The 57671-nt window shown below is 38.3% G+C and carries 48 protein-coding genes, 6 tRNA genes, 1 pseudogene and 1 riboswitch (1 of these 56 running past the window's edge); of the genes and pseudogenes, 33 read left to right on the top strand and 22 right to left on the bottom strand.

From position 1 onward, the window contains the following. On the bottom strand, positions 1–496 hold the 5' portion of the coding sequence (locus tag BTO22_RS08235; RefSeq protein WP_105055076.1) for an iron-containing alcohol dehydrogenase. The gene continues 653 nt to the left of window position 1, outside the view; only the first 496 of its 1149 coding nucleotides appear in the window; the start codon lies at positions 494–496; its stop codon lies beyond the left edge, outside the window. A 192-nt stretch (positions 497–688) separates the two neighbouring features. On the opposite strand from BTO22_RS08235, the gene BTO22_RS08230 reads away from it, so the two are divergent. The 3 genes from BTO22_RS08230 (at position 689) to BTO22_RS08215 (ending at position 4414) form a co-directional block, all read left to right on the top strand. After that, on the top strand, positions 689–1573 hold the full coding sequence (locus BTO22_RS08230) for an AraC family transcriptional regulator (RefSeq protein WP_105055075.1): 885 nt from the start codon (positions 689–691) through the stop codon (positions 1571–1573). A gap of 24 nt (positions 1574–1597) precedes the next feature. Next, positions 1598–2131, top strand: coding sequence for a dihydrofolate reductase family protein (locus BTO22_RS08225; RefSeq protein ID WP_105055074.1), 534 nt, complete (start codon positions 1598–1600; stop codon positions 2129–2131). Positions 2132–2671: 540 nt separating this feature from the next. Continuing rightward, positions 2672–4414, top strand: a complete 1743-nt coding sequence (locus tag BTO22_RS08215) for an SgrR family transcriptional regulator (RefSeq protein ID WP_105055072.1) — start codon at positions 2672–2674, stop codon at positions 4412–4414. Positions 4415–4469: 55 nt separating this feature from the next. On the opposite strand, the gene BTO22_RS08210 is transcribed toward BTO22_RS08215, so the two are convergent. After that, positions 4470–5684, bottom strand: a complete 1215-nt coding sequence (locus tag BTO22_RS08210; protein ID WP_105055071.1) for a pyridoxal phosphate-dependent aminotransferase — start codon at positions 5682–5684, stop codon at positions 4470–4472. A 248-nt stretch (positions 5685–5932) separates the two neighbouring features. Beyond that, complete coding sequence (locus BTO22_RS19940) at positions 5933–6079, bottom strand: hypothetical protein (protein ID WP_181044580.1); 147 nt, start codon at positions 6077–6079, stop codon at positions 5933–5935. Between BTO22_RS19940 and BTO22_RS08205 the strand changes: the two genes are divergently transcribed. The 6 genes from BTO22_RS08205 to menE all read left to right on the top strand — a co-directional run bounded on the left by BTO22_RS08205 (position 6072) and on the right by menE (position 13214). Next, positions 6072–7394 carry an isochorismate synthase gene (locus tag BTO22_RS08205; RefSeq protein ID WP_105055070.1) on the top strand — a complete coding sequence of 441 codons (1323 nt, stop codon included), beginning with the start codon at positions 6072–6074 and terminating at the stop codon, positions 7392–7394. The genes BTO22_RS19940 and BTO22_RS08205 overlap by 8 nt on opposite strands. Beyond that, entirely contained in the window at positions 7391–9124 is a 1734-nt protein-coding gene (gene menD, locus BTO22_RS08200; protein WP_105055069.1) for a 2-succinyl-5-enolpyruvyl-6-hydroxy-3-cyclohexene-1-carboxylic-acid synthase, read from the top strand. Before BTO22_RS08205 ends, menD begins: the two co-directional genes overlap by 4 nt. After that, the gene (menH, locus tag BTO22_RS08195; protein WP_105055068.1) at positions 9108–9902 is read left to right on the top strand and encodes a 2-succinyl-6-hydroxy-2,4-cyclohexadiene-1-carboxylate synthase; all 795 of its coding nucleotides are present in this window, start codon (positions 9108–9110) and stop codon (positions 9900–9902) included. Before menD ends, menH begins: the two co-directional genes overlap by 17 nt. Positions 9903–9907: 5 nt before the next feature. Then, positions 9908–10774, top strand: a complete 867-nt coding sequence (gene menB, locus BTO22_RS08190) for a 1,4-dihydroxy-2-naphthoyl-CoA synthase (RefSeq protein WP_045102455.1) — start codon at positions 9908–9910, stop codon at positions 10772–10774. Positions 10775–10851: 77 nt separating this feature from the next. Continuing rightward, a complete protein-coding gene (menC, locus tag BTO22_RS08185) occupies positions 10852–11826 on the top strand; it encodes an o-succinylbenzoate synthase (RefSeq protein WP_105055067.1) in 975 nt (324 codons plus the stop codon). Continuing rightward, complete coding sequence (menE, locus tag BTO22_RS08180) at positions 11814–13214, top strand: o-succinylbenzoate--CoA ligase (RefSeq protein ID WP_105055066.1); 1401 nt, start codon at positions 11814–11816, stop codon at positions 13212–13214. Before menC ends, menE begins: the two co-directional genes overlap by 13 nt. Here menE and BTO22_RS08175 read toward each other — a convergent pair. Beyond that, positions 13194–15062 carry an MFS transporter gene (locus tag BTO22_RS08175; protein WP_105055065.1) on the bottom strand — a complete coding sequence of 623 codons (1869 nt, stop codon included), beginning with the start codon at positions 15060–15062 and terminating at the stop codon, positions 13194–13196. The genes menE and BTO22_RS08175 overlap by 21 nt on opposite strands. 23 nt (positions 15063–15085) lie before the next feature. Beyond that, complete coding sequence (locus tag BTO22_RS08170; RefSeq protein ID WP_105055064.1) at positions 15086–15685, bottom strand: TetR/AcrR family transcriptional regulator; 600 nt, start codon at positions 15683–15685, stop codon at positions 15086–15088. 223 nt (positions 15686–15908) lie between these two features. Between BTO22_RS08170 and BTO22_RS08165 the strand changes: the two genes are divergently transcribed. After that, on the top strand, positions 15909–16802 hold the full coding sequence (locus tag BTO22_RS08165) for a Tim44 domain-containing protein (RefSeq protein WP_105055063.1): 894 nt from the start codon (positions 15909–15911) through the stop codon (positions 16800–16802). A gap of 146 nt (positions 16803–16948) precedes the next feature. Next, the gene (locus BTO22_RS08160; RefSeq protein ID WP_060991377.1) at positions 16949–17179 is read left to right on the top strand and encodes a TIGR02647 family protein; all 231 of its coding nucleotides are present in this window, start codon (positions 16949–16951) and stop codon (positions 17177–17179) included. Between the two features lie 16 nt (positions 17180–17195). On the opposite strand, the gene BTO22_RS08155 is transcribed toward BTO22_RS08160, so the two are convergent. After that, positions 17196–17447 carry a YkgJ family cysteine cluster protein gene (locus BTO22_RS08155; protein ID WP_045102448.1) on the bottom strand — a complete coding sequence of 84 codons (252 nt, stop codon included), beginning with the start codon at positions 17445–17447 and terminating at the stop codon, positions 17196–17198. A gap of 162 nt (positions 17448–17609) precedes the next feature. Between BTO22_RS08155 and BTO22_RS08150 the strand changes: the two genes are divergently transcribed. The 5 genes from BTO22_RS08150 (at position 17610) to BTO22_RS08130 (ending at position 21025) form a co-directional block, all read left to right on the top strand. Beyond that, positions 17610–18050 carry a YcgN family cysteine cluster protein gene (locus tag BTO22_RS08150; protein ID WP_105055581.1) on the top strand — a complete coding sequence of 147 codons (441 nt, stop codon included), beginning with the start codon at positions 17610–17612 and terminating at the stop codon, positions 18048–18050. Then, the gene (locus tag BTO22_RS08145; protein WP_105055062.1) at positions 18050–18349 is read left to right on the top strand and encodes a hypothetical protein; all 300 of its coding nucleotides are present in this window, start codon (positions 18050–18052) and stop codon (positions 18347–18349) included. Before BTO22_RS08150 ends, BTO22_RS08145 begins: the two co-directional genes overlap by 1 nt. A gap of 269 nt (positions 18350–18618) precedes the next feature. After that, on the top strand, positions 18619–19458 hold the full coding sequence (locus BTO22_RS08140; protein WP_105055061.1) for a 2OG-Fe(II) oxygenase family protein: 840 nt from the start codon (positions 18619–18621) through the stop codon (positions 19456–19458). Between the two features lie 171 nt (positions 19459–19629). After that, entirely contained in the window at positions 19630–20121 is a 492-nt protein-coding gene (locus tag BTO22_RS08135; protein WP_105055060.1) for a GNAT family N-acetyltransferase, read from the top strand. An 88-nt stretch (positions 20122–20209) separates the two neighbouring features. Further along, positions 20210–21025: a 5'-methylthioadenosine/S-adenosylhomocysteine nucleosidase gene (locus BTO22_RS08130; protein WP_105055059.1), complete on the top strand. Its 816-nt coding sequence runs from the start codon at positions 20210–20212 to the stop codon at positions 21023–21025. A 47-nt stretch (positions 21026–21072) separates the two neighbouring features. Here BTO22_RS08130 and BTO22_RS08125 read toward each other — a convergent pair. The 8 genes from BTO22_RS08125 to BTO22_RS08090 form a co-directional block, all read right to left on the bottom strand. Beyond that, positions 21073–21163, bottom strand: a tRNA-Ser gene (locus tag BTO22_RS08125). Positions 21164–21285: 122 nt separating this feature from the next. Next, positions 21286–21993: a carbonic anhydrase gene (locus BTO22_RS08120; protein WP_105055058.1), complete on the bottom strand. Its 708-nt coding sequence runs from the start codon at positions 21991–21993 to the stop codon at positions 21286–21288. Positions 21994–22305: 312 nt separating this feature from the next. Beyond that, positions 22306–22382: transfer RNA gene (locus BTO22_RS08115), tRNA-Asp, on the bottom strand. 38 nt (positions 22383–22420) lie between these two features. After that, positions 22421–22511: transfer RNA gene (locus BTO22_RS08110), tRNA-Ser, on the bottom strand. A gap of 260 nt (positions 22512–22771) precedes the next feature. Further along, positions 22772–22848 (bottom strand) — tRNA-Asp (locus BTO22_RS08105). Between the two features lie 38 nt (positions 22849–22886). After that, a tRNA-Ser gene (locus tag BTO22_RS08100) sits at positions 22887–22977 on the bottom strand. Between the two features lie 204 nt (positions 22978–23181). Then, positions 23182–24990, bottom strand: a complete 1809-nt coding sequence (locus tag BTO22_RS08095) for a DUF3413 domain-containing protein (RefSeq protein WP_105055057.1) — start codon at positions 24988–24990, stop codon at positions 23182–23184. 19 nt (positions 24991–25009) lie between these two features. Continuing rightward, the gene (locus BTO22_RS08090) at positions 25010–25237 is read right to left on the bottom strand and encodes a YejL family protein (protein ID WP_060991367.1); all 228 of its coding nucleotides are present in this window, start codon (positions 25235–25237) and stop codon (positions 25010–25012) included. A 76-nt stretch (positions 25238–25313) separates the two neighbouring features. On the opposite strand from BTO22_RS08090, the gene yejK reads away from it, so the two are divergent. Both yejK and BTO22_RS08080 read left to right on the top strand, forming a co-directional pair. Next, the gene (gene yejK / locus BTO22_RS08085; RefSeq protein WP_181044619.1) at positions 25314–26330 is read left to right on the top strand and encodes a nucleoid-associated protein YejK; all 1017 of its coding nucleotides are present in this window, start codon (positions 25314–25316) and stop codon (positions 26328–26330) included. A gap of 142 nt (positions 26331–26472) precedes the next feature. Further along, positions 26473–27678 carry a chemotaxis protein gene (locus BTO22_RS08080; RefSeq protein WP_105055055.1) on the top strand — a complete coding sequence of 402 codons (1206 nt, stop codon included), beginning with the start codon at positions 26473–26475 and terminating at the stop codon, positions 27676–27678. 95 nt (positions 27679–27773) lie between these two features. Here BTO22_RS08080 and nhaC read toward each other — a convergent pair whose 3' ends face one another. Then, a complete protein-coding gene (nhaC, locus tag BTO22_RS08075; RefSeq protein ID WP_105055054.1) occupies positions 27774–29210 on the bottom strand; it encodes a Na+/H+ antiporter NhaC in 1437 nt (478 codons plus the stop codon). A 625-nt stretch (positions 29211–29835) separates the two neighbouring features. Here nhaC and asd point away from each other — a divergent pair. Continuing rightward, positions 29836–30951: an aspartate-semialdehyde dehydrogenase gene (asd, locus tag BTO22_RS08070; protein ID WP_105055053.1), complete on the top strand. Its 1116-nt coding sequence runs from the start codon at positions 29836–29838 to the stop codon at positions 30949–30951. 178 nt (positions 30952–31129) lie between these two features. Here the strand turns inward: asd and ansA are convergent, their stop codons facing one another. Together ansA and sppA are read right to left on the bottom strand one after the other, a co-directional pair. Then, positions 31130–32143 (bottom strand): asparaginase, encoded by a 1014-nt coding sequence (gene ansA, locus BTO22_RS08065; RefSeq protein WP_105055052.1) that lies wholly within the window; start codon positions 32141–32143, stop codon positions 31130–31132. A gap of 92 nt (positions 32144–32235) precedes the next feature. Continuing rightward, the gene (gene sppA / locus BTO22_RS08060; RefSeq protein ID WP_105055051.1) at positions 32236–34092 is read right to left on the bottom strand and encodes a signal peptide peptidase SppA; all 1857 of its coding nucleotides are present in this window, start codon (positions 34090–34092) and stop codon (positions 32236–32238) included. A gap of 220 nt (positions 34093–34312) precedes the next feature. Between sppA and BTO22_RS08055 the strand changes: the two genes are divergently transcribed. From BTO22_RS08055 to BTO22_RS08040, 4 genes are all read left to right on the top strand, one after another. Continuing rightward, positions 34313–36316: an NADPH-dependent 2,4-dienoyl-CoA reductase gene (locus tag BTO22_RS08055; RefSeq protein ID WP_105055050.1), complete on the top strand. Its 2004-nt coding sequence runs from the start codon at positions 34313–34315 to the stop codon at positions 36314–36316. A gap of 93 nt (positions 36317–36409) precedes the next feature. Then, entirely contained in the window at positions 36410–38353 is a 1944-nt protein-coding gene (locus BTO22_RS08050) for a DNA topoisomerase III (RefSeq protein WP_105055049.1), read from the top strand. 87 nt (positions 38354–38440) lie between these two features. Beyond that, a complete protein-coding gene (locus BTO22_RS08045; RefSeq protein ID WP_105055048.1) occupies positions 38441–39265 on the top strand; it encodes a DUF5718 family protein in 825 nt (274 codons plus the stop codon). Between the two features lie 120 nt (positions 39266–39385). Next, on the top strand, positions 39386–40858 hold the full coding sequence (locus tag BTO22_RS08040) for a sensor domain-containing diguanylate cyclase (RefSeq protein WP_105055047.1): 1473 nt from the start codon (positions 39386–39388) through the stop codon (positions 40856–40858). 16 nt (positions 40859–40874) lie between these two features. Here BTO22_RS08040 and dusC read toward each other — a convergent pair whose 3' ends face one another. Both dusC and BTO22_RS08030 read right to left on the bottom strand, forming a co-directional pair. Continuing rightward, positions 40875–41822 carry a tRNA dihydrouridine(16) synthase DusC gene (dusC, locus tag BTO22_RS08035; protein ID WP_105055046.1) on the bottom strand — a complete coding sequence of 316 codons (948 nt, stop codon included), beginning with the start codon at positions 41820–41822 and terminating at the stop codon, positions 40875–40877. A gap of 51 nt (positions 41823–41873) precedes the next feature. Then, the gene (locus BTO22_RS08030) at positions 41874–42428 is read right to left on the bottom strand and encodes a type II secretion system protein (RefSeq protein WP_105055045.1); all 555 of its coding nucleotides are present in this window, start codon (positions 42426–42428) and stop codon (positions 41874–41876) included. A 102-nt stretch (positions 42429–42530) separates the two neighbouring features. Between BTO22_RS08030 and BTO22_RS08025 the strand changes: the two genes are divergently transcribed. Then, the gene (locus tag BTO22_RS08025) at positions 42531–43145 is read left to right on the top strand and encodes an SEC-C metal-binding domain-containing protein (protein ID WP_105055044.1); all 615 of its coding nucleotides are present in this window, start codon (positions 42531–42533) and stop codon (positions 43143–43145) included. 261 nt (positions 43146–43406) lie between these two features. Here the strand turns inward: BTO22_RS08025 and dsbB are convergent, their stop codons facing one another. Then, positions 43407–43922: a disulfide bond formation protein DsbB gene (gene dsbB, locus BTO22_RS08020; RefSeq protein WP_105055043.1), complete on the bottom strand. Its 516-nt coding sequence runs from the start codon at positions 43920–43922 to the stop codon at positions 43407–43409. Between the two features lie 68 nt (positions 43923–43990). Beyond that, entirely contained in the window at positions 43991–45586 is a 1596-nt protein-coding gene (gene nhaB / locus BTO22_RS08015) for a Na(+)/H(+) antiporter NhaB (protein ID WP_105055042.1), read from the bottom strand. Positions 45587–46034: 448 nt separating this feature from the next. Here nhaB and fadR point away from each other — a divergent pair, with 448 nt between their 5' ends. After that, positions 46035–46877 (top strand): fatty acid metabolism transcriptional regulator FadR, encoded by an 843-nt coding sequence (gene fadR / locus BTO22_RS08010; RefSeq protein WP_105055041.1) that lies wholly within the window; start codon positions 46035–46037, stop codon positions 46875–46877. Positions 46878–47071: 194 nt separating this feature from the next. After that, positions 47072–47829 (top strand): annotated as a pseudogene (locus BTO22_RS08005) (MipA/OmpV family protein). A 159-nt stretch (positions 47830–47988) separates the two neighbouring features. Here BTO22_RS08005 and BTO22_RS08000 read toward each other — a convergent pair. After that, positions 47989–48393, bottom strand: a complete 405-nt coding sequence (locus tag BTO22_RS08000; protein ID WP_060991350.1) for an H-NS family histone-like protein — start codon at positions 48391–48393, stop codon at positions 47989–47991. A 247-nt stretch (positions 48394–48640) separates the two neighbouring features. Next, positions 48641–48824: riboswitch (Lysine riboswitch) on the top strand. An 81-nt stretch (positions 48825–48905) separates the two neighbouring features. Here BTO22_RS08000 and BTO22_RS07995 point away from each other — a divergent pair. From BTO22_RS07995 to BTO22_RS07965, 7 genes are all read left to right on the top strand, one after another. After that, entirely contained in the window at positions 48906–50492 is a 1587-nt protein-coding gene (locus tag BTO22_RS07995; RefSeq protein ID WP_105055040.1) for a Na+/H+ antiporter NhaC family protein, read from the top strand. 300 nt (positions 50493–50792) lie between these two features. After that, the gene (locus BTO22_RS07990; protein ID WP_105055039.1) at positions 50793–51569 is read left to right on the top strand and encodes a nucleotidyltransferase domain-containing protein; all 777 of its coding nucleotides are present in this window, start codon (positions 50793–50795) and stop codon (positions 51567–51569) included. A 3-nt stretch (positions 51570–51572) separates the two neighbouring features. After that, positions 51573–53942 carry a DNA polymerase II gene (locus BTO22_RS07985; RefSeq protein WP_105055038.1) on the top strand — a complete coding sequence of 790 codons (2370 nt, stop codon included), beginning with the start codon at positions 51573–51575 and terminating at the stop codon, positions 53940–53942. 245 nt (positions 53943–54187) lie between these two features. Beyond that, a complete protein-coding gene (uvrY, locus tag BTO22_RS07980) occupies positions 54188–54832 on the top strand; it encodes a UvrY/SirA/GacA family response regulator transcription factor (RefSeq protein WP_060991346.1) in 645 nt (214 codons plus the stop codon). Further along, positions 54832–56658 (top strand): excinuclease ABC subunit UvrC, encoded by a 1827-nt coding sequence (gene uvrC, locus BTO22_RS07975; RefSeq protein ID WP_105055037.1) that lies wholly within the window; start codon positions 54832–54834, stop codon positions 56656–56658. The genes uvrY and uvrC overlap by 1 nt, the downstream gene beginning before the upstream one ends. Positions 56659–56703: 45 nt before the next feature. Beyond that, positions 56704–57258, top strand: coding sequence for a CDP-diacylglycerol--glycerol-3-phosphate 3-phosphatidyltransferase (gene pgsA, locus BTO22_RS07970; protein ID WP_105055036.1), 555 nt, complete (start codon positions 56704–56706; stop codon positions 57256–57258). A 316-nt stretch (positions 57259–57574) separates the two neighbouring features. Further along, positions 57575–57648, top strand: a tRNA-Cys gene (locus tag BTO22_RS07965). The last annotated feature ends 23 nt before the right edge of the window (positions 57649–57671 follow it).

Below are 57671 nucleotides of genomic sequence, written 5' to 3'. Positions count from 1 at the left end.
GTTGTACTGCTGCCGCCATGAAAGGCAGTTTCGTTTGCGTTGATTTTTGAGTAATAACCGCGCCTGAGTTAGATTCAGAGCCTGTCGCTGGTAGTGTTAAAATAGCGCCTAAAGCAACCGCTTCTGTCACCGTGTGCTTACCAATTAAGATATCCCAACCGTTACCATCGTACTTTGTTGCAGCAGCGACGTACTTTGAACCATCAATAACTGAACCGCCACCCACAGCAAGAATGTAATCAACGTTCTCAGCTTTAGCTATAGCTACAGCTTTATCTAAGGTTTCAACTGTTGGGTTTGGTTCAACACCTGAAAACTCAATCCAAGAATGATTAGAAAGGGCTGTAACCACTTGGTCATAAACACCGTTTGTTTTAATTGAGCCACCGCCATAAATGACTAAGACTTTTTGATCTTGTGGAATAGATGTCGCGATTGCTGCGATTTGACCTTGGCCAAAATGGATTTGTGTAGGGTTAACGTAAGAGAATTTCATTGCTGTACCTCATTTCTTCCAAAAGGTGATGTTCTATTTTCTAGAACTTATCATTTCAATAAGTGCATATTAGTATTCAATTGTTGCTTTTGTAAGGTGAATTTATGGATTTTTATTGCCTATTTCTACAATCGGCTGTATTTTTAAAAAAGAAAGTAATAGATGTGATCTTGATTAGATAAAGGAGTGCTGATGAATTCTCTTGGTGATTTAATGCAAAGCTATGCTGATCGTTATGGCTTTAATGATCTGGAAGGTATTAGAGAAACAGCAATACCAAATGTGTGGTTTTACCGCAGTAGCAAAGGAAATCAACGGCAGCCGTTTGTTTATCAATCTGGCATTATTGTTATGGGTAAAGGGCACAAACACATTCATATAGGTAATCAGCCTGTACATTATGGGCCTGATGATTATCTAGTCGTTGGTGTTCCTATGCCATTAGAGTGTGAGGCCTTTCCTGAAGATGATGCGCCATTATTAGGATTAACGATTAATGTTGATTCAACCTTACTTCATCGATTAGTGAATGAACTTGAGGCCGCTAATTTTCAAGCTCCAATTAAATCGAACCAAGGTGGTTTTGGACTAACATCAGTAAAAATGGCTGATGACATGCTTGATAGCTGTAAGCGTTTAATGTTGGCGTTACATAGTGATCTTGATACTAAGTTACTCGGTGAATCTCTATTAAATGAGATCGTATATCGGGTTCTTACTGGTACAGAAGGGCACGTATTATTCAACTTAGCACATCATGATGGGCAATATGCACGAGTAGCTAAAGCGATGAATAAAATGCATCAATCGTATGCTGATGGGTTAACTGTTCAACATCTAGCAGAAGAGGCAAATATGAGTGTCTCTGCGTTTCATTCTGCTTTTCGCAAAGTCACGCTAGAGTCTCCGCTACAATACTTAAAAAAAGTACGTTTAAACAAAGCCAAAGAGTTGATTCAACTAGAAGGACGACGGGTTAATGATGCTGCTCATTCTGTCGGTTATACCAGTACATCACAATTTAGCCGAGAGTTTAAACGCCATTTTAATATGACACCTAAAGGGTGTGTTGCTTAGTTTAGAGAAAATAGGAATTTAAATATGTCAAACAGTGTATTTATAGCAACAAGCTTAGACGGGTATATCGCTGATAAAAATGGAGGGATAGATTGGTTACATGCAATACCAAACTCAGAAGGCAATGACATGGGATACGCGGCACATTTTGATCGTGTTGATGCTATGGTGATGGGGCGTAATACGCTTGATATGGTATTAAGCTTTGGGATCGATTGGCCATATTCAAAGCCTGTTTTTGTATTGAGTAATACGATGGCATCAGTGCCTGAAGGATATGAAGATAAGATCTTTCTAGTGAAAGGGGCGTTAGTAGAGGTATTGGCAGCTATTCATGCAAAAGGCTTTAAAAATCTGTATATCGATGGCGGTGTCACCATACAGAATTTCTTAAAAGAAGATCTGATTGATGAGTTAATTATTACCACTATACCTGTGCTTTTAGGTGGAGGTTCTCCGTTATTTGGTGATTTGAACGCTCCCTTAAATTTTAAGTTCGTCAAGAGTGACACCTTCCTTGGTGCTATTGTTCAGAACCATTTTATAAGAGAGCGTTGAAATATTTTTGATCATTAATTTAGTTCTGAATATTCTTATTTTTGCCATTTAACTCCTCGTTATTTATTTCTGTAGAGTTGAGGTTGAGTAGTGAGGACATGTATAAGATAGCCTCAACTTCAAGCCAATTTCTTGTTATGACTAATTTTGATTGATAATAGTCTCTAAGGGCTGTTGTGTGTGTCGTTGATAATAATTTCATAATAGAACCTACTGTCGTTATTGAATAATACCAATTCCATTAATTACCTGATCATTATTACTGGTTAAATTACTCAATAGTTGCGTTAAAAATTATTATTGTAGAATGACTACTTATAAGAATTTTTGCCTTACTCTTAAGTGATTTTCCTGCGTAATAAATAGATCATTTAATTAGTTACATTGGTATAAGCAAATTATTTCAAATTATAAGGAAGTAAAAAAGAGAGTATATTTTTTATTTTTCTTCCTGTTATATTGATCTTTAGCTGTAATTTTACTCAGATTACCTGTATTTTCTTTAAATGAGGATGCTAGTTACTAAAGATAGGTGATGTTTTGGTTGAAGATAAGTTAGCTCAGTATTATTTCCGCATGGTTAAATTAGGTGTTAGAAACGAGGTGTTAATTACCTTGAATGAGGTAGCCGATCTCGTTTTTACTAGCGCAAGGCATTGTCGTACGATTTTAAAAGAAATGAGTAGCTTAGGGTGGTTAGAATGGCGTCCTAAAGTGGGCCGAAATCAGCGTTCTATTCTTTACTTAAACTTTCACGTTGAAGAGCTAAAATCAGAATTAGCTAAGATAATGATCTCTAATGGTAAATATGAGAAAGCGTTATCTTTAATCAATAATGATCGCGCTTTGTTTGGTTCATTACTTCAAAACACATCAGGTGTGGTTCGACGTGAAGGACAATTACATATTCAACTAACTTATCGCCGTTCTTTCTCTGCATTATTACCACATCGTTCTTTAAGAAACAGTGAACGCTTTCTTTTACGTCAGGTTTACTGCTGTTTAACTCAGTGCGACAGCAATGGAGTCCTTTCTTCTCAATTGGCGCATCATTGGGTTTATAATGAACAATTGTATCAATGGCGCTTTTATTTACGCCCGGATTTGTCTTTTCATGATGGAAGTGCCATTACCGCAGAATGTATTGTGGAACTATTCCAAAAATTAAAAGTGTTGCCGGAGTATCAAGACGAACTGGCACATGTCGTTACTATAACGGCAAGTAACTCTCATTGTATCCAGTTTCAATTGGATCAGCCTGATCTTGGTTTTGCCGGACTACTGGCAGATGCCCGCTATTCTATTCAACCTGTTTCTCAATTATTTTCATCAAAAACAATTGTTGGTAGTGGTGCATTTCAAGTAGAAGAGCATTCAGAAACTCGATTACAGTTGCAGGCTTTTGATCGATATTATAGTTGTCGAGCATTGGCTGATACGGTCACTATATGGAAGGTGATGAGAGATTCATTAGGTAAAATTGCAATGAAAAGCGGTGGTGCCGGTGTAAGTAAAGAAGCAGAATGTAGTCATTATCTTGAAAAGAATGAAGACAATAAAAAAGTTAAAAATAATGAGGTAAGAACACGAATTGAAGATGGATGTTTACTTGCACTTTTTAATCATAATTCAGGGTTATCATTATTACAGCGTAAATATTTAAGTCAGATTTTAGCGCCTGATAAATTGCAGGAACAATTGGTTCAATCTAGAGGTAAAATAGAAGCTGTGCCTGCGTATAATTTACTTCAGCATTGGATGAAAACGATTCATTCTCCTTCGGACAAACAAGAGTTACCTGATACTTTAACCATTGCAGTATTTGACCATCAAGCCTTGTTTAGATGCGCGAGCATTATTATCGAGCTATTAAATCAGATTGGAATTAAGTGTGAAGTTAATAGTTATGCGTTTGATGATTTTTATCAAAAGGCGAAAGAAAATACATTGCTTGAAGACATCATTTTAACTAGCTTAGATTTAGATGATAATCGCCCTACCTCTGTATATCGTTGGCTCTTATCCAATCCAATTTTACATCAAAGCCTTTCTGCTGATATTAAGGTGTGGTTGAAAGCAGAGTTAATTAATATTAGAAGCGAGAGTCAATTAGCGGATTATTTAGGGAAATTAGAATCTGTTGCTTCAAGTATGATCAGTGACTATAGGTTATTGCCTTTATTTCATCATAGACAGACTTTACGTTTTCAGGGCGTGCTTAAAGGGGTTTCTATTACAGGGTGGGGCTGGCCTGCGATTCAAGATGTGTGGACTGAGGATTAATGAGAATAAAAAATGCCTGCATTGAATGCAGGCATTTTTGTTTTAACTAGAAAAGTTATTGTTTATAAGTATGTAAGAAACGCTCTAAACGACCAATTGCTGTTTCTAAATCATCAACACGAGGCAGCGTTACGATACGGAAGTGGTCGGGTTTTGGCCAATTAAAGCCAGTACCTTGAACCAATAATACTTTTTCTTTAATTAAGAAATCTAAGACAAATTTTTGATCATCTTTGATTTTGTACATTTTTGGGTCAAGTTTCGGGAATAAATACATTGCGCCTTTTGGCTTAACACAACTTACACCAGGGATTTGTGTTATTAAATCATATGCTTTATCACGTTGTTCTAGTAAACGTCCACCAGGAAGCAGAAGTTCATTGATACTTTGATAACCGCCTAATGCAGTCTGAATCGCGTGTTGCATTGGCACGTTGGCACACAAACGCATTGAAGCCAGCATATCTAAACCGGCAATATAACCTTGAGCGTGATCTTTAGGACCATTCAAGAACATCCAACCACCACGGAAACCACATACACGGTATGCTTTTGATAGACCGTTGAAAGTTACGGTTAAAATATCAGGAGCAAGAGTAGCAAGAGTCGTATGAACTGCACCGTCATAAAGTACTTTATCGTAAATTTCATCGGCAAAGATAATCAGATTGTTTTGACGGGCAATCTCAACGACTTGCAATAAGAAATCACGACTGTATACCGCACCCGTTGGGTTATTCGGGTTGATTAATACAATCCCTTTGGTATTTGGCGTGATTTTCTTTTTGATATCATCAAGGTCAGGATACCAGTCAGCGCTTTCATCACACATGTAATGAACAGGTTTACCACCAGAAAGCGCAACAGAAGCTGTCCATAGTGGGTAATCTGGTGCAGGAACCAGCATTTCATCACCATTATTTAATAGCGCTTGCATTGCCATTACGATAAGTTCAGATGCTCCGTTACCGATGTATACATCTTCAACGTCTAAATCTAATAAACCACGGCGTTGATAGTGTTGAACGACCGCCTTACGAGCAGAATAAATACCTTTTGAATCACAGTAGCCTTGTGATGTTGGTAGGTTTTTAATTACATCAACAAGAATTTCATCAGGGGCATCAAAACCAAACGGGGCGGGATTTCCGATGTTTAGTTTAAGAATTTTCTGTCCTTCTTCTTCCATTCTTTTAGCGTGTTTAAGAACTGGACCGCGGATGTCGTAGCATACACTGCTAAGTTTTGATGACATTCCAATATTTTGCATGGTGAAACCCTGATAAAATGAAAAACGTTATACCACCAAATTACACTATTTTTAGGAGACTGAGAAATAATTTTTAGAAAATAATCATGTAAAAAATGGCTCTACAATATTTCCTACTAATTCATGGTGAGTTTCTGATTCATTTGTAGTGAAAGCAGAGATTATGAGCGGAATTAAGCAAAATAAAGGATAATTTACTTTGTTTTAGATTTTCACAAAAAATAAAAATTTGATAAGAGTTTTATTTTTTATACATACAATTGATGTGAATTATTTTTTATTTTGTCACCTTTTGCTAGAATCACCAGTTCATACAAGGAAATAACAAGCAATTCCGCTTGTGCAATACGGTGCCATGATGGCTGAAAACGATCAAGAGAGGTTAATTTGTCCACTTTTCAAAATGCCATTGAATCGATTCGTCATCAAATAGCGCAGGCAACGTCATCTCATACGATCTGTCTTGAGTTAGATTGGTCTGTTGGTGATCAACTGATTGATTGGCTTGAAGCTCAACCTGTTTACCCTAAATTTTATTGGCAGTCTCGTGATGGCAAAGAGGAAGTCGCGGTATTAGGCCAAGTAAAAACATTTACAGACCCAAGTGCAGCACAACAAGTATTAGCTCCACAACAGCGCATTTGGGGAGGACGTTCGTTTGATGGTCGTACCGAGCGTAATCGTCGTTGCATGTCATCATTCTTCTTTTTGCCGCAAGTTGAGATCTCACGTTTAGCGTCATCATGGCAGATCATGGTGAACTTATCAGAAGACAATAGTCGCTTACTATCGACATTAAATAAATTATCTGAGAGTTTTATCTCGTTGTCTGAATTACATTGTCGAGTGACACAACGTATCAATACGCCAGAAAAAGCGGATTGGACCAATATGGTCAATAAAGCACTGACGGCCATTTTAAATAAACAGTTTGAGAAGGTAGTGCTAGCACGAAAAACGACACTGACGTTAGATCAAAATTTATCTTCTGCGCAGTTTTTGAAAGCCAGTCGTAAAGCAAATAGTCACAGTTTCCATTTTATGATGGCATTAGACAGTGAACACTGCTTCATTGGCTCAACACCAGAGCGCCTATATGTACGTAATGGTTATGCACTAAAAACTGAAGCGCTAGCAGGAACTATTGGTCGTGGGCATGACGAAGAAGAAGATAATCAATTAGCGTCATGGTTAATTTCAGATAAGAAAAACCAATATGAAAACCGCCTGGTGGTGGATGACATTGTTAATCGATTATCTAAGTTTAGCTTGTCTATGAATGTGGCTGAAACATCTGAGCTAGTGAAACTGCGTAAAGTTCAACATTTAAAACGCCCAATCTCTGCTGAAATAAACAGTGATTGTAGTGATTCACAATTGCTTGATAATTTGCAGCCCACAGCGGCTATCGCAGGATTACCTCGAATGTCAGCATTGGACTTTATTATTGATAATGAACCTTTTGCCCGCGGTTGGTACAGCGGTGCCGTTGGTTTTTTAAGTCAACAACGCAGTGAATTTTGTGTTGCGATTAGAAGCGCATTAGTGATGGGAAATAAATTACATTTGTTTGCTGGCGCAGGGATTGTTCCTGGTTCTGAGCCAAGCAGCGAATGGGAAGAGTTAGATAGAAAAACATCCACGTTATGTACCTTATTAGAATCTGATATTTCTATAAATTCAGATATCACGGAGTCGCAAGTCGCATGATGCAACCAGAGCAGCAAATAATGCTAAACCAAGTTTGGGCTGAGTTGATTATTGAAGAGTTAGTTCGAAATGGAGTGAAGCATATTTGTATTGCTCCGGGATCTCGCTCAACCCCATTAACACTTGCTGCTTCAGAGCACGTACATTTATCTATTCATACACATTTTGATGAGCGAGGGTTGGGTTTTTTAGCGCTTGGTATTGCCAAAGCCTCAAATGAAGCGGTTGCTGTTATTGTTACTTCTGGAACAGCTGTCGCTAATTTATTGCCTTCTGTCGCGGAGTCGGGTCTAACAAAAGAAAAACTGGTGTTGCTTACTGCTGACAGACCGGTTGAGTTAATTAATTGTGGTGCAAACCAAGCAATCAATCAGCAAAGTATATTTACATCTCATGTTTGTCATTCTCTACAATTGCCTTCACCAAGTCTTAATGTTCCTGCACAATGGTTATTAAGTCGACTTGATCAAGCGTGCTTTACACAGCAACAACAGGGTGGGGCTATTCATATTAACTGTCCTTTTCCTGAACCGTTTTATGGTAAAAAAGACGAAGATCTTCTACGTGATTATCTTGCACCTATTCAAGCGTGGAAAGCAGCATTCTCTCCTTATATTGAACAACCGACCTATTCTTCAAATGTGACCGTATCACCTCAATGGATGAAAGTGGCACAAAAGAAAGGGATGGTTATTATTGGTAAAGTGACGTTAGAAGAAGCACAAGCGGCTGCGGCATTAGCAAAAGAGCTAGGTTGGCCAGTGTTGTCAGATCCACAATCAGGTTATTACTCATCGTGGGCTCATTACGATTTGTGGCTGCAAAATCAGGCATGTGCAGAGCTGCTTGCTGATGTGGAGTGCGTATTGCAATTTGGAGCTCGTTTAGTTTCTAAACGCTTAGCTGCATGGTTAGAAAAATACCAACAAGATTATTACTTGATTGACCCACACGCAGAATTACTCGATGCAAGTTATCATTCTCATGTACGTTATCGTGCAGAGATCACGATATGGTGTCAGGTACATACCCAAAGTTTAGAGGAGCGAGGTTGTTTCTTTGATCACGCACCATTATTGGAGTGGAGTGAGTCACTTAAAGTTGCTTCACAAAATGCGCTCACGTTAGCGCGTTCAATGGTTTGTCATAGTGAAACATTATCAGAATTAAGTTTTGCGCTTAGCATAGGCCAAAAAGCTGAATCGTGTGATTGGTTTATAGGTAATAGCTTAATTGTTCGATTGTTAGATATGGTTGGAGAATTAAACCAGCAACATACCTATACCAATCGTGGCGCCTCAGGTATTGATGGATTAATCGCAACCGCAGTGGGTGTTCAACGAGCAAATCAAAACCCTTTATTGGCTTTAGTCGGTGATACCTCATTGCTATACGATTTGAATTCATTAGCATTACTAAAGCAAGCAACGGCTCCCGTTGTACTGATTGTAATGAATAATGATGGTGGCGGTATTTTTGATTTATTGCCTGTTGATGAGAAGAAAAAAGATGACTTCTATCGTATGCCGCATCAGTTAGAGTTTAGCCATGCCGCAGAGATGTTTAGTTTGAACTACCATAGGCCAGAAACACTAACTTGTGCTATGTCTATGATAAATGAGGGCCTTAAAGAGGGGCTTCATTTAGTTGAAATTAACACACCATCGGGCCAAGTTGGTGAAGAGCTAACTCGTTTATTCCAAACGATTAAACATGCCACTTTATTCTAAATTAAGTGTGCCAAAAGAAAATACGACGCAATCTTGTGTCGTATTTTTGCATGGGTTATTAGGGTCAACTCAAGATTGGGATGAGGTTGCTTCTGTTATTGCTCAATCATATCCTGTGTTATTGATTGATTTACCCGGGCATGGGCTGAGTCAATCAATAGTATTGGATGAAATTTTAGGATTTGAGCAAACATGCCAATTTATTGTTGAATCATTGCAGCAAACACCGTATCAATCGTTTGTTTTTGTTGGTTACTCTTTAGGTGGGCGAGTGGCTATGTATTTGAGTTCGTACTTTGAATTGCCGTCATCAATTTCTCTTTGTGGTTTATGTATTGAAGGTGGCAATTTTGGTTTGCGCTCAGAGAAAGATAAACGAGCTCGACTTAATCACGATATTCAATGGGCAGAACGATTTGAGCAACAACCCATTGCTGATGTTTTAGACACTTGGTATCAACAAAAAGTATTTTCTTCACTAAACCCTGAGCAAAAACAAGTTTTAGTCACTAAAAGAAGTGATAACCTTGGTCACTCAATTGGAATGATGTTGAGATCGACGTCACTGGCTAAGCAACCGTACTTGCTTGATGCTTTACATCGTAGCACCATTCCTATGCTTTATATTTGCGGCGAAGCAGATAACAAATTTCAACACTTGGCTGAGCAAAGTCAATTAACGTATCAAATCATTGCTCAGGCGGGTCATAACGCTCATGTGGAACAGCCCGAACGCTTTACACATGTACTTAATACATTCTTACAACAATGGAAATAAAACCCATGGCAAGAACTGTTGGCATTTCAGAACAAGAACTTTACGCTCCAGTAGATTGGACAGACTGCACCGCTCAATACGAAGACATTCAATATCATAAATCGGCTGACGGCATTGCGAAAATCACTATCGCACGTCCACAAGTACGTAACGCCTTCCGTCCTGGTACGGTTAAAGAGATGATTGATGCATTAGCTGATGCTCGTTATGACGAGAAAGTTGGCGTTATTATTCTTACCGGTTTAGGTGAAGACGCGTTCTGTTCAGGTGGAGATCAGAAGATCCGTGGCGATTACGGTGGTTACCGCGATGACAGTGGTACACACCACTTAAACGTATTGGATTTCCAGCGTCAAATTCGTACTTGTCCAAAACCAGTTATTGCTGCTGTTGCTGGCTATGCTGTTGGTGGTGGTCACGTTTTACATATGATGTGTGACTTAACTATTGCAGCAGAGAATGCACAATTTGGTCAAACAGGCCCTAAAGTAGGATCTTTTGATGGTGGTTGGGGCGCTTCTTACATGGCTCGTATCGTTGGTCAAAAGAAAGCGCGTGAGATCTGGTTCCTTTGTCGTTTTTATGATGCTCAAGAAGCATTGGACATGGGCCTAGTAAACACGGTTGTTCCTGTTGCTGATTTAGAGAAAGAAACGGTTCGTTGGTGCCGTGAAACACTGCAACATAGCCCAATGGCACTACGTTGTCTAAAAGCAGCATTAAATGCAGATTGTGATGGTCAAGCGGGTCTTCAAGAGTTGGCGGGTAACGCGACAATGATGTTCTACATGACTGAAGAAGGTCAAGAAGGCCGTAACGCATTTAATGAAAAGCGCCGTCCTGATTTCGACAAATTTCCTCGTAATCCATAAGCGATACGATCACTTATCTTCATAAGTTTAAGAGGCTCGGTTGAGTCTCTTTTTTCTTTTATTGGTTGGAGTAACAGATGAAAACAGCCAAGATATATCAGTACCAACTCCCTATGGACAGTGGAGTTATCCTTCGTGAACAACGTCTTCAGCAACGAGATGGATTGGTTATTGAACTAAGTGATGGAGCACGCTTTGGTAAAGGGGAAATAGCTCCTCTGCCTGAATTTAATCAAGAAACCTTAGAACAAGCACGTGAAGACCTACAGTCAGTAACTCAAGCTTGGCTAAATGGTGAAGAGTTAGATCTAGATGCGAACTGTCCATCAGTTGCATTTGGCTTTAGCATGGCACTGTTAGAACTTGAAGGCGGCTTACCACAAGACGGTAACTATCAAGCTGCTCCTTTGTGTTCTGGTGATCCTGATGATTTGGTTGTTAAACTAAATGAGATGAGTGGCCGAAAAATAGCAAAAATTAAAGTCGGGTTATATGAAGCTATTCGTGATGGCATGGTTATTAATATGTTCTTAGAACTGATCCCCGATCTTTCTTTACGCCTTGATGCGAACCGTGGTTGGGCACCGAAAAAAGCAGAGCAGTTTGCTAATTATGTGAATCCACAATTCCGCTCACGTATTGAGTTCTTAGAAGAGCCTTGCCATACACCACAAGAAAGCCTTGAGTTTACTGAAGCTACAGGTATTGCGATAGCTTGGGATGAAACCGTGCGCGATGATGGTTTTGAAGTAACAGCCCAAGACGGCGTGAAAGCAATTGTGATCAAACCAACAATGGTAGGCTCAATTGCTAAATGTATCGAACTTATTGAACAAGCTCATCAGTTGGGAATGCAAGCAGTGATCAGTTCGAGCATTGAATCAAGCTTAGCATTAACGCAGCTTGCACGACTTGCAGCTTGGAAAACGCCTGACACTATCCCAGGATTAGATACGATTGATTTGTTTAAGGCACAATTAGATACCGCATGGCCTAATTGTACATTACCAATGATTACTTTATCAGAGCTTAACGTCGTATGGGAAAACTGATCTCACCACTCTTCACAACATGGCCTTGGATTAAATGGGGTGAAGAGCGTGAACTAGAAATCGCGCTTCGTGATGGAGCTAACGTATGGACATGGTCTGAAGTACTAACGCAGATTAACCGTTATGCTAATGGCTTATTACAACAAGGCGTTAAACGTGATGATGTCGTTGTTAGCGTCGCTAAAAATAGCATTGAGCTGATTTGGCTGCAGCTTGCGTCGATTCGTATTGGAGCTCATTTTTCAGCGATCAACCCCAAAACGCCAACAAAACAATTGCATCAACTTGTAACGAGTATTTCAGCGAAACATATTTGGTTTGGCGAGGATCAAGAAACTATTTCAGGCACGTGGCATCATCTGCAATTAATTAATGCGGACTATGGTGTTATTGCAACGACATGGCAACCAGCTCGTTTAGCCACATTGACCTTTACATCAGGTTCTATTGGTTTACCAAAAGCGGTTGCTCATAGTGCAAGCAATCACCTACATTCAGCGTCTGGATTATTAAGTTGGATGCCGTTTGATACTTCTGATTCGTGGTTGTTGTCATTGCCGTTATTTCATATATCAGGCTTAGCGATTGTGTGGCGTTGGTTACTTTGTGGTGCGACATTAGTGATGCCTTCCGAAGATGGATTATTGAATGACTTGTCTGGGGTCACTCATGCCTCATTAGTTCCAACACAATTGCAGCGTATTCTTGCTAGTAGTGACGCATCTCGTCTGGCTTTAAAGCGTGTTTTACTTGGTGGCTCTGTTATTCCAACCGAGCTAACGGATAGAGCTAAAGAAAATGGTATTGAGTGTTGGTTGGGCTACGGTATGACAGAGATGTCTTCCACAGTGACAGCCAAGTTGGCAGATGGTCTATCTGGCGTTGGCCATGTACTTCCTTATCGTGAATTACGTATCGAAAAAGGGGAAGTATTGGTTCGAGGTGAGGCCTTAGCATTAGGTTATTACCGTTCGGCTGGGGTTATGAGTATTACCAATGAAGATGGTTGGTATCAAAGTAATGATCTTGGTCATGTTGAAGGGGCAGAACTTCATATTCAGGGCAGAGCTGACAATATGTTTATTTCTGGTGGTGAAAATATTCACCCTGAAAAAATTGAATTAGCGTTGTTAGCACATGATGCTATTGAACAAGTGATCGTTGTTGATGTGTCAGATTACGAATTTGGTCAACGCCCTGTTGCTGTTATTAAAACGACAGAATCGATTAGCCATGACGAACTGCATTCTTTCTTAAAAGAGAAGTTAACTCAGTTTGAGTGTCCAATTCGCTATGAAACTATGCCAGAACATTTACTTGGAACAGGTTTGAAAATTTCCCGTCCACAAGTAAAAGAGTGGGTTAACTCATTGGCAATCACCGCGTAATTGAATTACTTTTTCACGCATTACGCTTGATGTAGCTAGATGTGGTGGTACGGGCTCTCCGGCTACCACTTCTATTTTTGACCAACAGCGACTTGGTCGTTTTAATATCGCTTTCCCACCGTGACGGCTAAAGAAGCTCCCCCATAAACCACATAATGCCATTGGTATTACTGGCACTGGCGAACGTTTCAAAATAATGTCTATCCCTCGTAAAAATGCACCAACTTCACCATTGTGAGTTAATACCCCTTCTGGAAAAATTAACACGATTTCACCGTTAGATAACGCCTGTTCGACATCGAAAAATGCACGACGAATAGAGCCACTTTTTGACGCATTAATAGGAATTACCTTGGTTAGGCGAAAGAAGTATTTAACCAAAGGTAATTCTGCATACTCTTCTTCCATTACAAATCGAATAGGGCGTGGGCACGCGCCACTCAGAATAAAAGCGTCCATATAAGTAATATGGTTACAGACTAATAAAGCGCCGCCTTCTTTTGGTAAGTTCTGTAAACCTTGGTGTTTAACTCGATATAACGTATGCGTGAGTGCCCATAATAAAAAACGAATGACAAAGACAGGTACTTTACAGAATAAAAAGAGTGTGACAACGCCATTTAATGCGGCTAGCAAGATGAAAAACTGAGGAATAGAGAGCTCTAAAACAGACAAGCATACAATCCCTAGAATGGCGCTAGTAACCATAAACAATGCATTATAAATATTATTAGCGGCAATGATTTGTGCACGATGTTTAGCTTCAGGACGTTTTTGAATCAATGTGTATAAGGGAACAATAAATAAACCACCGGAGATCCCTAAAAAGAATAAATTAATAAAAACAGGCCATAAATCAGGGTGGCGCAAAATCGTGATGAAGCCTGTAATATCAACCGGTGATGCTGGTGTATATAAAGAAAGGTTTAGACCGAAGATGGTAATGCCTAGGCAGCCTAAAGGAATAATACCAAGTTCGACTCTGTGTTTGGATAACAGATCACAGCCAAGTGATCCCATTGCAATTCCAATAGAAAATAAAGCTAATAAAACGGTTACCGTAATCGCATTATCATTGAGATGTAAATGTGTAAAGTTTGGGAATTGTGTTAAATAGCTTGCCCCAAGAAACCAAAACCAACTGATCCCCATAATAGAAAGAAATACAGTACGGTCTTGTTTGGCAATGCGGAAAGTTTGTTTTGTTTGTTTAATAGGTTGCCATTTAAAACGTAAATCTGGTGCAAGCGCTTCTGCATAAGGAATTGAACGACTAGCGAGATACCCTAATATAGCAAATAGAACGACGGCACCTGCTGCGATGTATTCTGAATGTTCTTGTGATGTGATAAAACCTGCAGCAATAGTCCCGAATAAAATAGCGAGAAAAGTACCTGTTTCAACCAAGGCATTACCAGAAACGAGTTCTTCGTCTTTTAGTTGTTGAGGAAGAAGGGCGTATTTAACCGGACCAAAAAAGGCAGATTGCGTTCCCATTAAAAACAAAAGAATTAGCAGTAAAGTGTAATTTTGAAGAATAAAAGCAAGAGCACCAAACAGCATAATGATAATTTCAGCTAGCTTTACTTTCCTAATGAACGCTGATTTTTCATATTTATCTGCAAGGATCCCTGCGGGTGCAGAAAAAAGAAAGAAAGGGAGAATAAATAAACCAGCAGCAAGGTTAATAAATAAATTGGAAGAGATGGGTAAACTATCAACACTGGCAAAAGCGACAAATAATAGTAGGGTATTCTTATAAATATTGTCGTTAAATGCACCTAAAGATTGAGTTAAGAAGTAAGGTAAAAAACGACGTTGAGTTAAGAGTTTGGCTTGCTTCGCCATGAAAAATCCCTTTAATTATAAATCTAGTGTTGCTTCCACTGATTAATATAATTCAATAGTAGATTATCAATGAGCAGATGACCATCAATAGGTGTTGATGAAAACAGTAAATCATCTAAGCTTAATAACGTAATTCCGTGAACACTGGCCCAAATAACGCGACTACTTTGTTCTATCTCATTTTGTTCTTTAATTGGATTAATGGTTTTAATTATCTCTTCAAGTACGCCCATCATTTGGCTAATACGGCTCTCTTGCCAATCAGGTAAGGCCTCGCCATTCATATTATGTTGAAATACTAAACGCCAACGATTAGGGTGTTGCTGAGCAAAATCATAATAGCAGTAGGCAATGGCTTTTAATGCTTCTGCAGGTGTAGCGCTGTTTTCGAGCCCTTGATTTACTTGCAACATAATCTCATCTAAGGTTTGAGCAATCGCGCGCAGCAGCAATAAGTTATAACTACCAAAAATATTAACTAACGTACTCGGTACGTAGCCAATGCTTTTTGCCAGTTTTCTTAAGCTAAGTTCGTGATGACTATGCTCACCAAGAAATACCTTTACATTCTCCAAGGCCATGTGGCGTATTTCGTGATGGGTATGGTCGTTTCTGCGAGCCATATAAACCTAATTAGATAATTATGAACAATGTTCTTAATTTTAAATGTATCTGTCGATTCTTCAAGTAAGAGTTTTATCAATTAGGGCACAAAGCACAATGTTGAGAATAAAATAGAAGGTTTTTAACACTCTGAAACATACTCATGTATTTTAATGCTCCCAATATGAAGCGAGGCAGGCTATTATCAGGTCAAATTATTTTAATATAGTAAAGGAATAGACAATGAAACGTCTTCTATCTATTGCTGCCCTAATGTTTGTTTTTGTTCTTTCTGCGCCTCATGCAGAAGCAAAGAAATTTGGTGGTGGTAAATCATTTGGCAAGAGCTTTAAAACAGCGCCAGCGCCAAAACAGAAGCAACAAAATACGAATACGATTGGTAAGCAAGATACGGCTAAGGGCGCATCAAGCAAAAAAGGCTTAATGGGCGGATTACTTGGTGGTCTTCTTATGGGGGGGCTTCTAGCATCAATCTTTGCAGGTGGCGGTTTTGAAGGTATCCAGTTTATGGATATCATCATTATGGCGGGTGTTGCATTTGTTCTGTTTAAGCTTTTCCGTATGTTTATGGCATCGAAAGCAGGCAGCATCAATCAGAGGCAAGGGACCGCATATGCTGGCCCACAAGCCTCTCATAATGAGCCACCAAGCTTCCGTGATAACCAACAGTATTTCCAAGGTGAACAAGCACAATCACAGCCTACAGGTGGTTTTGGTGCTCCAGCTGCTGATGAAGTACCGCACAACTACCCACCAGGTTTTGATCTGCAAGGTTTCATCAACGGTTCTCGTGAGCATTATCGTATTTTGCAAGGTGCATGGAACCATAACCAACTTGAGACGATTCAAGAGTACGTATCAATCAGTCTGTATAATGACTTGGTTCAAGAGCGTGCAAATCTTGAAGGTGCGCAGCACACAGATGTAATGTTTGTTGATGCTGAGGTGGTGCGTGCTGATCATGATGCAAACAGTGCACAGCTAAGTTTGCAGTTCTCTGGTCGTTACCGTGATTCAGTAGAAGGCGTTGAAGAAGCCATTACTGATATCTGGCACTTAGAGCGTGATCTTACACAACCTAATGCACCTTGGTTGATTATTGGTATTCAAGCTTAATTGTTTAAATGCTTAATAATTTGATTAAAAAATATCCTCATAGCGAGTAATCCTATGGGGATTTTTTATAGGTGTGATCTAGCTCTGTTTTAATCTTTTAAAGACAGTCTATGCTGAATTCAGTTAATAAATAAGAGAGATATATTATGCCATTTAATAAAGACATCGTTGAAGAAATGAACCTTCTCAAGCAATTCCCACTAGAAAGCACTCAAGCGGGTTTAAAAGTTCATTCAGACGCAGCACCCGAAGCAATCAAAGCAATGAAGCGTCTTTTCGAGAAAGGTTTGGTAACACAAGAGGACGGTGGCTACTTAACAAGTCACGGTACTGAAATTTCAGAGCAAGTACAAAACGTAGTTCGCGTTTTATCGTAACTTCTATACATAGAAGTTAGAGCGTCATTGACTCGAGTTCAGTGATGGTTTGAATAGCTTGTTCAGGTGTTGACCCACATACATCAGGGCAAGCTTTAAATTGATGACATACCTTTGGGCGTTCAGCCTTGCCAAATAACTTGCATAAGTTCTCATCGTTTAATTGTACACAGCGAACACCAGCTGGCTTTCCATCAGGCATTCCAGGAATAAATGACGTAATACTTGGCGCTATACAGCAAGCACCGCAATATAATCTACATTCCATAACACTATCTCATTGCATATCAATTAAAGGATGCGCAAAATAGCACTCTTCCCCTTTCAGGTCAAAAGAACTCCGGATTCTTATTCGGTGATAAGTAAACCACTTGCACTTTTAGCTCAAGATGGGTATAAAACCGCCTCTTCCCATAACGAGTGTAAAGCAATGATTGAGCAATTTTGGCAACAAAAAAAATTAGAAGAAATGACAGAACAAGAGTGGGAATCTCTTTGTGACGGCTGTGGCAAGTGCTGTCTACACAAGTTAATGGATGAAGATACCGATGAAGTTTACTACACCAACGTTGCGTGTAGCTGGCTGAACAGCAAAACATGTTCATGTAAAGATTACGCTAAACGTTTTACCTCTGGTGAAAACTGCTTAAAACTAAGCCGTGAAAACATCGCAGAATTTAACTGGCTACCAGTGACTTGTGCCTACCGTCTGTTGGCTGAAGACAAAGACATTCCTGAATGGCACCCACTGATCACAGGGTCTAAATCAGCAATGCACGCCGCTGGCGAAAGCGTAAGAAACAAGGTTGTTTATGCGATTGACGTGAAGAATTGGGAAGACCATATTACAAATCACCCTCATAGAAACTAATGATCAACAAACCAAAAACACAAAAACCTGATCGTAAAACTGCGATGCTTAACATCATTGAATTGGTGAAAGCGGATTTTCCATTTGATGCGCCTGAAGCTCAAATATGCGGTGATACGTGTGTGGGTTGCCCACGTAAGTTGATTGAGTTGGTAGAAGGTGAACTGCTGTATTGGGAGTCTTATGTCGAACGTGGAGAAACGCCGAATTTCTCAGAGATCGAAAGCTTTGCCAAACTGTGTAAAAACGTTCGTCGTGGTTTAGTTCGAAATGGAATTTTAGAGCCTCTATCAAGGTAATTCAGTACCGTTAAAATTTAAAAAATTACCCGCTATTGTCAATCGATAGTTGGGTAACCTCCCGCCATAAATATTCTTCTTTTTCTTTTTCTTTTTCTTTTTCTTTTTATTGTTGTTGCTCAGAATAGTTGTGTTTCTATTTGTAAACGAATTGTTGTCTGTTTTTAGACATTAGCGCTTGAGGCTCTGTGTCCATCTTAATACAATTTACCTGCTCATTATAAGAAACACATTATAGAACCCAGTCAGCCAACAATAAGATAATAATTATGAAATTAGAAGCAATTGATTACACTGCTGAGAATGCAGCCGAGTTGTTTGTTAAATCACTGCGTGAGACAGGGTTTGGCGTATTAAAAAATCACCCAATTCAACAAGAGCTTGTGCAAAGCATCTATGACAATTGGTATGAATTCTTTAACAGCGAAGAAAAAGAGAACTTCCAGTTTAATGTTGAAACTCAAGATGGTTTTTTCCCAGCTTCTGTATCAGAAGTAGCGAAAGGCCACACTAAAAAAGACATTAAAGAGTACTACCACTATTACCCAACAGGACAATGTCCTGCTCAGTTAAAAGCGCAAATTCAAGAGTATTATGATAATGCGAATATTCTTGCTGCTGAGTTATTGTCGTGGGTCGAGAAATATTCACCAGAAGACGTTTCTGCGTTGTACTCTCAATCATTGTCTAGCATGGTTGAAAACAGTGATAAAACATTGCTGCGTATATTGCATTACCCACCATTAGAGGGCGATGAAGAACTTGGTGCTATTCGTGCTGGTGCGCATGAAGACATTAATTTATTAACCGTTCTTCCTGCGGCGAATGAACCAGGCCTACAAGTTAAGAGCAAAGAAGGTGATTGGTTAGATGTCCCTTGTGATTTCGGTAATTTAATCATTAATATTGGTGATATGTTACAAGAAGCGTCAGGTGGCTATTACCCATCAACAACGCATCGTGTAATTAACCCAGAAGGTGCAGATAAAACGAAATCTCGTATCTCATTACCGCTGTTTTTGCACCCAAAACCTGAAGTAGTGTTGTCTGAGCGTCATACTGCAAATAGCTATTTAATGGAACGTTTACACGAGCTAGGCGTGATTTAATAAGTAACAGCCGAAGAATCATATGAATAAGCGAGTAATTTGGGTTGCTCGCTTTTTTTTGTCACTGTGATCGAGATTGTTCCTCTATAGCTACTTTGTGGAGAGTGCCGCAATTAGGTATTTATATTTTTCTATAATGAAGAGAGAGAAAGATTAGTGGAGATAAAAGATATGGAATATCGAATTGTTGGCATTGCTAGTGAACATGATAACGATATTTGCTACATCATTAAAAACGTTGGTGTTGAGTTTGGCGCAGTAGGTGAGGGTTTTGGTCCCTCTGATGATGAAGTGTTGGAAATGAGTAAGCATTATAATCCCGCATTTAAGAGTAAATACCTCATTCTTTTACTTGATGGGCGAGTGGTCGGTGGTTGTGGCTTAGCGCCATTTAATGGTAGTGATACGGTCTGTGAGCTACGTAAATTGTTTTTACTACCAGAAGCGCGAGGAAGAGGCTTTGGTAAAACCATAGCAGAAAAAGTGCTAAAATATGGCAAAGAGTTTGGATACACTCAATGCTACTTGGACACTCTTTCAAGTATGAAATCAGCGATTAACTTATATGAAACTCTCGGTTTTAGGAGACTGCTAAAACCGCTTGATGGCTCTGAGCATAATGGCTGTGATGTGTGGATGCTCAAAAAGTTTACAGAGGCATAAATAGCCAAGCAAACGTTTGCTTTTCTTGCTCTTTCCTGTATTATCCGCCAAAATTTTTACTTATAAAAATATTAATTAGGATATATACATGTCATACCTACGCTATTTATTTACTGGTTTATTTGTTTTGCTGTCGTTTTCTGTATCAGCAGCGTCAAAGCCTATCGTTTTGCAAGGCGCGATGGATATTGAAGTTAATTATATGGTAGAGCAGTTAAAAGATGCACAAGAAGTTACTTTTGGGTCTTGGACGTTCTGGACGGGAACAATAGATAATTACCCTGTGATTGTATCTCGAACTGAAGTGGGTATCGCAAATGCTTCTGCATCAACAACATTAGCGATTGAAAAGTTCTCTCCAGAAATGATTGTGAACCAAGGGACTTCAGGAGGACATGATCCTGAGCTTTATCGTGGTGATATCGTATTAGCAACGAAAAGTTTCAACATGGGAGCGAACCGCTCTGAGTCCTCTAAAGAGGAAGAGGGTATTCAGCCTGAGAAATGGAAAAACTTCACCGTAACTATGCGTTTAAGAGAAGAGAATAAATTGGTTGAGCACGATGCGTTTTATTCAGCACCAGAGCTTGTTGAGTTTGCCTATGAAAATGTGAAACACCCAGGGAAAGGAAAAGTCGTGAAAGGCGTGATTGGTACTGCTGATGAGTGGAACCGTGAAGTTGCTAGAATTAATTGGCTGCATAAAACATATCAAACGGCGGCAGAAGAAATGGAAAGTTCATCAGCTGCCCTAGTGGCTGAGGCCTACAAAGTTCCATTCATTGGTATTCGAATCTTATCGAACACGGATTTACATAATCAAGATTTTGACCCAGAGACAGCGGTAACGAATCAAAAGTACGTTATTGACTTTGTGAAGCAGTGGATTGCAGAGCAGAAGTAATAAGCAGATACAAAAAAGCCCCAGCATTTCTGCTAGGGCTTTGAATGTGGTGGAGGGATAGGGATTTGAACCCTAGAACCGCTATTAACGGTTGCCGGTTTTCAAGACCGGTGCTTTCGACCACTCAGCCATCCCTCCGATGCGGTGAATAATAGTGGGAACCGTTCTTCTTGTAAAGGATTCTTTTGAATTAAAAATTCGTTTGCTCTAAATTCGATCATATCGATGAAAGTTAGAGCAAATCTCGTTATGCTTATCGCTTATTTTAAAACAGGACGTGCATTAATCGTTTGTACAGGGCGGTTATTTCCTTCGTACAAGGATTTAAATTGAGCTAATTGTTGCGATGAAATCGTAATTGGATTCTTCATTACAAACCAAGTCACTCCTTCTGTGCATGGTGGTGTTGTTAGTGAGCCATTAAATCGATAATAAGCTTGCTCCTTTGGAAGTAGGTTTGTTAGATTAATTTTAGAATCTAAATCCACTTCTCCCGATTTAGGCATTTTTGACCAAATTTTTGCCAATTCAAGATTTGTTTTCCCTTCTTTAAACATTACACCAACAACTGCGAGATTTCCGTTTTTATCAGAATGGACTAAATGCATCTCTAGTGGAAAAGAATGACCAGCAATGAGGTTTTCACTTGGGGTATGGAAATGCAACTGAAGGAGATTAAATATTTTACCTTCTATTTCTATCGATTGTTTACCATCAAAATTCACTTGCACTGTATGCCCGTTATTGACGATGTTTTTCCCAGCTTGGGCATAGTTAAATACGATAGGACTTAATGTGCTTTCAATCGCACCAGTAATATCTATAGGAGATTGGTTAACACCTGTCTGACAGGTTCCATGCCAGTGCTCAGGAGCAGTTTTACCAGAGTAACTCCATTCAAAAGCAGAAACAAAGCAACTAGCAGATAGAGCGGTTAAAGCCGTTAACGTAGTAATTATCTTTTTCATGGAACTTAGGTCCTTATTATTTTTATTAATGAAGAGACAGGCTAGTACAGATGATCATGAGATTAAAACGCTTTGAATTAAATTTAGACAGCTACTTCCATTTATATGAAACGGCTTGAGAATTTGTTTTACTTTTAAAGCATTATTGATTGGAATTAAGCAATTTTCAAAACTCAGACTCTATCTGAGTTTTGAAAGTGGTGGAGGGGGGATTTGAATTCTAAGGTTAGCCATTAAATGCAGATATCGATGAGAACTCATATTCAACAGATACAAAAAAGCCTCGTCATTTCTGACAAGGCTTCGTTGTATTGGCGGAGCGGACGGGACTCGAACCCGCGACCCCCGGCGTGACAGGCCGGTATTCTAACCAACTGAACTACCGCTCCAATTTTTAAAACCCAGACTCTATCTGAATTTTGAAAAGTGGTGGAGGGATAGGGATTTGAACCCTAGAACCGCTATTAACGGTTGCCGGTTTTCAAGACCGGTGCTTTCGACCACTCAGCCATCCCTCCAATGCCGAGTATAATATGCTGAACTACTTTTATTGTAAAGTACTAATTTTAAAAAAGATTCCGTTTGATTTAATTTTAAACAATTTGAGGGTATTTAAAGCAATATTGAAGGTTTGATTATTGAGTTCCCTTAAACTGGATAAATATAGGCTGGGAATAATGGGTATCTAGTTAGATATGACCAATGGATTAGTAGAGAGGGAGCTCATATTCGACAGATACAAAAAATCCTCGTCATTTCTGACAAGGCTTCGTTGTATTGGCGGAGCGGACGGGACTCGAACCCGCGACCCCCGGCGTGACAGGCCGGTATTCTAACCAACTGAACTACCGCTCCAATTTTTAAAACCCAGACTCTATCTGAATTTTGAAAAGTGGTGGAGGGATAGGGATTTGAACCCTAGAACCGCTATTAACGGTTGCCGGTTTTCAAGACCGGTGCTTTCGACCACTCAGCCATCCCTCCAGTGCGGTGAATAATAGTAATATCCTTACTTCTTGTAAAGCATAAAATGCAAAAAAGTGTTTGGTTGCGCTATTTTTGCGCATTATGTTCTATTTTTAACTTAATTAAGCTGTTTTTCTATATAAAACAGTCGTTATTTAATAGCTAATTTTTTATTACTGACATAAAAAATCCCTTTGCTAAGAAAGGGATTTTAAAGATTACTTATTTTTTCGGATGATAAAATCGTTTTAACTCGGAGATGCCTTGCATCAATAAGGAGAGTTTTGGTTTTTCATCAGTAAGTCGATTGTAGTTTTCATCATATACTTTGTAATTACCAAATGTATCGATAACAACAGTGTTTGTATTTGTTATTAAAGCGATATTCTTTCTATCCCCAGCTAATAACCAGCTACGATCATTGTCTTGGGTAAATAAGTTTAAGCCACTGCTGTAACTTTCTGATGGTGTCGTTGTTTTTAAGAATGACTCCATTAGCGTTGGTGCTAAATCTAAATGACTTGAACGTGTTGTGATTAATTCTGGCTCTACGTCAGGCCAATGAATGAGCATAGGTACTCGTAATTGATATTGGCTAAAGTTTGTACTTGAACCCCAACTATTTGTTTTGGTCTCATCAAATTCCATTCCGTGATTTGAGGTAATAATCACGATGGTTTTTTCCCAATCAGGAGACTGTTTTAGTGCTCTTAATACACTCTTTAGTTGTTGGTCTGTTTTCTGTACCGCTTTACGGTAATTAATTTCAAATGCACTTTGGTCTGAATTTTCTGTAGAGATAGGGCTAGTTGCATCGTATTCAGAAACAGAGGTTAGTTCTAAGTAACTAAACCAAGGAGTGTCAGGCGTTTGTGCTTTAAACCAATCATTCCATTGGTTAATAGCTTTTGTGTCAGACATCTTTTCTTTAGCGTCACTTAGCTCACCTTTAGTAAAGATGATTTGTTTATATAATGAAGAGTTGAAATCATCACCGCTGAATAACCCAAATGAGTAATTACGGTTATGTAATTCAGCTAAAATAGGAGATTCAATATTTGAATTTCTAAAATTATCAACGTAATTCCCAGGAAGGCCATAGAAAAGACCAAATAGGCTTGTTGGGTTATTACTTGCACTATAATGATTGTTGTAATTTACGTTGTTCTGCGCAAAGCGGGTTAGGTTGGGCGTATCTATATGATTTAATGTATCAGCACGAAGACTATCGATCATGATGATTTGTAAATTATAACCCGTTTGTTTTGTTTTAAATTTAATCGGCTCTAACGGATAACGCATTGCTTCTTGAGCTCCGCCAGTACCTTCTTCTTGAATTTGTTTTGCTAGTGCTTCGCGATCAATAAATCCATGCTTTTCTAAAAACGAACGTGCGGTCATTGGATATGATAGTGGGAAAGTTGCACGTTGAGCAGTTACGGGGCCATAAGCAGAAGCATCTGCCCATGTATGAATTAAATGGCTGCCAATAAAAGCAACAGAAAATAGAAGAGCAAAAGGACGACCTACATGTTTATGAGCTAATTTACGTAGCTTATTCCAAACCCATTCAGATAGAGAAAGTTGAAGTAGGAAAATCACGGGAACGACAATGAATAAATATTGCCATTGTGTATTTAAATTTGATTTATCGTTGTTTAAAAGCATATCCCAAACCAGAGGCGTGATATGCAAATGAAGATTTTGATATGCGTAGGTATCAAGAAGTAATAATGTCATACCTGCTGTAGCAATAATGACACTTAACACCCGCATTAAGCGTTGGGATGGCGTAATAAAGGTTAAAGGAAATAAAACCAGAATATAAAAGCCAAAGACTAGGAAGCCAAAATGACCTATCCAGTTTAAAACCAGATAGGTCTGACCTAGTAGCGTTTCAGGCCATGGAGATTGCGATATATAACGTGTGCCAATAAGCATTGCAGCAATGATATTGAAAAAGCTGAACCAGTGGCCCCAAGTTATTAACTTAGAGACTTTGTCGCCGTAAGTATTTCCGCTATCAACCATGGTAATTGAATTCTCGCTCTTAGTGAGTTTTTGGTGTATCTAATGAGCTAAGCAGTGCTTGAGCAAATTTTTCAGCGATGATTTTACGCTGTTCTGCTGGCACTTCTTGGTTTAGTACATTCGTTGCAATGTTACCAACCAACATTAGAGATAGATCTGCTGGTGCGCGATGTTTATCTAGTACATCGACCATCTCTGTTAACATTTGTTCAATTTGTTTGTTGCTGTATTTAGAAGTAATAGCCATAAGTCTTTTCAGTTAATGATAGTGAAAGCGGCTTATGATAACCTACTATGTACGTCAACTAAAAACCTTTTCTATTATGAGTTTAACCCTTTCAAACGTAATTTTACATAAATTAGTAAAAAATGAGCAAGATGAACTCGAAGTTTGTCTACGAAATCAAACTCTTGACAACGAAGAGTTCACTGAAGCTCTAGTTTCAGAGCTACATCGTGTCTTTAACTCTAAAGCAGGTAAAGGCTTTGGTGTTTTCAAGACTGAGAGTGAGTTTGGCCATTGGCTAGGATCTGTTCGTAAGAATGAAACACCCTTCTTAGAATTCAGTAATAAATCGGCTGAAAAATTAAAATCAGAATTGATTAAATATCCGTTTGCTGAAGAAGGTATCTTAGTGATTGCTGAGTACCGCTCGTTAGCAACAGAATATTTGTTTGTTGCTGTTCTACCATCAAATGAAAGCATGAAGGTTACGGAGCAACTAGATATTAGTTCGACTGATTACCTTGATATTGCAAAAATGGATATTGCGGCTCGTATTGATTTATCAACGTGGGAAACGGATTCAGATTCAAATCGCTACCTTACGTTTATTAAGGGGCGTGTAGGTCGTAAAGTCTCTGATTTCTTCTTAGATTTTTTACAAGCAGATGTTGGTATGGATACAAAGGTTCAAAACCAAGTATTGATGCAAGCAGTAGAAGACTTCTGTGCTGATGAGCGTTTAGAAAAAGACGAAAAGCAACAATATCGTAAGCAAGTATATGATTACTGTAATGGTCAATTACAAGCGGGTGAAGAGCTAACGGTAAAAGAATTATCGGGTGAGTTACCAACGTCTGAATCTGGTTCTAATTTCTACCAGTTTGCTGAAGAGCAAGGTTATGAGTTAGAAGAATCTTTCCCTGTTGACCGTACAGCATTACGTAAGTTAACGAAATTTGTTGGCGCTGGTGGTGGCTTGTCATTGAATTTTGATGCGATGCTACTAGGTGAACGTGTGTTCTATGATCCAGAAACCGACACTTTGACGATTAAAGGCACGCCACCAAACCTTAAAGATCAATTAATACGACGTCTAGGTTCTTCTGAATCATAACTCGTACTTATTAGTGTAAAAATAAAGCTGTTAATTTATGTATAATTGACGGTTTGTTCTCAAATATTTGAGAACTTGATTTTTGCAAAATGATACCCTATCTATCCTTTAATTATAAAATTCTAGCTAGGTAGGGTTGTTCATGAAACACACCTCTAAATTTTTTTCGTCTAAACTACTTTCTGTTGCTCTTTCCCTCTTTTTACTTAATGGCTGCTCTTTACTTGAATTAAAAATTGAGTCTCAAGCGGTTCCATTAACTACGACAGAGTTAAACACTCGGATTTTAACCCGTGGGTACAGTAAACATTTTTTTAGTGAGGTCGAAGCGGCAGCAGATGAGATCGCATTAACGTACCCAAAAGACGATGTTTTACATCAATCTTATGTTTTGCTGTGGAAAATAAATGCAGAAGAAGGGTTGCAACGAGCGGCATATCAAGTCTCTCCTCAAATTGCCTTAATTGATTCGTGGGTTTTTGCGGCACAGATGGAGCAGTTTTTCTCCGTAGGTGGGAAAGGAGCTGCATTATTTGAAAGCGATGCGGATTTTAAAGCCAGTCAACTTTTGCATGAGGATATTAAAGCTTTGGCAGAAAAGCTGCTATCGAAATCTGAATTTAATGAAGCTCAAGAATTTATTACTGACTTTGTGTCGAAAAATCAGTTTGAAAGTTTAATGATGCGTAGAACTCCTGCATTAAAGGCGTGGTTAGCTCACCAAAACATTGATGAATCAGAAGCGGTGGCAACCTTAGGCACTATGCCTGAAGCGTTAGGTGATGTGTCAGACCGTTTAGGTTTAGTTTCTGAGCAGACTCCGAAAATCATGACATGGAAAGCACAGCTGATTGCATTGAATAGTAATGTGAATGGTAATGACATTAATAAAACCATGGAAAGTTTGCGCCATACATCGGAATCATTCCAAGATTTTGTTAAAAATAATCCTGAGTATATGCAAAACTTAGCAGAGCAAATGAGCTTGCAACTGCAGCCATTGCTTGATGACTTGGATATGAAAACCGATGATAAATTAAACCAGCTTAGTGCAGAACGTGTGGCTTTAGAGGCTATGGTCGCAAGAGAACGTGAAGAGTTGGTGAATATGGTCGAGAGAGAACGTAAAGCAATTGCGATTATTGTTTCTCAAGAGCGAGAGAAGTTTACTCAAGATCTCGATAAAGTGTCTCAAGATGTTTTAACGCTTGCCATGGATAAGGTTATAGATTTAATTAAAAGTACCATTATTTACTTTATCTTATTCATCTTAGCGATCTTCTTTGCACCTTTGGGCTTAGGTTACTTCCTAGGCAAACGAGCAGCAATAAAGAAAACGACTGTATAGATATTGGTTGTAAGGTTTAGATATAAAAAGCCCGAGGTTGAATAATCAACCTCGGGCTTTTTTTAGATACGCGATTTAGAATAGAACAGTATGAGTTACGCTGTTTTTGTTTCTACAGCAATAGCTTCATCTGTTTCTTCTACTGTGATAGTTGGTTCGCATTTATCAACAAACCAGCCCATGTAAGACGTTACAATCGTTACGATAATACATACGAAGCTTAACCACATGAATGGTGCGTAAGACAGTGTTGCAACACCAAGGATACTGGCCATATAAATACCGTTATCACTCCATGGAACCATACCTGAAGTTAACGTGCCACCGAACTCTGCGTTACGAGAAAGGTTTTTACGTTTGTAACCTAAGCGGTCGTAGTTTTTCGCACAAATCTTTGGAGTAAGGATAAGTGATACGTACATTGCTGAACCAAAGATGTTACCAAAGAAAGCGGTAGCAATAGTACTTGTCGCTAGTGAACCTGGACCTTGAACGCGTTTTTCGAAAAGTTTAGCAACTGTTTCTAATACGCCAACTTTATCTAGTAGGCCACCAAAACCTAAACCAAAGACGATAACAGCAACAGAGCCAAGCATTGAAGACATACCGCCACGGTTGAGTATTGCATCAATGAAATCAACACCAGATGAAATAGAGAATGGAGCCCATGCAGTATTAAATGCAGTTAAGAAATCGATATCTTGAACCATTACCGCCCAGATAATACCTAAAAGAGAACCAAAGCTAATTACAGGGAAAGAAGGCATACGCATAGCCAGTAAACCAAGAACAATTACCACTGGAACAAATGAGAATGGAGAAATAACAAATTGCTCTTCCATTGCAAGGATAACTGAGTCTACTTGGCTCATATCAACGTTACCTGCAAAGTGGAAACCAAATGCAGTGAACATGATACCAGTAATGATATAGCTGATAAGTGCAACTGGAAGCATACCTTTGATATGTTCCATCACCTCAACACCAGACATAGAAGAAGCAAGAATTACTGAGTCTGATAGTGGAGACATTTTATCGCCAAAGTAACAACCAGAAAGGATAGCACCGGCAGTAATCGGGGCAGGAACACCAAGACCTTGACCAATTCCCATCATCGCAATACCCGCAGTACCCGCAGCACCCCAAGAAGTACCGGTTGCTAATGCCGTTAATGAACAGATGATCATCGTTGCAAGAAGGAAGATCGATGGGTGAATTGCTTTTAAACCATAGTAAATAATGGTTGGAACAATACCGCCAGAAATCCAAGTACCTACCAAAGCACCTACAGCCAAGAGAATTAATACTGCTCCTAGTCCGTTGGAGATGCCATTTAGAGCTGCTTTTTCTAAAGATTTGTAATCATGACCTAACTTGATACCAAGAGTAATGATAATGAACCAACCAATATAAAGTGCTAATTGGATAGGTAAATCAAGTTGTGCCGTGAAAGAAAAGGCAAGAAGTAGAAATAGCCCTAAAGATATAATTACCTGTGTTATCGAAGGTAACTTTGTCGTTGCTTGCTTCATGTATAAAGCCTCTTTTTTGTATGCATGAATAAAATTCATACGATAAGGGATTGTGTTTTCTAAACGAGGTGCACTTTACCTTATGATCAACAATAGATCGATTAAGTATGGCTTATTTGTGATTCTTATCTCTAGGGCTGTTAATTTGATGGGTTTAAAGTAATTAAATGGTTAAATTTTTTATTTAAAATTGATAATGTTTGAATTTAATCCGAAAGTAATGTTTTTATTTTATATTGTGAATATAGTGTTGTTGTGATTTTGTTTTTCATTAATGCCCTATATTTTGGAGTAATCGTTGGCTTTTGTTGTTATCTGTGAACTTTTATGAAGTGTAACGAAATGTTTTTATAACCAAATGTTATTTTTTGGCACTTTAATTTAATTTCCTGTAATTAATTATTGAAGAATAACTTCTTATTTAACTTCAAAGCCGTGGGTTGATGACGTTAACTTTTAAATTGTTTGTTTTTTACTCTTTTAAGAAAAGAGTGAGCCTTAAAATTTGAAAGAATATGATTCAGAAAATAATAAGTATAGGGAAAATAGTACTTGAGATTTTTTTCTGTTCATCATATAGATGGTGTAAGCACTTTTTATTTTTGAAATTACAGGGAGAGTACCAATGAGAGTAGGTTTAGTTGGCTGGCGTGGCATGGTGGGTTCTGTTTTAATGCAACGTATGGTCGAAGAACGTGATTTTGACCATATTGAACCTGTATTTTACACCACATCACAAGTGGGAGTTCCAGCACCAAACCTTGGAAAGGATGCCGGTTTACTTCAAGATGCATTTGATATTCAGTCCTTACTAAAATTAGATGCCATTATTACCTGTCAAGGCGGTAGCTATACTGAGAAAGTATACCCAGCACTCCGTCAAGCAGGTTGGAAAGGCTATTGGATTGATGCCGCGTCTACATTACGTATGAAAGATGATGCGATTATTACGCTTGATCCAGTGAACTTTGATCAAATTCAGCAAGGCATTCATGCGGGTACTAACACCTATGTTGGTGGTAACTGTACGGTTAGCCTGATGCTAATGGGGCTTGGTGGCTTATATAAAGCAGGCTTAGTTGAGTGGGTGAGTGCTATGACGTATCAAGCGGCTTCTGGTGCTGGTGCGAAAAATATGCGTGAGCTAATTTCTCAAATGGGCGTAGTGAATGATTGCGTGACATCTGAATTGGCAAACCCTTCAAGCTCTATTTTAGATATTGATAGAAAAGTAGCAGAAACAATTCGTTCTGATTCATTCCCAACATCAGAGTTTGGTGCTCCACTGGCGGGTTCATTGATCCCTTGGATTGACGTTAAGCGCGAAAATGGCCAGAGCAAAGAAGAGTGGAAAGCAACTGTTGAAACCAATAAGATCCTTGGTCTTCAAGATTCACCTATTGCGATTGATGGTACCTGTGTGCGTATCGGTGCAATGCGTTGTCACTCACAAGCGTTAACAATTAAGCTGAAACAAGACGTACCAATGGATGAGATCGAAGAGATCATCGCAACTCATAATGATTGGGTTAAAGTGATCCCAAATGAGCGTGATATTACTGCTCAAGAATTAACACCTGCAAAAGTAACAGGTACTTTGTCTGTACCAGTCGGCCGTTTACGTAAAATGTCGATGGGTAATGACTTCTTAAATGCCTTTACGGTTGGTGACCAATTGTTATGGGGTGCAGCAGAGCCACTTCGTCGTACATTAAGAATCATTCTAAATGAGAAAAGATAGTTTCTTAATTAATACCAATCGTAGTAAATAACTGACCATCCTAACTGGTTAAAATGCTCGATAATTGCGTTGAAATTTTTGATTGTAGAATAACTAGTATTTAGTGATTAGAATTAAAAAAGGCTCCCCATGAGATAATCTGGGAAGCCTTTTTATTATATTCAGACTGGTGCTTTATTTAGTGAGTTAATTCACCACGTAAACTTTGCTGCATCATTGTACGCATCGTTTCATAAGGCAGGTCTTTACTTAGTAGGAAGTGTAATTTAGCAAGTGCGGCTTCAGGTGTCATGTCGTAACCACTGATAACGCCAGCTTCTGCTAGGGCACAGCCTGTAGCATAACCACCCATGTTTACTTTTCCTGATAAACATTGCGTTAGGTTTACAACCACAACCCCACGTTCAGAGGCTTCTTTTAATTGAGCAAGAAGTTCTGGATTTTGCGGAGCATTACCAACACCAAAGGTCAGTAAAATCATCGCATTCACTGGTTGACGTAATGTATTTTTAATTACTTCAGCAGAGATACCTGGGTACATGGTTACTACACCTATTGGTTGTGGTGTAATGTTATTAACTGTGAATTCGCCTTTTGGTTGTTTATTAATTTCCGCACCATTAATTTGAATATTAATACCCGCTTCCAATAGTGGTGACAAGTTTGGTGAAGAAAACGCATCAAAGCCATCTGCGTGAGATTTTGTACTGCGATTGCCACGAATAAGTTTGTTATTGAAAAATAACGTGACTTCATTAATTGGGTAGTTAGCCGCAATGTGTAATGCATTTAATAAGTTGCTTTGACCATCAGAGCGTAGCTCAGCAAGAGGGATTTGAGAGCCAGTTACGATTACTGGTTTTCCAAGGTTCTCAAGCATAAATGAAAGTGCTGATGCTGTGTAGGCCATGGTATCCGTACCATGAAGAATTACAAATCCGTCGTATTTATCGTAGTTAGCACGAATATCATCTGCAATACGTTGCCAATCTTCTGGCGTCATATCAGATGAGTCAATTAATGGTTCATATTCGTGAATGGTGAAAATTGGCATTTCTGCACGGTGGAACTCAGGCATTTGTTTTAGTTGATGTTGCATAAAGCCTGATGCAGGTACATAACCATGATCATCAGATTTCAACATGCCGATTGTGCCGCCTGTATAGGCTATGTAAATGTGTTTTCTTTCCATAATAACAACGGTACAGAGTTATGGGAGGTGGTGCGATTATACTGTGCATTCGTCATAAAGAAAGCCCGACATGTGTCGGGCTCGTCATGCTTTTAAAGATTGCTACAGTTCAGGCAGAAGAGATATTGCCCTTTTGGATCATTAAAGTTATTTAACATGTTGATGTCTGTTGCAACTTTGCTGATGGTTGGTTGCAGAGCTTCTGGTGCTAATGAGAAAAGCTCTGTTTTTATATTGGCATTAAAGTTCATGCTTAATTCTTCAAGGAATTGCTCCATTGGCGATAATGGCTCTTTAACCCAGTACAGGTTATATGACTCCATATTAGCGAGTTGAGCTGCGGCTTGTACTGCATCATCAAAGTCACCTAGTTGGTCAACTAAACCATGTTTTAGAGCGTCTTTACCCGTCCAAACACGGCCTTGAGCTACTTTATCAACTGCGTCTAAAGATAGATTACGATGGTCACTCACCAGTTTAATAAAGCGGTGGTAGCCATGTTCGATACCTAACTGCATCACTTGAGCTACATCATCATTTAATGGGCGAGTTAAACCAACCCCATTGAATGGAGAAGTCGAAATACCGTCATTGTGAATTCCCATTTTTTCCAACCCTTTTTCAAAGGTCGTTAAAATACCAAAGATACCAATTGAACCTGTAATTGTGGTCGGTTGAGCAATGATCTTATCCGCGCTTGCAGAGATCCAATACCCACCAGAGGCAGCAACACTTGACATGGAAATAACAACAGGTTTGCCAGCTTCTTTTAAAGCATCTACTTCATTACGTATTACTTCAGACGCGAATGCACTACCGCCAGGGCTGTCAACGCGAAGAACAACCGCTTTTACTTTATCATCTCCACGAGCTTGACGAAGTAGGGCCGCTGTTGAGTCTCCACCAACAGTGCCTTGGCGTTGAGTTCCATCCATGATTGGTCCACTTGCCACAACAATAGCGATATCTTGAGCATCAGGAACTATTGTTGGGCGCACTTGTGAACGGTAATCGTAGTAGCTTATTTGTTTAAAGCTGTCGTATCCATTTGAGCCAAACTCGGCAATCATATCTTTACGAACTTCTTGGCGGGTAGCGAGTTTATCCACCAAGCCAAGTTCAACCGTCATTTGTGATAAGTCACCATTAACTGTTTTTAACTTCGCAATGAATTGATTCATTGGCATAGTTAATGTTTTTGCATCAATTTGACGGTTAGTCGCAACATCATCTAAATAGGCATCCCATAATTGAGTTAACCATACTGACGTTGATTCTTTTGCAGCATCAGACATGTCATTTCTAAGATATGGTTCTACCGCCGATTTATAGGTTCCAACACGGAAAACATGCGTAGAGACATTCAGATTTTCAAGTAGGTCTTTGTAGTACAGCGTATAAGCGCCGTAGCCACGTAGTAGAACCGTACCATCAGGTGCCATGAAAACTTTATCAGCGTAACTTGCTAAATAATATTGGCTCTGGTTGTAGTAATCACCAATTGCATAAACAGGTTTGCCTGCAGCCTTAAAGGTATTAATTGCTTTAGCAATATAACGAAGTTTAGTTAAGCTGGTTTCATTCATCTCTTTTAAATGAAGAACAAGCCCTGACACATTATCGTCATTAGCAGCAAAACGAATGGTATCGACAATATTAAATAACACGTTTTCTTGTGATTTTTGGCTGCCTAATAAATCAGAAGTTACTCGTTCTAATGGCTCACGGAATTTACTTTCTTCGACGATAGGGCCCGCTAAATCAAGGATTAACGCTTTTTTCTCAACCTGTTGAGTTTCTATATTAGATTCATCACTACTTAAAAAAGTAAAGGCGATAAAGCCGATAAAAATGAGGAAGAATAGATTTAATACCAGTTGACGCGTAAAGGAAAGTAACTTCCATATCGCTTGAAAACATTTTGCTATGAAGTGGAATAACCCTTTCATATTGTTCCTTATTATTAGTTTAAACTCTGTCTATATCCTACTCTAAGTATTAGTGAAAGTAACTAGACGAAAGAGTTCTAAATGAGAATTAATTTTATTAAGAAAGTATAAGAGCAAAAGATTTGATGAATGTTGCATATTTGTGAAAACTTAATTGTAGCAGAAGCCTATAACTATTATTCTGGTCTGACCACGATAATTATAAAAGCGATGGATTGTTATGACGTACCCACACCTTTTTCAGCCGTTAGATTTGGGATTTACTCAGTTAAAAAATCGAGTCTTAATGGGATCGATGCATACTGGATTAGAAGAAAGTAATGATGGATTTAAAAAGCTATCAGCCTTTTATGCTGCACGAGCTAAAGGTGGTGTTGGCCTGATTGTTACCGGTGGATTTGCACCTAATTTTCGAGGGCGTTTAACTCCATTTAGTGCTCAATTTAGCTCTTCTCGTGCTGCTGAAAAACATAAAGCGTTAACCCATGCAGTACATGAGAATGGTGGGAAGATTGCTTTGCAACTCCTTCATGCGGGCCGTTATGCGATGCACCCTTTAGCGGTCAGCGCCTCTGATATTAGAGCACCAATAGGTATGTTTACGCCAAGCCAAATGAGTGAGCGCCAAATCCAGAAAACAATCCATGACTTTGCTAATAGTGCTTTTTATGCAAAAAAAGCTAATTACGATGGTATTGAAGTGATGGGCTCTGAAGGTTATCTCATTAATCAATTTATTTGTGCTCGAACCAATATGAGGTATGACGATTGGGGTGGAAATTACCAAAATCGGATACGCTTTCCATTAGAGATAATTAGAGCAATTCGCGAAAAAGTAGGGACAGACTTTATTATCATTTTCCGCCTTTCTATGCTCGATCTAGTAGAGCAAGGAAGTACGTTTGAAGAGGTGGTAGAGCTTGCTCAAGCATTAGAAAAAGCGGGAGTAACCATTTTAAATACTGGTATTGGTTGGCATGAAGCAAGAGTACCGACCATTGCGACTCAAGTACCACGGGCAGCTTTTAGTTGGGTAACTGAAAAGCTAAAAGGTAAAGTCTCTATTCCTTTAGTGACGTGTAATCGCATTAATACACCTGAAGTTGCAGAGAATATATTAGCATCGGGACAGGCCGATATGGTGTCAATGGCGCGTCCATTTTTAGCAGATGCTGAATTTGTAAATAAAGCCGAGCAAGACAAAGCTGAATTGATTAATACCTGTATTGGCTGTAATCAAGCCTGTTTGGATCATGTATTTAAAGCTAAGCGAGCCACGTGTTTGGTTAACCCCCAAGCCTGTTATGAAACCGAGTTAGTGCTTACTCCTGCTGAAAGAGTGAAATCAATTGCAGTGATTGGCGCAGGAATGGCTGGTTTATCTTGTGCGACATCAGTGGCCGAACGTGGTTATCGAGTGACAGTATTTGAGCGAAGTGAACGCATTGGTGGGCAATTTAATTTAGCAATGCAGATCCCAGGGAAAGAAGAGTTTAAAGAAACCATTCGTTATTTCTCCAATAAATTAGATCATAAGAACATTATCGTTAAGTTGAATTATACCGTTGAAATGGATGAGCTACGCCAGTTTGATGAGGTGGTGGTGGCGACAGGCGTTAAACCAAGAGCACCACAGCTAGAAGGTAGCGATCATCCAAAAGTGATTGATTACCAAACTTACATTAAGACCCAACCCAAGCTTGGTAAAAAAGTGGCGGTGATTGGGGCTGGTGGTATTGGTGTTGATGTTGCAACTATGATTACCGAGCCTGAAGATCATACATTAGATGCGTGGTTAAAAGATTGGGATATTGATAAAAATATAGAATTTGAAGGCGGTTTAAAGCCACAAGAAAAACATCAAACGACTCGTGAAGTATGGTTGATGCAGCGTAAAAAAGGCAGCATAGGAAAAGGTCCTGGCAAAACGACGGGTTGGATCCACAAGCGTACATTGCAAAAACGTGGCGTACATATGCTAGCAGGTGTTGAATATTTAAAAGTGAATGATGAAGGTTTGTATATTCGTCAAAATGAAGAGGTTAAGCTGCTCGATGTTGATCATGTTTTAATGTGTGCAGGGCAGGTGTCCGTCAATGACTTAGTTGAAACATTAACCTCAGAAAAGATTGAGCACCACGTTATTGGTGGTGCAGAGCATGCCGGTGAATTGGATGCGAAACGAGCAATTCGTCAAGGGGTTGAACTGGCCACAAAACTTTAAGCTAAAATTCCAACAAGTTAGGCAACAAAACTTGATAACTGTCTATTTATACAGGTATAGTGTTGATGTTATTCACAACATCAGCACTTTTTTATGTCACGATTATTTATTGCAGAAAAACCGAGTTTAGGCCGAGCGATTGCCGCAGGCCTAGCAAAGCCACAGAAGAATCAACAAGGCTACATAGAATGTGGTAATGGCGACATTGTAACTTGGTGTATTGGTCACCTATTAGAGCAAGTTGAGCCTGATGCTTATGATGATAAATACAAATCGTGGCGTATGGAGCATTTACCGATTATTCCTGAGCAGTGGCAGCTTCGTCCAAGAAAATCGTCGAGCAAACAATTAACGGTGATCCGCAAACTGCTAAAAACTGCATCTCAAGTGGTTCACGCGGGTGATCCTGATAGAGAAGGGCAGTTGTTAGTTGATGAAGTATTGGATTATTTAAAACTGTCTAAAACGAAAAAAGCCGCGACTCAACGGTTATTAATTAGCGATCTCAATTTACCGGCAGTAAAGCGTGCATTAACGTCAATGCGAAGCAACCAAGAGTTTATTCCTCTCTCTATTTCAGCTTTAGCGCGCTCTCGTGCCGATTGGTTGTATGGCATGAACATGACTCGTGCTTATACCTTATTAGGTCAACGTGGTGGTTATCAAGGCGTATTATCCGTAGGCCGTGTACAAACGCCTGTATTAGGTTTAGTGACTCGTCGTGATGAAGAGATTGCTAATTTTGTTCCTAAAGCGTATTTCACCTTAGACGCATTAATTCCTTATCAAAATCCTCAGTTGAATGACGGACAAGCGTTTGATATTCGAGCGAAGTGGAAGCCAAGTGAAGCGTGCCAGCAATGGCAAGACGAAGAAGGGCGCGTGCTCAGTCTGAAATTGGTCGAAAACGTAGCTCAGAGAATTGCGACTCAACCAGCGACCGTCACTAAGGCTGAAAATAAAGAAACCAAGCAAAATGCGCCTTTACCTTATTCATTATCGTCACTACAAATTGATGCTGCAAAACGATATAACCTAAGCGCACAGCAAGTATTGGATGCTTGTCAGGCTTTATATGAAAAGCACAAATTAATCACTTATCCACGCTCAGATAGCCGTCACTTACCCAAAGATCATTATAAACAGCGTGAACAAGTATGCGCTGCAATTGGTAATAACGATAAGCAATTGTCTAGCGCAGTAACCAATGCCGATTTAACGTTGAAATCACGAGCATGGAATGACAGTAAAGTTGATGCTCACCATGCGATTATTCCTACTCCAAAATCCAGTGGTTCAGCAGGGTTGTCTGGATTTGAAGAAAAAGTATATCACCTCATTGCGCGCCAATATCTAATGCAATTCTATCCTGCCGCCGTTTATGCCGAAGCTGAATTGGTGTTTGATATTGCAGGGGGCGTATTTGCAGCCAAAGGAAAGCAAATGTTGTTTTCTGGATGGCGAGTATTACTTGGTAAAAATCAAACACAGAATAGCGATGATGATGTAGCGAACAAAGTTCCTCCGCTTAAAAAAGGCGAAGTACATACGTGTCGTGAAGGTGAAATAAAACACAAGATGACCGAGCCACCTAAATATTTCACTGAAGCAACTTTATTACAAGCCATGACAGGTATCGCTCGTTTTGTTGAAGATAAAGAGCTGAAAAAGATCCTAAGAGATACCGATGGATTAGGAACAGAGGCCACTCGAGCGGGGATATTAGGTACTTTATTTAAACGTCAGTTATTAATTCGTAATGGTAAAAACATTCATGCAAGTGACGCTGGTAAAGGATTGATTCATGCACTTCCAAATGAGGCAAGTTATCCTGATATGACTGCACATTGGGAGTTTCAATTACAAGGGATGACAGAAAGAACCTGTTCATATCGCCCCTTTATGGCAGCGCTAGAAACAAAAGTGATGAATTTTATGCAGGGTGTGCAGCAGGGTCCAATTCCTGATTCATTAAGAACGCTTAAAAGCCCAGTAAAACCGCAATTTAAACGACGTAGAAAAGCAAAGAAATCATAAAATTAGATCCGCATCATCGCATAAAACAGAAGAATAAATTAAGGTGCCTTCTTAAATTGTTACTTTTAAAATAATTAAGAAGGCAATATGACATTTAAGCATGCAATTGGTTTTGGTGTAGCAGGGAACTTTGCTGGGCATCTGGAGCAAGCAGGGGAAGCAACTGATTTTTTAAATGTGAAAGTTGAAAATGCCATTCAACCAAAAGCACTGTTTCCATTTTATATCCCATCACAACAAGCAGGATTCTTATCTCAATATCCTTTGTCGTCTGATTCTATTATTCCACCTAATGACGCTGATAATCTACAAATTGAACCAGAGATCGCGATCGTTTTTGATATCACTTATCAAGACAATAAAGTGGTGGCCTTAACCCCTGTGAAGTTTGCGGCATACAATGATTGTTCAATTAGAAAGCCCAATGCAAAAAAGATAAGTGAGAAGAAAAACTGGGGTGAAAATACCAAAGGGATCTCACAAGATTTTATTGAGTTAACTTCGTTCACTAAAGGATGTGAGCTAGACTCCTACCGTATTGCAAGTTTTCATATTCGTAACGGTCAAATGAATCGATATGGAGAAGACAGTGCTGCGATTGATTATAGCTACTTCCATGAGCAACTGAATGATTGGATGATTGATCGAATGAACAATCAAAAAGATGAAGGGCCAGCAGAAAATCTCGCTTGTTATTTGTCTGAGGCCAATTATCCAGAGCAAGCGATTATTAGTATTGGTGCAACACGCTATACAGAGTTTGGAGAAAGCAATTTTTTGCAACCAGGAGATGAAAGTATTGTCGTTGTTTATAACGGCGATAAATACAATCCAAAAGAGATTGAAATGATGGTTGATAATAGAAAGTTTGAAAGCGCAGAGATATCGTTATTATCTCAATTAGTTAAATAAGTGTTTCCATTATTTTGGCGTCAATATACTGTCATGTAAATGTAAAAGATCTTGTTTCTGCAAGATCTTTCACAGAAATATAGGTATTATAGCTGTTCATTTTCTGTTAAGAATTTATATATGCCAAAGCTAAATTTAAAACATGTCTTCATGATCCCGACGCTATTTTTAGTGCTAATCCTAAGTATTGTTTTAAATAATCATATTAGCACAGTTAAAAGACAAGTTAACCGTGAATATGATCGTATTATTGATTCTTTACAGCGTTCAATAAAAGTAATGATCTCGCTTGATTACAATTTATCTCAGCTTTATAAGCACAGTACTGGTAAATTTTATAACCATAATATTCAAATCGATGACGAGGCTGGTTTATGTGTTATTCACCCGAATAACAACCTAGAAGCCGTAATGGAGAGTCAAGAGGTCTCTGTACCTGAAACTCGATTAGACTACAGCATTGCAGGCATTGAAGAGTTATGCGATCCAAAATCAGAATTATATCAATTAGTCTCTAAAAAAATGACGCTCGCTCCTGTTATTTCTTTTATTCATGATTATGAAAACTATCTTCATGGCATCTATTTCATTTCTAAATATAAATATATTATTTCTTCACCAAGAACGATTGCTGAGAATTTAACTAAACAAAGTTTAGAAACCATCTATTCACGGCCATACTGGAAAAACAGTATGAAGAATGATAATCAAAAGTATATTACGTTCACACCTCCTTATACCGATGCTTTTTTTGATGGTTTAGAAGTGCTGACCTTTTCAACTCCTATATATTATAAAAACTTATTTGAAGGTGTTTTGGTTATCGATTTATCGGTAGATAAACTTTTGCATTCAGACAGTGAAGTATCTAAGCATATTCAATTATTAGATAGCGATGAATATGAGCATTTTGAACAATATAAATTTATGCAACCTATTACTCTTAAAAATACGAATTTTACTTATTTTTTATACTATAAAAGTTCGATCAAAGAAGAAGTTATGGGTTTTATTCTGCATGATGCTAAAACATTAACCTTAATTGGTGTTACTTATATTCTAGCTGTTTTACTTATTTTTTATTATCAAAGCCGTTTATCTCATCGATATTACCGAGATTTGGCAAAACAGGATCCAATGACAGGACTTTATAATCGACGTGGTTTTGAAATGAGTTTACAAGATCGAGTGGTTAAGAAATTTGTCGGTTTTGCTCTGTACGACATTGATGACTTTAAGCAAATTAATGATGTGTTTGGTCATGATGTGGGTGATGAAGCGATTAAATATATGGCTAAAATACTGAATAAAAGTGTCAGAGATAGCGATATTGTCTCACGATTCGGTGGGGAGGAGTTTGTTATCTGTATTAATGCAGAATCAAAAGCCAGTATTGAAAGTGTCTGTGAACGTGTCAGAAAGTCAATTCAAGATTCGTCAGGTAAGGTGGTAACTGGTGGTTTTACTGTGTCTGGTGGCGTGACAATTATCGATTCTCATCAAGACTTTTCTTTTGAAAATGTGATTAAAAAAGCAGATGATTTGCTTTATAAAGCAAAAGAAGAAGGAAAGAACCGAGTTTATTTCTCATAAACTCGGCCAACTACACTTAGCTTACTCGTTCTAATTCTTGGTGTAGGCGTAGAACAATAGGTTCTGATTTTTTATGGCTTCGAATATCCATAAAGATATCTTTGGCTTCAGAGTATTCTTGACGAAGATAAACGAGCCATTGTTTTACTCGGTTAGAGTAATATTGACCTTTGTCACCTGCCATTTGTAATTTAGAGTAATGAATTAATAATGCAATCACTTCAGGCCATGGCATGGCGGCGTGATTGTGTTTTACTACATTCCCTAAATTAGGAACGTTAAACGCGCCTCTGCATACCATTAATGAATCAATACCTGTAGCGGCAATACAACGCTGACCATCTTCGTAGTTCCAAATTTCACCATTAGCAATAATTGGTATATCTACTTTTTGGCGAACTTGGTCTATGTAATCCCATTTTATTTCTTCGGCTCTGTAGCCATCGACTTTGGTTCTTGCATGAATTGTTAATTCGTTCGCACCCGCTTGTTTAATTGCATCCGCAATGGCAAAGCATTCTTCCGGTTTTTCCCAACCTAAACGAATTTTTGCAGTCACTTTTTTATCATTGGGTACTGCATCTCTACACGCTTTGACTACCTGATAAATTAATTTTGGTTCTTTTAATAGCGCAGCCCCGCCTCGGCTTTTATTTACGGCTTTTGCTGGGCAGCCAAAATTTAAATCAATGCCGTCGGATCCAAGATCAATAGCGCGAGCTGCATTTTCAGCCATCCAATTAGGCTCTTGCCCTAATAATTGTAGGCGAATTGGCGTACCAGATTTGGTTTTACTGTTGTTATGTAGCTCTGGACAGATGCGGTGGAAAACATGAGGGGGTAAGAGTTGGTCAACGATTCGAACAAATTCTGTTACACAGAAATCATAATCATTAATCTCTGTTAATAGCTCACGCATTAAATGATCAAGAACACCCTCCATAGGGCCTAGTATTACTTGCATATCCCACCTCTTTTATTGGAGGTGGGATTGTAGGGGGAAAGGGGAGGGATGTCACTTACTTCCTTTATTATAGCTTTTAGTTATCGTCTCGCCTGTAGAAGGAAAGTAATTTAATTGATAACCGAGCTGATTTGTATTTGATATATCTGATGTATAGTAATACATACATGCTTGTGGTTTGCCTGCGATAGGTGATCCATACCAATATTCTATATCTGCACTAGTGGTGACAAAATTATCTCCTTTGTATGGAGCAATAGTTAAATCTTGATTTAATAGTGCGTTCCAAAGTTCACCGCAACCTTCACCTGTAATTTTTCCATGATAGGTAGTACCTAATGGAAAGCCTTTATTTGATGGGTAAATAGTATCGTCAGCAAAAATAACGCCAACCGCTGAACTTGCAGAAGGCTCACCTTGTAAGACCCATGCTTCATTGTACAAGTTCACAGCAGCAGTGAAGGCTGAAAATACCCCAGCGGCTCTAGATTTATGTGAATCATCTTGTAAACTTAAAAATTTCGGAGCAGCAGTAACTGCTAAAATCCCCAAAATAATAATAACCGCGATTAACTCAATTAAGGTGAATCCTCGACTTTTTTTCATAACATTTCTCGACAACAAAATAAAAAATATAACAGCATTTAGGTTCTAATAATTATTTACGCTATACTACGCCGAAAACTTAATTTCAGAAGTGAATAAATCATGAAGTATCAATTAATTACGCTTGATGGCGTTGATTTGAGCTGCTCTAGCCTTTTTCTTGAAGGCGCAGTGCTTGCCGCAAATATGGCAACGAAGCCATTGGCTCCAGAGGCGTGGTTAGGTGACATTATTGGTGCGGATAATGCACTTAAAATGACGAAGCCAATTTCTCAGCAAATAGAGCATCAATATTTACTACTTAAACGTAATGAATATGAAGTGACAAAAGTGGTTAATTTTGATGATCTTGAGCAACTTTCTGATTTCGCTGGAGGGTTTATGACTTTATGGCCTGTGATAGAAGAGCTATGGACTGATCTTCAAGTTGCTGATGGAACAACACGCATGTTATCTGCATTATTAACAACCATGATGCTTGCGGTTGATGAAGAAGAAACGCATCGTCAAATGGCAGAAAACGGAATTGATACGCCGCCAACGCTAGAGCAGATGTTACCTAAAATTGATTTTATGATACAGGAAGTTGCAATGGCTGCGGATGAATACCAAATTGGTTATAAAGGCCAAAAGGTAAACCCATATAAAGATGTGGGTCGTAATGATGCTTGTCCGTGTGAAAGCGGCAAGAAATTTAAGAAGTGTTGTGGGAAATAACACTAAGCTTATCTTTTATACCAATCTACATAAGTATTTGATCATTCTTGCTTGTTTAAATCGATTATATCTGCGTTATACCTTTTTATTGCAAAAATTAGGTGTAATTAGAACCACTAGTTACTGTAATTTATGCCTTGCTCTAATCGATTTTTCCTACGCAATTATCTGAACAACTACTTATCCAGAATGGTATTAGTGAAAAATAGAAAAAAAACCATCAACTCATTGATGGCTTTTTTGTGTCAAATCCAAAGGTTGTTATATTTCTTTTTTATTAAAAAATTGGGCAATAACAAAAATAGTTAAAGCGACCAAATTACCTGCAAAGATAATAACCAACCATTGAGGCATAGTTAGCGTTAAGAAATGCCAAACAATTTTGCTACAATCACCATATGCTTCAAACATCCAAGGGGCCCACTTATTTAGAGGTGCCCATGAAGGGAATTGTACAAATAAATCACAAGTTGCAAAAGGTGATGGGTTAAGTTGAAAATCTACATGTTGCATCGCTAGTTTTAAGCCCCAACCAGCACTTACTCCCCAAGCAATGAATCCACACCAACGAATAATAAGATTATTTGGATTTAATAATCCAATAATTGCAGCGCCTCCAATTCCCATCATAGCGACACGCTCATAAATACACATAACACATGGTGGTAGTTTCATTACATGCTGAAAAGTAAGGGCTGCTGCTTCAAAAAAGGCAATACATAGAAGTAATAAAAGCCAAGATAAGCGAATGCGAGAAAAGTGGTTAAGGGTTTGCATTTTTATTCCTTGTAAAAATAAAGGCTCCGTATATACAGAGCCTTTTTATCAAAAGTGATTATACCTTATTAATGACCACTAGAAATCGCAGAAGTTGCACTTTCTATTGCACCATGTGTAATCCATCCTAAATCGTAGAACATTGCTGTCATCGGTTCAAGGAAGAAAACAATACCAAATAAACCAACAAGGGCTAGTACAATTGTATATGGTAAGGCCATCCACACCATACGCCCGTATGATAATTGAATTAATGGAGCAAGTGCTGATGTTAGCAAGAACAGGAATGCAGCTTGGCCATTTGGTGTTGCCACTGATGGTAAGTTGGTACCTGTGTTGATTGCTACCGCTAATAAATCAAATTGGTCACGAGTAATTTGGCCATCTAGTAATGCACTTTTTACTTCGTTGATATAAACGGTACCAACGAATACATTATCGGAAACCATCGATAGTACACCATTAGCAACATAGAATAGAGCAAGTTGAGTGCCTTTATCTTCAACAGCGAGTACTGCATCAATAATAGGTTTAAATAGCTCCTGATCGATAATTACAGCAACAACCGCGAAGAAAACAGCTAATAGAGCGGTAAAAGGTAAGGCCTCTTCAAAAGCTTTCCCCATTGAGTGTTCTTCTATCACTCCAGTGAAAGCCGTCGCTAAGATAATAACAGATAGACCGATAAGACCAACGGCAGCTAAATGAAGCGCAAGAGCGACAATTAACCAAACCGCAATAACGGCTTGAATAATGAGTTTAGCATTATCGATATTAGTACGGTTTTTACGTTCTTCTGATTCATATTCTTCAAGAATATTTCGAACATTAATAGGCAGCTTTGCACCGTAACCGCATATACCTAATTTCTCAACCGCAACACAGGTTAGCATTCCACAAACAAATACAGGTGCTGTAATTGGTAGCATTCGAATGATGAACTCGCCAAACATCCAACCTGCTTGATCTGCAATGATTAGGTTTTGAGGCTCACCGACCATTGTCATTACACCACCAAGGGCAGTACCTACACCTGCATGCATAAGTAAGCTACGTAAAAATGCACGGTAGTTTTCTAAGTCATCACGAGTTAAGTCATCAGTTACATTTGAATCACACGTATGATCGTGGCTTGGTGTCCCGCCTTGCCCTGAAGCAACACGGTGATAAATCGCATAAAAACCAACAGCAACACTGATAACAACAGCAATAACTGTTAATGCATCAAGGAAAGCTGATAAGAAAGCTGCTGTGAAACAAAATGCAGCAGATAGGGCTGGTTTAGATTTGATGCCAATTAGTATTTTGGTAAAAATAAATAGAAGCAATTGCTTCATAAAGTAGATACCAGCAACCATGAATACAAGAAGTAAAAGCACTTCAATGTTAGCAACAAGTTCATGCTTCACTTGCTCAGCACTTGTCATACCAATGGCAATGGCTTCAATAGCGAGCAAGCCACCAGGTTGTAGAGGATAACATTTTAATGCCATCGCTAAGGTAAAAATGAATTCAATAACTAATAGCCAACCTGCAGTAAACGGGTCGACCAAAAAGAAAACAAAAGGGTTGATAATTAAAAAAGACAGTATTGCAAGTTTGTACCAGTCGGGGGCTTTACCAAGAAAGTTTTTGATAAATGCATTCCCTAGCGAAATAGACATGTGATGCTCTCTACATTGTTACGTTGGTTATATAAAAAATAGGGGTAAGTAGGGAGTTGATAATAATCGCCTAACGTATTGTTATTATTAAGGATAAACAACTATTTAGAAAAACAACAAAACTAAATTTTACTATTTTGCCAAATAACTACCTAAACAGACCTAACCCTAGAGTAAACGACTGAACTTTACTCTTTATTAATCAATAGTCAATATTTGAAAATAGGTAAATTGATCAAAATGTGCCTTTGCTCGGTTTTATTGGCAAAACCTATAAAACACATAAAAAAAAAGCGTTATCAGTATTGATTATTCAGGGGAATTAATGCTTAAAAGTGGGAGAAATGTGTATAAATAGAGATTTGAATTAATAAGTGGTTAAGAATTTATTGAACTAGTGGTATGATGAGTAAAGTTATTTTATATAAAAAACGGATTGTAAACTTGTATGGTTATTAAGGCAAAAAGTCCTGCAGCATTTGCTGAAAAATACATTATTGAAAGTATTTGGAATGGTCGTTTTCCACCTGGGTCTATTTTACCTGCAGAGCGTGAGCTTTCAGAGTTAATTGGTGTAACTAGAACGACATTACGTGAAGTTTTGCAACGTTTAGCTCGCGATGGTTGGTTAACAATTCAGCATGGTAAGCCAACAAAAGTAAATGATTATATGGAGACATCTGGCCTTCATATTTTAGATACATTGATGACTTTAGTTGATGCAAATAATGCGACTTCTATCGTAGAAGACTTGCTAGCGGCGAGAACTAATATTAGTTGTATCTTTATAAGGCAAGCATTTAAAACGAATAAAGAAGGCTCTTTACGTACCCTTAATCGTGTAATTGATTCTTGTGAACAACTATTAGCTTCCGAAAACTGGAATGCTTTTATTGATGCTTCTCCTTATGGTGTAAAGATTAAAGCTGAAGTAAAAGAAGATAATGAAAAAGATCCTGCGAAGCGTGAAGAAATTTTAATCGCTAAAACATTTAATTATTATGATTATATGCTTTTTCAAGGCGTAGCATTTAAATCTGGAAATCAAATCTATGGTTTAATTTTTAATGGCCTTAAAAAGCTGTATGCACGCGTAGGCAGTTATTACTTTTCGAACCCTGAGGCTCGTGAACTTGCACTGCAGTTTTATCGTGATTTAAAGCAGATCTGTGAAGAAGAAAGAAAAGATGCTGTCATGCCAAGAATGCGTCAATATGGTATTGAAGGTAATCTTATTTGGAATGAGATGAAATTAAATTTACCAAGTAACTTTAGAGAAGATGATCGTTAATATAATTATCTAAAAATATATTAAAAGGCAGGTTATTAAACCTGCCTTTTTTACGCTTACAAATAAGTAAATAGGGAAGAACCGCAAATAGTAAAGCTAAAAAACCATGAAAAGGTATTGAGTACTGTATAGTGTGTGAGTTAATGTTAAATTACATCATTGTAAATTATATAAAGTACTAAAAGGTTGTTGTTGTGAATAGAGTAATAAGTAGATTGATTGTTGGTGCAGCACTTGCCGTTGCTGTCAACGCACATGCTCAAATTTCTCAGTGGTCGATTGGTGCTGCTGCTGCTTATTCTCCTTCATTCTATAAAAATACTTCCTCTAATACGACCATTATTCCTGTGATCGGCTATGAGGGAGAGCATATCTTTTTACGTGGGTTTAGTGGGGGATATCGCTTATACCCTGTAGGTACCCCACAAAATATTATATTTCGTTTTATGTATGACCCACGTACATTTCAACCTGAAGACTCTGATAATATAGCTATGCAACAGTTAGATGAGCGTAAGAACTCTATTTTAGGCGGCGTTAGTTATCAAATGATTACTCTGTAGGTATTGTTGAATTAACCGGTGGAACTGATGTTGGACGTGCTCATAATGGGATATATGCAGAAGCAGCCTGGCGTTTACCTATTAGAGGAAAAGGGTGGGCGATAACTCCGTCGTTTGGTTATTCATATAATAGTGAAAAGCTGAATAATCATTTATATGGAGTATCTTTGGAAGAATCTCAAAGAACAAATGGTGCAATTAATCAATTTGATGCTGACTGGGATGGGCAATTTTTTATTGGTTTATCAACGTATTTTCATGTAACACCAAATGTTCGTGTTACATGTGGTTTTCGCTATGTTAATCTAGAAGGAAATTTAGAGGATAGCCCTATGATAGAACATACGACGAGCTCTACAGGTAACGTTGGTATAGCATACGTATTCTAAAAATATAAATGGTGGTTTTGAATTAATCCATTACCGTCATGTTTATCTATGCTTTCCAAACTAGAGATATAAATTATGAAAGTTGATAGTGTTCAGCCATAAATAAAAAGGGCCGTTCTATTATAGAATGGCCCTTTATATAAAAATTATACGCTATGATTAAACTAAGAAATCTTCTAAAGATTTACCAGCATCAAGTTGAGTTTGAAGAGCTGATGGAGTTCGGCCTTGGCCTGTCCATGTTTTCTCAGCACCTGCATGGTCTAAGAACTTATATTTAGCAGGACGAGGAGCTCGTTTTTGCTTAGTTTTAACTGTTGTAGAAGACATTGTATCTAATAGGTCTTCTGGTGCGATACCGCTTTCAATCATCATTTGACGGAACTCTTCAAGTTTTGCTTGTTTTTCAGCAAGTTGAGAGCGCTCTTCAGCTTCTGACTCTTGACGTTCTGCTACAACTGATTGTAGTTTTTCAAGTGCTTCTTCTAATTGCTCAAGTGTCATTTCACGAGATAGTACGCGTAGGCTACGTAAGTTTAGCAGTGTTTTAATAGTATCAGACATTTTTGATTCCATAATTTATTTTTGATAATAGAATTATTATATAACAAGAAAATAATATAACAATTTTTTTGATAAATAAATAAAAACTATCTTAATGATAAGAATATTAAGAGTGGATCCTTATGATTGTAAAAATTGTAATTAAATATTGATAGAGTATCCCATTCTAGTTAGCTGATAATCTAATGTTAAAATACTCAGATATAGTATTGCAAAATTGTGTTCAGTCCGTACAATGACTTCCACCTAAACGGGTAGAGGCGCATTGCCTAAGAGTAGATTGTTTGAGGGTGATTCCTATGACAACAATCGAAAGGAGCCAATGCCGAAGTTAATGACGTTCATCAAACGCGTTAGCTGGGGTTATTTCGAAAAGGAATAACACTGCCATAGTCAATTTTATTTTTTAACTATGGAGCGCTACTGTGGGGAAATGTTTTAATATTCACTTCCTTTATAACGGCATTGCCGTGTCAACAGTAGATCTCCAACCAAACTGGTTGTTGTAGATCATGAACTTAGCTGATTTTTCAAATTCTCCGATATCAATATTGCCCCCATTAGTGGCTTTGGGTTTAGCAATTGTTACACGCCGAGTATTACTTTCTCTTGGTGTAGGTATCGTTTTAGGCGCAATTTTGCTGTCTAATTACTCCATTTCTGGCACTGCATCTTATACTTTTAGTTCTGTTAAAGGTGTTTTCATCGATGATGGTTCTATTAATACTTGGAATATGAGTATTGTTGCCTTCCTAATATTATTAGGTATGACAACAGCACTGCTGACTCTTTCTGGTGGTACTCGTGCATTCGCAGAATGGGCACAAACAAGAATTAAAAGTAAACGTGGTGCAAAACTACTTGCTGCTTTTCTTGGTGTCTTCATTTTTGTTGATGATTATTTTAATAGCTTAGCTGTTGGTTCAATATCCCGCCCTGTAACTGACCGTTTTTATGTTTCAAGAGCCAAGCTTGCTTATATTCTAGATTCAACGGCTGCTCCAATGTGTGTGTTAATGCCTGCGTCAAGCTGGGGTGCTTACATTATTACTATTATTGGTGGCATTTTAGTTTCCCATGGTGTGACTGAATATTCGGCATTAGGCGCTTATGTACGTTTAATCCCAATGAACTTTTATGCAGTGTTTGCTTTATTAATGGTATTTACCGTTGTTTGGTTTCAATTGGATGTTGGTCCAATGCGCGATCATGAAAATGAAGCAGCGCGTGGTAATGGATTTGATGATCAAGCGGTTAATGCTGAATCTAAAGATTTAAATGAAGAGCTAAATATTACGGAAAGTGAAACGGGTAAAGTATCAGATTTGATTTTCCCTATTATCGTACTTATCGTAGCGACTATTTTCTTCATGATTTATACTGGTGCTCAAGCATTAATTGGCGGCGGTAAAGAATTTAATATTCTTGGTGCATTTGAAAATACAGATGTTGGTGCTTCATTATGTTACGGTGGCCTAATCGGTTTAGCGGCTGCATTACTTACTGTATTCCGTCAAGGTATTGATATTAAAGATATCGCTATAACAATGTGGATCGGTGCTAAGTCTATGTTTGGTGCAATTCTGATCTTATTCTTTGCATGGACAATTGGTTCTGTAATTGGTGATATGCAAACGGGCTCCTACTTATCTAGTTTAGCGCAAGGCAGTATTGGTATTCACTGGATCCCTGTTATTTTATTCTTACTGTCTGGCTTAATGGCATTCAGTACAGGTACTTCATGGGGTACATTCGGCATCATGCTTCCAATCGCAGGTGACATGGCTGGAGCAACAGATATTACGCTAATCTTACCAATGCTAGGTGCTGTATTGGCTGGGTCTGTATTTGGCGACCATTGTTCTCCAATCTCAGATACGACGATTCTCTCTTCAACTGGTGCTCGTTGTAGCCATATTGATCACGTTGCAACTCAATTACCTTATGCATTATCAATTGCTGCTGTTTCTGCGGTTGGCTATATTGCTCTTGGTTTTACAGGTTCTGTATTGATGGCATTCCTTGCTTCTACTGCTGCATTTATCTTTGTTTGTAGTGGTTTAATGGTTCTGTCTAAAAAGCGTACTGTAACAGCGTAAGCGTCTTTTAGTTATAAATAAACCGGCCATCATGGCTAATGCCAGTCAGTTAAGCGAACATCAATAAAAACAAGGGCTTCAGACGAATTTATTACAATCATTCTGGAGCCCTTGTTGTATCTATCTTTCACTCTCTTAACGGGTACTTTGCCATATCTATTAGACATTGAATAAATAGTGCATAATTACTCAATAAAGTGACTAACTGATCGGCATTAGCCATCATGGCCGGTTTTTTATTGCTTTTTATTCCTTAAATCGCGATCATGACTCTCTTATCTATACTGATTGGAGTGCTTTGTGTCTCGTTATACTTTACCTAATATTGATAAACATTCACCCTTTCAAAAAGAATTCGAGCCTGTCATTCAAGATCTTATAGTCCATGTTCGCTCTGCTGTACCTAAATCGATTCATAGTATTTATTTATATGGCAGTGTAGCAAGGCGTGAAGCGATTCCTGGACGCTCTAATTTAGATGTAACATTGATAACAACAGTTCCTTTAACCAATAAAGAACAAACTTTAATTAATACAATTAAGGTAAGGTTTCAATCTAAGTACCCTCAAATAACTGGGATTATGTTTACTATTGGAGAAGTAAATGAGGTATTGCAGTTAGAATCCATATTCAGTTGGGGTTTTTGGCTTCGTCATTGCTGTGTTTGTGTTTTCGGTGATGATTTATCTACACGATTTGGTGATTTTGAACCAAGTTGGGAGATCGCAAAAAATATGAATATGGACATAGAGGAATGGTTACAGGTATACACTAAAAAAATATCAGGTAGTACCAACATCAATGTTCAAGTGGAACAACAGAAAACGATAGCAAAAAAATTATTACGAAGCTGCTATTCTTTAGTTATGCATAAGGATAAGGGCTGGTATGATCACCCAGTACTTTGTGCTCGAAAGTTTTTGGAATATTATCCAGAAAAACAAACTGAAATTGAAAGGGTCGTCATGTTATTAAAAGGACGCAAAATCCCTAAGCGTTCAACTGTTGCTTTATTAGAAGAATTTGGTGGTTGGGTTGTCAGTGAGTTTAATAAAATTGAAAGAAGAATAGGGTAAGCATTGAATTCATATCAGAGTGGTTTTTTACTTACTCGACAAAATAAAGAGATAAACTCTAATACTTTGATTGATTTATGGGTTAAATGTGATGGTCATATCGCACATCTATTGATTGAGAATGAACAAGCCGTTGCTTTTATTTTGAAAGAACGCTTACCTGAATATGAATCTTTACTGAAATTAGAGAACATTCGTTATCTTATCAAGGAAACCCAGTTAGCAACCTTTCACCATCAACCTGTTGTCGGTCTTTACTTTTCAACGACTCAACAAAAACGTCAAGTAAGTCAATTGCTTGAACATGCCGATTTGCCTATTTTTGAAAGTGATATTCGATTAGCTGACCGCTATTTAATGGAGCGTTTTATTTGTGGCGGTTTGAATTTTATAGGAACCGCGATACAGAAGAAAGGTTATATTGAATACCGCAATGTTAAAATAAAATCAGCTCCCATCTCCCCTCAATTCACCAAAGTCTCGCTTGATATCGAATGTTCTGAAAAAGGCATTTTGTATTCGGTGGCACTCCATAGTGATTTAGACTCTCGAATAATTATGGTGGGAGAACCTGAAAATTCGGCTCAATCTATTCAATGGGTAGATAATGAAAAAGAACTGTTACTAGCTCTTGAACATTGGTTTCAGACATTTGACCCTGATATTGTTATTGGGTGGAACGTTATTAATTTTGACTTTAGATTATTAATTCAACGAGCTAAATGGCATAACCTAGCTTTTCGAATTGGTAGGGGTAATAGCACATTATATTGGCGAGATTCAGATAAAAACCGTCAACAAGGCTTTCTTTCTTTTCCTGGAAGAGTGGTTTTAGATGGTATCGATGCACTTAAAACCGCGACATATCACTTTTCGAGTTGGTCTTTAGAGTCAGTAGCGCAAGAGTTACTGAATGAAGGTAAATCGATACATGACCCAAGTGTTCGTATGGGTGAAATTAATCGAATGTATCGTGAAGATAAGCAATCGCTCGCTAAATATAACTTACAAGACTGTATTTTGGTTACCCGTATCTTTGAATTAACCCATTTGATTGAGTTTGTTATTGAACGAACTAAATTAACAGGTGTGGAATTAGATCGTATAGGAGGGTCTGTTGCCGCTTTTACTAATTTATATTTACCAAGGTTGCATCGCTCGGGTTATATCGCGCCAAACTTAGAGAGTGAAAGTTGGATAGCAAGCCCTGGTGGCTATGTTATGAATTCAAAACCGGGTTTATATGAATCAGTGCTTGTTCTAGATTTTAAATCATTATACCCCTCAATCATTCGAACATTTAGAATTGACCCTCTTGGTTTGATTGAAGGATTAAAACAAGAGATAGGAAAAGAAGAAGAACAAGCGATTGAAGGCTTTAGAGGTGGGCGTTTTCATAGAAAAAAACACTTCTTACCAGTACTAATTGAATCATTGTGGTCTGCGAGAGACGAAGCAAAACGTAATAATGAGAAAGCTTTTTCTCAAGCAATTAAGATAATCATGAACTCTTTTTATGGCGTTTTAGGCTCATCTGGATGTCGATTCTTTGATCATCGATTAGCATCTTCAATTACGATGCGTGGACATGAAATAATGAAAACGACTCGAGAGCTAATTGAAGAAAGAGGTTATGAGGTTATTTATGGTGATACAGATTCGACATTTGTTACCTTAGGAAAAGCAATGTCATCAGAAGAAGCGGATGATATAGGACAGGGCTTGGTTTCGCATATTAATCAGTGGTGGACACAGCATTTAGTATCGACTTACAACATTGATTCTGCCTTAGAGATTGAATATGAAACACATTATCGTACGTTTTTGATGCCAACAATTCGAGGTTCAGAAACGGGTTCAAAAAAACGTTATGCCGGATTGATTAGAAAAAATGGTAAAGAAGAGATTGTTTTCAAAGGGCTAGAGACAGTAAGAACGGATTGGACGCCTTTGTCACAAACGTTCCAAAAAGTATTATTTGATAAAGTTTTTCATCAGCAAGAAGTCAAAGATTATGTTCGTACTTATGTCGATGATACGAAATCAGGAAAGCTAGATAGTCAATTAATCTATAGAAAACGATTAAGACGAAAACTAGATGATTACCAAAAGAATGTCCCCCCTCATGTTAAAGCGGCGAGGCTGGCTGATCATTATCGTCAAAAAATGGGGAAGCCACCTCAATATAAATATGGTGGTTGGATTGAATATATCATTACAACCGCAGGGCCTGAGCCTATAGAGTATCTAAAAAATCCAATAGATTACGATCACTATGTTGAAAAACAATTAAAACCGATTGCGGATGGGATATTGCCTTTTATTGGTTTAGATTTTACGCAGTTATCTGCGTCGCAATTAGGTCTATTTTAACGAATGTTTTTATTGTATATTGATGTAATAATAAGGTTGAAATTTACTTCTCTTATTTCATGTACTTATTTTTTTAATACGTGATATAGATAGGTAAATGAACCTTAAAGTCAATACTATTTTAATAGTAAAACTTTGCGTCTTAACGCATAATCAATATGAGACAGCCTTATTTTTTAAGGTAAAATAGAGCATAAAATTTACCTCAGTAGAGGTAGCTGTAAATTTAAGTCGGAGTGTCAGTTGTGATTAAAGTTTTCCTTGTAGATGATCATGAGCTGGTTCGCACAGGGATTAGACGTATTCTTGAAGACGTCCGTGGAATTAAAGTAGTAGGGGAAGCTCACAGCGGTGAAGATGCCGTAAAATGGTGTCGAACAGAGCAGGCAGATATTGTTCTAATGGATATGAACATGCCTGGAATAGGTGGCCTAGAGGCGACGAAAAAGATTTTACGATTCAATCCAGATATGAAAGTAATAGTATTAACTATTCATACTGAAAATCCGTTTCCAACGAAAGTGATGCAAGCTGGAGCGGCTGGATATTTAACGAAAGGGGCTGGTCCAGACGAAATGGTAAATGCTATTCGTATGGTACAAAGTGGACAACGTTACTTATCACCAGAAATTGCACAACAGATGGCATTAAGTCAATTTACTCCTGATTCTGAGAACCCATTTAAAGAGTTGTCAGAGCGTGAATTACAAATAATGATGATGATTACTAAAGGCGAAAAAGTAACGGATATTTCTGAACAGCTAAATTTAAGCCCAAAAACAGTAAACAGCTATCGTTATCGATTATTTAGTAAATTGAACATAAGCGGTGATGTTGAATTAACTCATTTAGCTATTCGTCATGGTATCTTAGATGCTGAGACATTGTAGTGCCTTCTTTTGATTCAAATGCTTTCTTAAAGTCTGTAACTCATCAGCCCGGTGTTTATCGAATGTATAACACTGAGGCTGAAGTTATTTATGTAGGTAAAGCAAAAGATTTAAAAAAGCGATTATCTAGCTATTTTCGCAGTAATATCCCTTCAGAAAAAACAAAAGCTCTTGTTACTCATATTGCCCAAATAGACGTAACAGTGACACATTCAGAAACCGAAGCCCTCATCTTAGAGCACAATTATATTAAGCAGTATTTGCCTAAATATAATGTATTGCTTAGAGATGATAAGTCATACCCTTATATTTTTATTTCCAATCATAAACATCCAAGGATCTCTATCCATCGTGGTACGAAACGAAAAAAAGGGGAGTATTTTGGTCCTTATCCCGACTCTGGAGCCGTTCGTGAAAGTCTTCATTTAATTCAAAAACTATTTCCTATCCGTCAATGCGAAGATTCAGTCTATGCAAATCGACACCGTCCTTGTTTGATGCATCAAATTGGTCGTTGCTTAGCTCCTTGCGTAAAAGGAATTGTTAATGATGAAGAATATAAAGAGCAAACCGATTTTATTCGTTTATTTTTGCAAGGAAAAGACAGGCAAGTTATCCAGACATTAGTTGAACAAATGGAAGAAGCAAGTCAGTCATTGAAGTTTGAAAAAGCCGCAATGATCCGCGATCAAATTCAAGCGATGAGGCGAGTGCAAGAACAGCAGTACGTGTCTGATGACAGTGGTGATGATTTAGACGTCCTAGGTTTTGCAATAGAAAATGGATTGGCTTGCGTTCATTTGCTGATGATAAGGCAAGGTAAGATTTTAGGTAGCCGTAGTTTCTTCCCTAAAATTCCAGCTAAAACAGAAAAAGATGAAGTTTTTCTAAGCTTTTTAACACAGTACTATTTAAATCATTCTCAGGGTAGAACCATTCCAAACCGAGTGGTAACGAGTTTCGAATTTAATGGTGAGAGTTTAGAGGCTGCATTAACTGAACTTTCTGGTCGAAAAGTGACTTTCCAGTTAAACCCTAAAGGAATAAAAGGTCGTTATTTAAAATTAGCGGATACCAATGCATTCACGGCATTGACGAGTAAGTCGAATCATAAATTAACGATTTACCAGAGATTTAAACAGCTTGAAGAGGCATTATCCTTAGCGTCAATTCAACGGATGGAATGTTTTGATATTAGTCATACTATGGGGGAGAAGACAGTTGCTTCGTGCGTTGTTTTTAACCAGGAAGGACCAGTAAAAGCAGAGTATAGACGTTATAATATAACTGGAATAACCGGAGGCGATGATTACGCAGCGATGGCTCAAGTGCTTGAACGTCGTTACAGTAAACAACTCGATGTAGATAAAATTCCAGATATTATCTTTATTGATGGTGGTAAAGGGCAGTTGAATAGGGCCTATGATGTTATTTCTAAGTATTGGGATGATTGGCCAAAACAACCTCTTTTACTGGGTATCGCAAAAGGAGTGACACGTAAACATGGGTTGGAGACTTTGGTTAAAACGTCGGGTGAAGAATTTTCAATGCCAAGTGATTCACCAGCTCTGCATTTAATTCAGCATATTAGGGATGAAAGCCATAACCACGCGATTAGCGGTCATCGAGCGCAACGTGCGAAAGTAAGAAAAACCAGTACGTTACAGAATATCGAAGGGGTTGGCCCGAAACGAAGACAGGCTTTATTGCAATATTTAGGTGGTCTACAAGAATTAAAAAGTGCAAGTGTTGAAGAAATAGCCAAAGTGCCTGGAATTAGTCATTCTTTGGCAGAAAAAATACAGGATGCGTTGAAACACGGATAAAAAAAGCGCACCATAGGATCAGCAGACCAAAATTTAAGAATTATTATGCGATTAACGATACCAAATATACTCACGTTTATCCGACTAGCACTTATTCCAGTGTTTGTTGTTGTTTTTTACTTACCTTATGAATGGTCAGCGGTTGCTGCTGCAATGGTATTCTGGGTCGCAGGTTTTACAGACTGGTTGGATGGATTACTTGCACGAAAATTAGGTCAAACCTCTCGTTTTGGTGCTTTTTTAGACCCTGTAGCTGATAAAGTAATGGTTGCTGCGGCTTTGATCTTGATCACTGAGCATTACCATTCCATTTGGATTACTATTCCTGCAATAACAATGATTGGCCGTGAACTTATTATTTCAGCTCTCAGAGAATGGATGGCGGAAATTGGTAAACGTGCAAGTGTTGCTGTTTCATGGATTGGAAAAGTAAAAACAGTTTCTCAAATGTTTGCTCTATGGGTTTTGATTTGGCGTTATGATGATTGGATGGTATGGGTTGGTTATGTTGCGCTTTATGTAGCAACAATTTTGACATACTGGTCTATGGTTCAATACTTAGCTGCCGCAAAAGATGATCTGCTTAATGCAGACGATTAGTTAGTTAATTGAGATGAAAAGCGAACTTAGGTTCGCTTTTTTTATATCTTAAAAATAAATTATGTATAGTGATCTGATATCACAAGCTTTTGTATTGAATCTTTTCTTGCAATCAGAGCGATTTTTTCAATTAACTTACTCCTTAAGTAGGCTGAAGAGCTTGTTTTCGTTTGTTTTATATTCATTTTGAACGCATTTTATTCAAACGAAACAAAAACACAAAAATAGTGTTGACTCTAAGTGCTGAATCAGTAAAATGCGTCCTGTACCCAAGAGGAAGGTGGCAAATAAGCAGTCGACCAATTGAGGCTACAACGGCGCCTTGGCAGAGTGGCTATGCAGCGGATTGCAAATCCGTGAACCTCGGTTCGATTCCGGGAGGCGCCTCCATCTCTCTTTTGTAGAGAAGACTT

The sequence above is a fragment of the Aliivibrio sifiae genome (assembly GCF_002954705.1).
Lineage (GTDB): Bacteria > Pseudomonadota > Gammaproteobacteria > Enterobacterales > Vibrionaceae > Aliivibrio > Aliivibrio sifiae_A.
This window is presented reverse-complemented; position numbering and strand designations above follow the sequence as displayed.

Excerpts from the sequence above, each read along its gene's own strand:
- BTO22_RS08165 (WP_105055063.1), top strand. The coding sequence starts at position 15,909 with ATGAAACGTCTTCTATCTATTGCTGCCCTAATGTTTGTTTTTGTTCTT.
- BTO22_RS08095 (WP_105055057.1), bottom strand. The coding sequence starts at position 24,990 with ATGGTTGATAGCGGAAATACTTACGGCGACAAAGTCTCTAAGTTAATA.
- dusC (WP_105055046.1), bottom strand. The coding sequence starts at position 41,822 with ATGCAAGTAATACTAGGCCCTATGGAGGGTGTTCTTGATCATTTAATG.
- BTO22_RS08155 (WP_045102448.1), bottom strand. The coding sequence starts at position 17,447 with ATGGAATGTAGATTATATTGCGGTGCTTGCTGTATAGCGCCAAGTATT.
- dsbB (WP_105055043.1), bottom strand. The coding sequence starts at position 43,922 with ATGCAAACCCTTAACCACTTTTCTCGCATTCGCTTATCTTGGCTTTTA.
- menB (WP_045102455.1), top strand. The coding sequence starts at position 9,908 with ATGGCAAGAACTGTTGGCATTTCAGAACAAGAACTTTACGCTCCAGTA.
- BTO22_RS08225 (WP_105055074.1), top strand. The coding sequence starts at position 1,598 with ATGTCAAACAGTGTATTTATAGCAACAAGCTTAGACGGGTATATCGCT.
- nhaB (WP_105055042.1), bottom strand. The coding sequence starts at position 45,586 with ATGTCTATTTCGCTAGGGAATGCATTTATCAAAAACTTTCTTGGTAAA.
- BTO22_RS08080 (WP_105055055.1), top strand. The coding sequence starts at position 26,473 with ATGAAACACACCTCTAAATTTTTTTCGTCTAAACTACTTTCTGTTGCT.
- BTO22_RS08230 (WP_105055075.1), top strand. The coding sequence starts at position 689 with ATGAATTCTCTTGGTGATTTAATGCAAAGCTATGCTGATCGTTATGGC.
- BTO22_RS08030 (WP_105055045.1), bottom strand. The coding sequence starts at position 42,428 with ATGAAAAAAAGTCGAGGATTCACCTTAATTGAGTTAATCGCGGTTATT.
- menD (WP_105055069.1), top strand. The coding sequence starts at position 7,391 with ATGATGCAACCAGAGCAGCAAATAATGCTAAACCAAGTTTGGGCTGAG.
- BTO22_RS08145 (WP_105055062.1), top strand. The coding sequence starts at position 18,050 with ATGATCAACAAACCAAAAACACAAAAACCTGATCGTAAAACTGCGATG.
- fadR (WP_105055041.1), top strand. The coding sequence starts at position 46,035 with ATGGTTATTAAGGCAAAAAGTCCTGCAGCATTTGCTGAAAAATACATT.
- BTO22_RS08025 (WP_105055044.1), top strand. The coding sequence starts at position 42,531 with ATGAAGTATCAATTAATTACGCTTGATGGCGTTGATTTGAGCTGCTCT.
- menC (WP_105055067.1), top strand. The coding sequence starts at position 10,852 with ATGAAAACAGCCAAGATATATCAGTACCAACTCCCTATGGACAGTGGA.
- menH (WP_105055068.1), top strand. The coding sequence starts at position 9,108 with ATGCCACTTTATTCTAAATTAAGTGTGCCAAAAGAAAATACGACGCAA.
- BTO22_RS08090 (WP_060991367.1), bottom strand. The coding sequence starts at position 25,237 with ATGGCTATTACTTCTAAATACAGCAACAAACAAATTGAACAAATGTTA.
- BTO22_RS08055 (WP_105055050.1), top strand. The coding sequence starts at position 34,313 with ATGACGTACCCACACCTTTTTCAGCCGTTAGATTTGGGATTTACTCAG.
- BTO22_RS08045 (WP_105055048.1), top strand. The coding sequence starts at position 38,441 with ATGACATTTAAGCATGCAATTGGTTTTGGTGTAGCAGGGAACTTTGCT.
- BTO22_RS08135 (WP_105055060.1), top strand. The coding sequence starts at position 19,630 with ATGGAATATCGAATTGTTGGCATTGCTAGTGAACATGATAACGATATT.
- ansA (WP_105055052.1), bottom strand. The coding sequence starts at position 32,143 with ATGGAAAGAAAACACATTTACATAGCCTATACAGGCGGCACAATCGGC.
- BTO22_RS08050 (WP_105055049.1), top strand. The coding sequence starts at position 36,410 with ATGTCACGATTATTTATTGCAGAAAAACCGAGTTTAGGCCGAGCGATT.
- BTO22_RS08040 (WP_105055047.1), top strand. The coding sequence starts at position 39,386 with ATGCCAAAGCTAAATTTAAAACATGTCTTCATGATCCCGACGCTATTT.
- BTO22_RS08150 (WP_105055581.1), top strand. The coding sequence starts at position 17,610 with ATGATTGAGCAATTTTGGCAACAAAAAAAATTAGAAGAAATGACAGAA.
- BTO22_RS08140 (WP_105055061.1), top strand. The coding sequence starts at position 18,619 with ATGAAATTAGAAGCAATTGATTACACTGCTGAGAATGCAGCCGAGTTG.
- BTO22_RS08120 (WP_105055058.1), bottom strand. The coding sequence starts at position 21,993 with ATGAAAAAGATAATTACTACGTTAACGGCTTTAACCGCTCTATCTGCT.
- sppA (WP_105055051.1), bottom strand. The coding sequence starts at position 34,092 with ATGAAAGGGTTATTCCACTTCATAGCAAAATGTTTTCAAGCGATATGG.
- BTO22_RS08175 (WP_105055065.1), bottom strand. The coding sequence starts at position 15,062 with ATGGCGAAGCAAGCCAAACTCTTAACTCAACGTCGTTTTTTACCTTAC.
- pgsA (WP_105055036.1), top strand. The coding sequence starts at position 56,704 with ATGCGATTAACGATACCAAATATACTCACGTTTATCCGACTAGCACTT.
- asd (WP_105055053.1), top strand. The coding sequence starts at position 29,836 with ATGAGAGTAGGTTTAGTTGGCTGGCGTGGCATGGTGGGTTCTGTTTTA.
- BTO22_RS08160 (WP_060991377.1), top strand. The coding sequence starts at position 16,949 with ATGCCATTTAATAAAGACATCGTTGAAGAAATGAACCTTCTCAAGCAA.
- nhaC (WP_105055054.1), bottom strand. The coding sequence starts at position 29,210 with ATGAAGCAAGCAACGACAAAGTTACCTTCGATAACACAGGTAATTATA.
- BTO22_RS08210 (WP_105055071.1), bottom strand. The coding sequence starts at position 5,684 with ATGCAAAATATTGGAATGTCATCAAAACTTAGCAGTGTATGCTACGAC.
- BTO22_RS08000 (WP_060991350.1), bottom strand. The coding sequence starts at position 48,393 with ATGTCTGATACTATTAAAACACTGCTAAACTTACGTAGCCTACGCGTA.
- yejK (WP_181044619.1), top strand. The coding sequence starts at position 25,314 with ATGAGTTTAACCCTTTCAAACGTAATTTTACATAAATTAGTAAAAAAT.
- menE (WP_105055066.1), top strand. The coding sequence starts at position 11,814 with ATGGGAAAACTGATCTCACCACTCTTCACAACATGGCCTTGGATTAAA.
- BTO22_RS07995 (WP_105055040.1), top strand. The coding sequence starts at position 48,906 with ATGAACTTAGCTGATTTTTCAAATTCTCCGATATCAATATTGCCCCCA.
- BTO22_RS08130 (WP_105055059.1), top strand. The coding sequence starts at position 20,210 with ATGTCATACCTACGCTATTTATTTACTGGTTTATTTGTTTTGCTGTCG.
- BTO22_RS08170 (WP_105055064.1), bottom strand. The coding sequence starts at position 15,685 with ATGGCTCGCAGAAACGACCATACCCATCACGAAATACGCCACATGGCC.